Genomic DNA, 55,353 nt, shown 5'->3' with positions numbered 1-55,353 from the left:
GCCTCGGGGAGCGGGTAGACGCCCTCCTGCTCGATCGGGTTCTGCGTGGCCATGACCAGGAACGGGGTCGGCACCTCGTGGCTCTGGCCGCCGATCGACACCTGGTGCTCGGCCATCACCTCGAGCAGGGCCGACTGCACCTTGGCCGGGGCCCGGTTGATCTCGTCGGCGAGCAGGAAGTTGACGAACACCGGGCCGAGCTCGACGTCGAACTTCTCGCTCGACTGGCGATAGATGCGGGTGCCGACGATGTCGGCCGGCACCAGGTCGGGCGTGAACTGGACGCGGGAGAAGCTGCCGCCGACGACCCGGGCCAGCGTCTCGACGGCGAGCGTCTTGGCCACGCCGGGCACACCCTCGAGCAGGCAGTGCCCGCGGGCCAGCAGCGCCACGAACATGCGCTCGACCATCCGGTCCTGCCCGACGATCACCCGCTTGACCTCGAACATCGCGCGCTCGAGCTGGGACGCGTCCTGAGCCGGGGGAACCGGCCCGACAGCGCCGTTGTTCGTCTCGGTCTCGGGCGTGAGCGGCTGAGCCACCGGTCCTCCACAGCGGTCGAAATGCCATCTGGTGACGCTCAAGACTTACACGACCGACCTGAGAGCGCGCTCGTGGTGTCGCATTACGCGCCGGGAGGGCGCCTGGCCATGGGTCGGAGGTGTCGATCTTTCTGCGCGATGCGCCGGAACGGGCACCCACGCCGGGAGGATGCGCCGCACCGGGAAGCGTGTAACATTCTCCACGTCGCCGGGCGGCTTCCCCCGTGGTCGCCCGGCGCTCAATATTCTTGAGGGTGTGGATGGCCCCTCCTACGCCCAGTGCTCCTCCAAGGGATGCCGCGCGAGCGCCTCGTGGACCCTGCGGTGGAACAACCCCAAGCTGCACACCCCGGACTACCGGAAAACGTGGCTGGCCTGCGACGATCACCGTCCCACGCTCGGCCAGTTCCTGGAGATGCGCGGATTCCTGCGCGAAGTGACGCCCTTCGGTGCGGCGCCGGATGCGCCGATCTCGTAGGGTCAAGAGGTGACCGTCGACGCCCTCACGCCCTGGCCCGACACCGTGGATTGGCGCCCGGTCTCGCCCAAGCTGATCACTGTGGAGCTGATCGTCCGCTGGGTCTGGACGCTGATCCTGATCGCCGGCCTCGTCGTCGGCCTGGTGCTGCAGGGCCACTGGCTGTGGAAACTCGGCATCGCGCTGCTCGTGCTGAACGCGATCTGGCGCTCCTTCGTCACCGTCCGGGCGGTCCGCGCCTGGGGCTACGCCGAGCGCGACAACGACCTTCTCGTCCGCCACGGCCTGCTGGTGCGGCGGCTCTCCATCGTCCCGTACGCCCGGATGCAGTTCGTCGACGTCACGGCCGGCCCCCTCGAACGCGCGTTCGGGCTGGCCACCGTGCAGTTGCACACGGCCGCCGCGGCCAGCGACGCGCAGATACCCGGGCTGGCCCCGGCCGAGGCGTCGCGGCTGCGCGACCGGCTCACGGCGCTGGGCGAGGACCGGGCCGAGGGACTGTGACCGCCGCCGAGCCCCCAGGCACCGCCCTCACCGAGCCGGAGCCACGCCGCCGCCTGCACCCGCTCAGCCCGGTGCTGCACGGCGCCAAGAGCATCGCGGTGATCGTGGCGGCGCTCTCCTGGCAGACCCTGTCCCAGGTCGGGCTGGAACGGTTCACGCTGGTCGTGGCGGTCATCGCGGTCGGTGTGGTGATCTTCTCCATCGTCGGCTGGCTGACCACGGGCTATCAGGTGGTCGGGCGCGAGCTGCGCATCTCCGACGGCGTGGTGCGGCGGCGCAACCGGGCCATCCCGCTCGAGCGGCTCCAGACGGTCGAGCTCCGGCGTCCCCTGCTGGCCCAGCTCACCGGGCTGGCCGAGCTGCGCCTGGAGGTGATCGGCGGGGGCAAGACCGAGGCTCCGCTGGCCTACCTGACGGTGCGCGAGGCGAGCTCCCTGCGCGATCGTCTGCTGCGGCTCGCCGGTCGTACGGCCGCGGTCGGAGCGCAACCCACCGACCAGCCGGTCGGCGAGGCACCGGCCGCACCAGCCCTCGAGCGTCCGATGCTGCGGGTCAGCAACCGTGACCTGGTGGTCAGCCAGCTGCTCACCCCGCAGGCGTTCTTCCTGCCGGTCGGCGTGGCGTTCGTGGTGCTGCAGTTCGTGATGGAGGGGTCGTGGACCTTCATCGGCATCGCCAGCACGGTGACGGCCATGGCCGGCGTGCTGCTGCAGCCGGTGCGCCGCGTGCTGCAGGACTGGGACTTCCGGCTGGCCCGTGATCCCGAGGGCCGTCTGGCCGTACGCTACGGCCTGCTCGAGACACGCAGCCAGGTCGTACCGCTGAACCGGGTCCAGGCGGTCGGGGCGACCTGGCCGCTGCTCTGGCGCGGTCAGGGCTGGCTGCATCTGCGCCTGGCCATCGCCGGGAACGCGGGCGAGCCGGGCGGCGACTCCAAGAGCTCCGACCGGCTGCTGCCGGTGGGCGAGTTCGCCACCGCCCGGGCCCTGGTCTGGGACGTGCTGCCCGGGGTCGACCTGGCCGCGCTGGCCACCACGCCACCGCCGGCGCGGGCCCGCTGGCTCAACCCGTTCTCGCTGCGGGCGATCGGTGTCGGCCTGACGCCCGAGGTGCTGGTGACCCGGTGGGGGCTGCTGACCCGCGAGATGCACCTGGTGCCGTACGCGCGCTTGCAGAGTGTCCGGGTGGTGCAGGGCCCGCTGCAGCGGACGCTCGGGCTGGCCACCGTCTATGCCGACACCGCGCGCGGACGGGCCGGCCAGGCCAAGGACCGGGACCTGGCCGAGGCGTACGCGCTGGCGGCCGAGCTGGCCGTACGGGCCCGGAACGCGCGGGGCCCGGCCACCGTCCTCCCGACCTCGCCCGCCGCGGCCGCTCCGCGCGACGAGGCGTATTGGCAGCGGCCGGACGGGCCCTAAGCTCTTCGGTATGGAGCTTCCGGAGTTCTCGCCCGGTCTCAGCGCGCGGGTGGAATTGACCGTCACCGACGCCGACACCGCCCAGGCCCTCGGTTCGGGCGATGTGCCCGTGCTGGCCACGCCGCGGGTCCTGGCGCTGGCCGAGGCGGCCACGGTCGCCGCGACCGCCCGCCTGATCCCGGGTGGCGTCACCACCGTCGGGGTGCGGGCCGAGGTCGCCCACCTGGCGGCCACGCCGGTCGGACGCCAGGTGCACGCGCTGGCCACCCTCGACAAGGTGGACGGGCGCAAGCTGTTCTTCGGGGTCGTGGTGCGCGAGGGCGAGACCCTGGTCGCCGAGGTGACGGTCGAGCGGATGCTGCTCGACCGTCAGCGCTTCATCGAGAAGGCCAATTCCTAGGCGCCCCAGCGGGCGATGACCTCTTCGTTGGTCGGCATGGCCACAGCGCCGCCACGGCGCTCGCAGACCAGGCCGGCCACGTTGAGCGCGAACTGCACGCTGCGCTCCCAGCCCTGGAGGTCGGCGGGCAGGCCGTCGGCGAGCAGGCGGCGGACCAGGGCGCCCATCACCGAGTCGCCCGCGCCGGTGGCGTCGACCGCGTCGACCTTGGGCGCGGCCAGCATGGTGGCGCCGTCGGCGGCCGACACGTAGGCGCCCTTGGAGCCCGCGGTGACGACGACGGCCTTGGCCCCCAGGTCGCGGATGCGCTCGGCGGCCTTCTCGGGCGAGGCGCCGTCGTAGAGCACCTCGGCGTCGGCCGCGCTCAGCTTGACCAGGTCGGCCGTGGCGAAGAACTCCTCGGACAGCTCGCGCAGGTGGGTCACCGCGGCGCCGTCGGGCAGCAGGGTGGGCCGGGCGTTGGGGTCGAAGACGCGCAGCGGGCCGGGCACCGCCCACGCGGCCCGCGCGGCGGCCCGGAACGGCTCGCGGAGCAGGCAGATCGAGCCGGTGTAGACGACGTCGGCCCCGGCCACGGTCGCCGTGTCGAGGTCGTTCGGGCCGAGCACCGAGTAGGACGGCGGCTCGCCGTAGAACGTGAAGGTCGGCTCGGCCCCCACGAAGGTCGTGACCGCCAGCGTGGTCGGCACCGCGACCCGCTTGACGCCGGCCGTGCCGACGCCGTTCTCGGTCAGGAACACGGAGATCCGGTTGCCGAGCACGTCGTCGCTGAGCGAGCCGACATATTGCACCTGCCCGCCGAGCCGGGTCGCGCCGACCGCGACGTTCAGCGGCGCCCCGCCGATCGCCTGGCGGTAGATCACCTCGCCGTCACGCTCGGCCTCCTGGAGGTCGATCAGCGCCTCGCCGAGCACTACCGCGTAACCCATGCCATCTCCTCCTGTGTAACGCCGCCGTAATCCTTTCGCCCAGGGACGCGCGGCACCAGTACTCGCCCAAATTGTCCGCTTTTGGGATGATCACCGGATGTTGTCGCGCGTACTCGCCCTGGCCGTTCCCCTCACCATGATCGCTGGCTGCACGAACTCGGTCGACGTCGGACCCACCAACCGGGTCGCCGTGACCACCTCGGCCTCGCCCTGGACCGTCTTCGAGGGCTCGGCCAGCCCGTCCCCGGCCGGTTCATGGTCGCCCGACACGGTCGCCTCGGGCACGTTCCTGCCCTACCGGCCCGGCTCGACCGCCATCACGTACGACCCCGCGGTGGTGCCGCCGGGCGCGACCGCCTCGGTCGCGATCGCCCAGAACACCCAGACCATGGAGGTACGCCTTCAGGCGGCCGGACTGGTTCCCCGCCGGGTCTACGGTGCCCATCTGCACACCCAGCCGTGCACGGCCACGCCGGACGACGCCGGTCCGCACTACCAGCACCAGGCCGACCCGTCGAAGCCGTCGGTCGACCCCTCGTACGCCAACCCGATGAACGAGGTCTGGCTCGACCTCACCGCCGACGGGTACGGCGAGGCGACGTCGACGGCGCTGCTGAAATGGACTTTTCCGGCCGGCGAGTCGGCCCGGTCGCTGATCCTGCACGCTCAGCCGACCAAGACGGCGGCCGGAGTGGCCGGCACCGCCGGTCCGCGGGTGGCCTGTCTGACCCTGCCGGAGCGCTGACCGGCACGGCCAGACGGTAACGTCGGGGGCGGGCCGGCTACCCCGCGCCCACGCCGGCAGAGATCATCGGAGGGCGGCAGCATGGCCGAGCAGAAGGCGGCGCAACCCGCGGCCAAGACGGAGACCCACGACCCCGGTTTCCCCGAGGCGTTCCTGCAGTTCATGCGGGGCGGCTGGCGCGACGACCCGCTGGCCGTCAGCCCCCTGCCCGAGGTGCCCAACTACGCCAAGCGCCGCAACGCCCTCTCCGAGGCGTTCCCGGGCGAGACGCTGATCATCCCGTCCGGCTCCGAGAAGGTCCGGGCCAACGACACCGACTACCCGTTCCGCCCGGGCAGCGACTTCGTCTACCTGACCGGCGACCGCGACCCCGACAGCGTGCTCGTGCTGCGGCCCAGCGGCTCCGGGCACGACGCGGTGCTCTACACCCGGCAGCGCAACTCCAAGGACACCGACGCCTTCTTCCGCAGCCGCAACGGCGAGCTGTGGATCGGCCGCACCCACACGCTGGCCGAGAAGTCGACCGAGCTCGGCCTCGAGACGGCCCCGCTGGCCGAGCTCGGCCCGGCGCTCGCCCACTCGGCCCCCGGGCGCACCCGGGTGCTCCGCGGCATCGACCCGGCGGTCGACCGGGCCGTGCTGGCCTACGAGCCCGACCGGGAGCGCCCGCGCGACCGCGAGCTGGCCTGGACGCTGAGCGAGCTCAAGCTGGTCAAGGACGAGTGGGAGATCGCCCAGCTGCAGGCCGCGATCGACGCCACCGTCCGCGGCTTCGAAGACGTGGCCCGGGTGCTGCCGGCCGACCGCGGGGTCAAGGAGAGGCTGCTCGAGGGCGTCTTCGCGCTGCGGGCCCGGCACGACGGCAACGACCTCGGCTACGGCTCGATCGTCGGCGCCGGCGCGCACGCGACGATCCTGCACTGGGTGCGCAACACCGGCGTCACCACGCCCGGCGAGCTGCTGCTGATGGACATGGGCGTCGAGGGCGAGAACTTCTACACCGCCGACGTGACCCGTACGGTGCCGGTGTCCGGGCGCTTCTCACCGCTGCAGCGCCAGGTGTACGACATCGTGCACGCCTCGCAGCAGGCCGGCATGGACGCGATCCGCCCCGGCGTGCTGTTCAAGGACGTGCACACCGCCTGCATGCGGGTGCTGGCCGAGGGGCTGAACGACCTGGGCCTGCTGCCGGTGAGCGTCGACGAGGCGATGACCGAGGAGAGCACGGTCTACCGCCGCTGGACGCTGCACGGGTTCGGCCACATGCTGGGCATCGACGTGCACGACTGCAACAACGCCCGCAACGAGGCCTACCGCGACGGGGCGCTGCAGGAGGGCTACGTGCTCACGGTCGAGCCGGGCCTCTACTTCCAGCCCGAGGACGAGCTGGTCCCCGAGGAACTGCGCGGCATCGGCATCCGCATCGAGGACGACGTGCTGGTCACCGCCGACGGCGTGAAGAACCTGTCGGCCGGCCTGCCCCGCTCGGCCGACGACGTCGAGGCGTGGATGGCGTCCCAGCGCGAGGCCGGCCCCCGGCTCCCGGGTTAGTCGACGGACGGCCACGACGCAGGACCCGGCGCTGGTACGGGCGGCCCTGCGCGAGCTCATCCGGTAAGACTGACGGGATGGCGCACCCGATCATGTTCGACGATGCGAATCCGCTGCTGGCCCGCGTACGGGAAATCGCTCTCGGTTTTCCGGACGCGGCGGAGAAGATCTCGCACGGGCATCCCGCGTTCTTCACCACCAAGGTGTTCGCCTATTACGGCGGCAGCGTCAAGGTGGACGGCGAGTGGGTGCGGCACGACAACTCGCTGCTGGTGCTGCTCGAACCGGACGAGCGGGACGCCCTGGCCGACGACGAGCGGTGCTACCTGCCCGCCTATCTGGCGCCCTCGGGGTGGCTCGGCCTGCACCTGGACGACGACACCGACTGGGACGAGGTCGGCGAGCTGATCGACGCCAGTTACCGGCTCACGGCGGGACCGCGGCGGGTCGCCCGGCTCGACCAGGGTCAGGCCTTGTAGTCGGCGACGCTCCAGCACTCGGGGCCCTGGCCGACGTCGATCGACACCTTGGTCGGGTGGCCGTCGGCGGTGTCGTAGGTGGTCGACACCTGGGCGCCGTCGTCGGTGGCGGTCTGGGCCATCTCGAGCAGTTCCTTGAGCGTGAACGCCTCGATCTCCTCGCCGCTGTCGCCGGTGGCCGGGCCCAGGTCTGCGTCGGCCGAGGCCGTCGGCGTGACCGTCGTGGCGTCCAGGCGGTCGGCGGCCGAGACCGCACCCGACGCCACGGTCACCTGATAGCGGCCCAGCGGCTTGGCCGCGTCACACCCGCGGGTGAGCACGTATGAGTAGTCGGCGGGCTCGCTCCAGGCCGGCGGTGAGCCACCGTTGGCCGACGGCGCCGGGGAAGGGTCGGACGACGTGCATCCGGCGACCAGCGCTACCAGGGCAATCGCCCACACGAACCGCACAACGCACTCCCTGCCCGAGACCGGAATTCCGGCCCGAAATCTAGCGCAGTCATGCTCGCCGAAGTTTTTCGCGGGCCGTGTCGATCCGGCGCCGGGCCGTTCGACCTGTGGATGAGAAAGTCGACCGGAACCAGAACCAAGGAGAGCGATCATGGCGAAGTACATGCTCATCATGCGGGGCAGCGACGAGTCCAACGCGAAGATGGCCGAGGCGTCGTTCGACGAGATGCTCGAGGTCGTCGGCCGCTTCAACGAGGAGCTGATCAAGGCGGGCGTCCTGGTGGCGGCCGAGGGCCTGGACGACGCCGCACAGGGTGTGGTCGTCGAGTGGAGCGGCGAGACCCCGGTGGTCACCGACGGCCCGTACGGGGAGACCAAGGAGCTGTTCGGCGGCTTCTACATCCTCGACGTCGCCACCAAGGACGAGGCGGTCGAGTGGGCCAAGCGGATGCCGGCCTTCCCGGGCGCCAAGTGCGAGATCCGGCGGGTGCCCGGCGTCGACGAGTTCCCGCAGGACAACGAGTGGATCAAGAAGGAGAAGGCCTGGCGCGAGCAGACCGGGCAGCTGTGACCTCGGTCGAGGCGGTCTGGCGGATCGAGTCGGCCCGGATCGTCGGCGCCCTCGCCCGCTACACCGGCGACCTCGACCTGGCCGAGGACGTCGCCCAGGAGGCCGTGGCCGAGGCACTGGTCTCCTGGCCGCGCGACGGCGCCCCGGACAATCCGGTCGGCTGGCTGCTGGCCACCGCCCGGCGGCGGGCGATCGACGCCTTCCGCCGCCGGGCGGCCCGGGACGACAAATACACGTTGCTGGCCACCGGAGAGTCCGACGGCGGTGACGGCCATCTCTGGGATCCGGACCGGATCGACGACGACGTGCTGGCGCTGATGTTCGTCGCGTGTCATCCGGTCCTCTCCCCCGAGGCCCGGGTGGCGCTGACCCTGCGGACGGTCGGCGGTCTGTCCAGCGAGGAGATCGCCCGCGCGTTCCTGGTGCCGGTGGCCACGATCCAGGCGCGGATCACCCGGGCCAAGAAGACGATCGCGGCGGCCCGGGTGCCGTTCGAGGTGCCGCCGGCCGCCGACCGCAAGGCACGTCTGGGCGGGGTGCTCAGCGTCCTCTACGTGATCTTCACGGAGGGCTCCACGGCGACCGCGGGCGACGATCTGCTGCGGCCCGATCTCGCGTACGAGGCGATCCGGCTCGCACGCACCCTGGCCGCCCTGCTGCCGGGCGAGCCGGAGGTGTTCGGGCTGATCGCGTTGTGCGAGCTGACCGCGTCCCGGTTCCCGGCCCGGACGGGCCCGGACGGCGAGGCGATCCTGCTCGAGCAGCAGGACCGGCGGCGCTGGGACTTCTCGGCGATCCGCCGGGGGCTGGCCGCGCTGGCGCAGGCGACGTCGGCCGGGCGCGGGCTGGGCCCGTACGGGCTGCAGGCCGCCATCGCTGCCTGTCACGCCCATGCCCGGTCGGTCGCCGAGACCGACTGGGAGCGGATCGTGCTGCTCTACGAGGCGCTGGGCCGGGTCGCGCCGTCACCAGTGGTCGAGCTGAACCGGGCCGTGGCGGTCGCCATGGCCGGCGCCCCCGGCGAGGCCCTGACCATGGTGGACGAGCTGGTGGCACGGGATCGGCTGCCCGGCTCGCACCTGTTGCCGAGCGTGCGCGGTGAGCTGCTCACCAGGCTCGGCCGCACCGGCGAGGCCCGCGCCGAACTCGAGCTGGCCGCCCGCCTGTGCGGCAATGCCCGCGAACGCGCGGTGCTGCTGCACAAGGCGGCAGCGCTCGGCTAGATCGTGGCCGTGGGCTCGGCGGGGAGCTCCAGAACGAGCAGGTCGCTCTCTTCCTCGACGGGGCGGGGGCGGCGCTCGGCCCGGACGGCGGCGTCGAGCGCCTCGAAGCCGACGGCGATCTCTTCCTCGGTGAGCCGCTCGAACGTCGACGAGCCACGCAGCTTGAGCCGGTTCTCGTAGTCGGCCAGGCTGTCGGCGATGCGTTCCTGCACCCGCTCGACCGTGACCAGCCGCAGGCCGGCCGCGGTGAAGGTCTCGAGCAGCGGATCGAGCCGCGGGAAGATCTGCTCGTCGATCAGGCGGATGCCGGGGAAGTAGCTGTACCAGGGCAGCTCGGGCATGCGGTCGGGGAACAGGCTGCGGATCAGCACCCGGCCGCCCGGCTTGAGCACCCGGGCCAGCTCGGCCGCGGCGGCGGCGTGGTCACGCACGTGGTGCAGCACCAGGAACAGCAGGGCCAGGTCGCAGCTCTGGTCGGGCACCGGGATCTCGGTGGCCGAACCGGGCACGTAGGTGACCCCGGGATGGGCCGCGTGCAGCTCGGCCGCCTCGCGCATGCGGTCGTAGGGCTCGACGCCGGTGACCGGGCCGCCGAACTCGTCGGCCAGCGCCGGCGTGAACCGGCCGGTGCCCGAACCGACATCGACCACGGTCAGCGGCCGGCGCCCGGGCGCGTGCCGCGCGAACACGTGCACCCACTCGGTCAGCATCTCGGGCGGCAGCGCGCGAGCACGCGCATAGACCCGATGCTGTCTCTCGTCGTAATTCACCTCGCGCAAGACCCCGCCTCCCGCGCCCCATTCTTCGCCGACAAGGGCCCCGAGCGCACCCCTCGACACCGCTGAGGGACCGGACTCACAGCAACATGTCAGCTCACGTCGGCCACATACACAGCCACCGACCGGGCCGGCACGGTCAGCCGGTCGCCGTCGGCCGTGGCCGTACGCAGCACTTCGTCGGCCGAACCGGTCAGCTCGGGATGCAGGCGCAGCCCGGCCGCGGCCCCCGGCACCGATTGCGTAACGGCGTCGGCGGTGGCGTTGAAGACCACCACGATCTGACTCCAGCGCGGGTCGAGGCCGGTGCCGTCGAGGCACATCACGATCACGCCGGGCGTCTCGCCGGGGCCGCCGAGCGGGAAAGTGAGCCGGCGCTGCACCTCGTCGGCCGTGGGCAGCCCGAAGACCGGCGACGACCGGCGGATCCGCAGCAGCTCGCGGTACCGCTCGGCGGTCAGCTCGATCACCTCGGGCGGCGGCACCAGGGCCGGGTCGGCCAGCAGCGTGCGGGCCAGCTCCCAGTGCTGCTCGTTCTCGCCGGCCGGCGGCAGGCCCAGCCCGAAGCCGTTGCCCAGGGCCGGGTCCCAGCGGATCTGGTTGAACCAGTCGCCCGAGTCGAACGAGTTGCGGTCGAGCGACTTGGACCGCAGCCGCTCGCTGCCCAGCGCGATGAACCCGACACCCTGGCTGAGCACGACCAGCGCCAGCGCCAGCACCTGCAGGCGGGCCCGGTCGACCGGCGGGGTCGCGATCGGCAGCTTGAACGCCATCGCGTCGTAGAGGATCTCGTTGTCGTGGGCGTCGACGTAGTTGACCGTCTCGCCGGGCGACATCGCGTAGCCGCCCGGGGCGCCGTTGTAGTCGACCTGGGCGCCGCTCTGCTCGGCGCCGGCGTGGTTGACGAACCGGTAGGCGGCCAGCCCGCCCGACAGACCCACCTTGATCTGGTCGTGGACGACGAGCGGGGTGAGTGAGCCGAGCCCGGTGGCGAAGCCGGGCGTGGTCGGGTCGCCGAACGAGCCGCCGCCGCGGACCGCGTCGCGCAGCCGGTCGTTGAACGTGCCGATCCCGGTGCCGGCCATGTTGACCTGGGTGGCCTGGGCGAACCGGGCGTCGTCGGCCACCTCGCCGAAGTTCCAGCCCTCGCCGTACAGGTAGATCTGCTTGCCGTCGACGCCCTCGACGTCGGCCGTCAGATGGTCGAGGTTGACCCGCACCTCGAGGATGTTGGCCCGCGGGTGGTGGCCCATCAGGTCGAACCGGAAGCCGTCGATCTTGTACTGCCGGGCCCAGGTGACCACCGAGTCGACGACGAGCTTGCTCATCATCATGTGCTCGGGGGCGGTGTTCGGGCAGCAGGTCGACTCGGCGGTCTGGCCGTCGGCCAGCTGCCGGTGGTAATAGCCGGGGACGATCCGGTCGAGCACGCTGAACCGGCCGGCGCCGTCGGCCATCGTGTGGTTGTAGACGACGTCGAGCACCACGCGCAGGCCGGCCTGGTTGAGCGCGGCCACCATCCGGCGGAACTCGAGGATGCGGGCCGGGCCGGCCGGGTCGACGGCGAAGCTGCCCTCGGGCGTCGTCCAGTGCCACGGGTCGTAGCCCCAGTTGAACCCGTCGGTCTCGGCGACCGCCATCACCTCACGCTGCGGCTCGGGCGAGTCGGGCGGGAAGGCGGCCAGGTCACAGGCCGGGGTGGCCTGGTCGGCCCGGCGGTCGGGCACGGTGGCGAAGTCGAACGCGGGCAGCAGGTGCAGGTGGGTGAGCCCGGCCCCGGCCAGCGACCGCAGGTGGCGCATGGACGCGGAGTCGGCCCGGGTGAACGCGGCGTAGGTGCCCCGCTCGGCCGGGGCCAGCGAGTGGTCGAAGATGGAGAACTCGCGGATCGACACCTCGCCGATCTGCATCCGGGCCGGGGCGACGGTGGGCGGCTTGGCCAGTCCGGCCCAGCCGTCCGGGGCGAGATCGGGGTCGTCCAGGTCGACCAGCAGGCTGTGCGTCGAGTCGGTGGCCAGGGCCAGCGAATAGGGGTCGGTGACGCTGGTGGTGATGACCCGCTGGGCGGCCGGGTGCCACACCTCGACGCGGTAGCGGTAGTAGCGGCCCATCCACTTCGGCTTGATCCCGATCGACCACACGCCGGTGAGGTCGTCGCGCTCCATCGGCAGCAGTTTGGGCTCGTCGGCCGGGGAAAGGAAAAGTTCGAGTTCCACCGTACGGGCGGTCGGCGCCCACACGCACAGGCGGGGACGGTCGTCGTCGAGCACCGGGCCGAGGTAGGCGTCGGCGGCGTCGGCGTAGAGGTCGTCGAGGACGCCGGCGATCTGCACCCCGGTCCGCACGGCCGGCTCCCCCGCGGCGTCGTGACCGGTCACGAGAAGCTGGTCGCGGAGCAACTCGCTGAGTGCAGCGTCACCCAGTTCGCGTACGGAAAAAGCCTTGTAGGCCCGCAGATGGGGGAAGCGGCGGCTCTGCGCCTGGAACAGGCCACCCGGGCGCGGCGTGAGCGGCAGGTCGTGCAGCAGGAAGGTCTCGGCGCGGGCGGCCAGTTCAGGCGGCAGCGCGATGGTGGTGCTGTCGACGAAGACGGCCAGGGCACGGGCCGGGTCGATCTCGGGGCCGAGGCTCCCCAGCTCGGGCTTCACCGGCTCGTGCGCACCGGCGCGCAGCCAGATCTCGCGGGCCGCGGTGAGGTCGAGGCGCTGGTCGTCGGGCAGATCCTTCTCGTCGCCGCGATGCAGGATGAAGCGGAGGCCGATCGCGTCATCGCGTACGGGAATCTCGAAGATCGCCCCGAAATCGTCGAAGCGCGCCGGGACGAGCGGGCGGCGCCAGTCCGGCTTGGTGAGGGTGCCTTCCCAGGCGTGCAGACCCCAGCCGTCGTAGTCTCCGCCCGGACGCTGGTAATGGATCAACACGCTGCTCACCCGGCCCATACTGGCAGCTAGGTGAGACAGTTTCAGTGGGTGGCAATCACCGTGGTGATCTTTGGCCCATCTGCGTCGACCCGCAAAAGGTACGAATACCGCTCGCCGGGCACCGCGTTGCCGCGCGAGTCGAGGAACTCCCACTCGACCGCGACCAGGCTCAGCGCCGGTGACAGCCGCTGCACGTCGCGCAACTGAGCGTGCGCGGCGACGATCTGCTGCTCGTCGTAGCTGGGCGCCGCACCCAGGAACGACAGCGCGACCGCGGCCGGCGAGGTGAACGTGAAGCTGTACGAATCCGCCACCACCATGCCCGGCAGGGCGTAACAGCGACTGATCGCGGTGACGTCGCCGCTGGTCAGCGCCGTGCCGTAGCGATCGAAGAAATCGGTGAGCTCGGCCAGATCGGTGGGCGCCTTCACGGTTCGAGGTGTGCCCGGCGCGACGACGGAGTAAACGTGGGAGGAAGGAGCACCCCGCCTTGCGCATGCTTACAAGACGGACGTACGGTTTACGAGATTCGTGAACCGAGAGTTAGGTATGCCTAACCAGAAGGCCACCCTTTCGGTGCGAAAGACTTGGACATCAGTCGCTGGGTGTGAAGGAGATGACGTGGCCAGCCTCGACACCTTTGGTGCGAAGAGCGAGCTGCGCGTCAATGACGCGAGCTACGAGATATTCACGATCGACAAGGTCGAGGGGCACCACCGGCTGCCCTACTCCCTGAAGATCCTCCTCGAGAACCTGCTGCGCACGGAGGACGGCGCCAACATCACGGCCGACCACATCCGGGCCCTCGGCGGGTGGGACCAGACGGCCGACCCCAGCGTCGAGATCCAGTTCACCCCGGCCCGGGTGCTGATGCAGGACTTCACCGGCGTGCCCTGCGTGGTCGACCTGGCCACCATGCGCGAGGCCGTGAAGGACCTGGGCGGCGACCCGACCAAGGTCAACCCGCTCGCGCCGGCCGAGCTGGTCATCGACCACTCGGTCATCGCCGACCTGTTCGGCCGGGAGGACGCGTTCGCCCGCAACGTCGAGCTGGAGTACCAGCGCAACCGCGAGCGCTACCAGTTCCTGCGCTGGGGCCAGACCGCGTTCAACGAGTTCAAGGTCGTGCCGCCCGGCACCGGCATCGTGCACCAGGTCAACATCGAATACCTGGCCCGGACGATCATGGAACGCAACGGGCAGGCCTACCCCGACACCGTCGTGGGCACCGACTCGCACACCACCATGGTCAACGGCCTGGGCGTGCTGGGCTGGGGCGTCGGCGGCATCGAGGCCGAGGCGGCCATGCTGGGCCAGCCGGTCAGCATGCTGATCCCGCGCGTGGTCGGCTTCAAGCTGAGCGGCGAGATGCCCGCGGGAACCACCGCCACCGACCTGGTGCTGACGATCACCGAGATGCTCCGCGAGCACGGTGTGGTCAGCAAGTTCGTCGAGTTCTACGGCCCCGGCGTCACCGCCGTGCCGCTGGCCAACCGGGCCACCATCGGCAACATGTCGCCCGAGTACGGCTCGACCGCGGCGATCTTCCCGATCGACGACGAGACCATCAAGTACCTCAAGCTGACCGGTCGCACCGAGCAGCAGGTCGCGCTGGTCGAGGCGTACGCGAAGCGGCAGGGCCTGTGGCTCGACCCGAACGCCGAGCCCGACTACTCGGAGCGGCTCGAGCTCGACCTGTCGACGATCGTGCCGTCGCTGGCCGGCCCGAAGCGCCCGCAGGACCGGGTGCCGCTGAACAACGCCAAGTCGATGTTCCGTGACGCCCTCAGCAACTACGTCTCGGACCAGGGACCGGCCGACGAGGCCAGCGAGGAGTCGTTCCCGGCAAGCGACCCCCCGGCCAACCACGCTGACTCCGCGGCCGACAAGCCGCACGTCTTCAGCGCCGCGAACGGTGCTTCGGGCCGCCCGTCCAAGCCCACCCGCGTGGTCGGCGAGGACGGCACCGAGTTCGAGCTCGACCACGGCTTCGTCGGCATCGCCGCCATCACGAGCTGCACGAACACGTCGAACCCGCAGGTCATGATCGGCGCCGCGCTGCTGGCCAAGAAGGCCGTCGAGCGGGGCCTGACCCGTAAGCCGTGGGTCAAGACCACACTCGCCCCGGGCTCCAAGGTCGTCTCCGACTACTACGACCGGGCCGGCCTCACGCCCTACCTCGACAAGATCGGCTTCAACCTCGTCGGGTACGGCTGCACCACCTGCATCGGCAACTCGGGCCCGCTGCCCGAGGAGATCTCGGCCGCCGTCAACGAGGCCGACCTGACCGCGGTCAGCGTGCTCTCGGGCAACCGCAACTTCGAGGGCCGGATCAACCCGGACATCAAGATGAACTACCTGGCGTCGCCGCCGCTCGTGGTGGCGTACGCGCTGGCCGGCTCGATGGACATCGACATCACCACCGAGCCGCTCGGTACGGGCTCGGACGGTGAGCCGGTCTACCTGAACGACATCTGGCCCAGCGCCAAGGAGATCGACGACGTCATCGCCTCGGCGATCGGGGCCGAAGGCTTCAGCACGGCGTACTCCGACGTGTTCGCCGGCGACGAGCAGTGGCAGTCACTGCCCACACCCGAGGGCAAGACCTTCGAGTGGGCCGACGACTCGACGTACGTGCGGAAGCCCCCCTACTTCGAGGGCATGCAGCACTCGCCGTCGCCGGTCAACGACATCCCGGGCGCCCGGGTGCTGGCCAAGCTGGGCGACTCGGTCACGACCGACCACATCTCGCCCGCGTCGTCGATCAAGGCCGACTCCCCCGCCGGCAAGTACCTGGCCGACCACGGCGTACCGCGTCACGAGTTCAACTCGTACGGCTCTCGCCGCGGTAACCACGAGGTCATGATCCGGGGCACGTTCGCCAACATCCGGCTGCGCAACCAGCTGGTGCCGGGCGTCGAGGGCGGCTTCACGGTCAACCACCTCACCGGTGACCAGTCGACGATCTACGACGCCTCGGTCGCGTACCAGGAAGCCGGTGTTCCGCTGGTCATCCTGGCCGGCAAGGAGTACGGCTCGGGCTCGTCACGTGACTGGGCGGCCAAGGGCACCATGCTGCTGGGCGTACGCGCGGTCATCGCCGAGAGCTACGAGCGCATCCACCGCTCCAACCTGATCGGCATGGGCGTGCTGCCGCTGCAGTTCCCGCCCAAGACGAACGCGGAGTCGCTCGGCCTGACCGGCACCGAGACCTTCACGATCACCGGCGTGACGGCCCTCAACGACGGCGACACCCCGTCGACGGTCAAGGTCCGCACGGACACCGGCGTCGAGTTCGACGCCGACGTCCGCATCGACACCCCCGGCGAGGCGGACTACTACCGCCACGGCGGCATCCTGCAGTACGTGCTCCGCAAGATGCTCAACAGCTAGTCAGCCCGACCGAACCCCGCCTTCCCGATCCGGAGGGCGGGGTTTCGTGCGACCTAGACTCGGCGCATGACGCGCGCGGTGTTCCCCGGCACGTTCGATCCCGTCACGCCCGGCCACCTCGACGTCGCCGACCGGGCCCGCCGCCTCTTCGCCGAACTGATCGTGCTGGTGGCGGTCAACGGCGACAAACACCCCACCCGCGACGGCCACCGCCGAGCGGCTGCCGTGCGAGAAGCCCTGCCGCCCGACTGGCACAACGTCACCGTCGCCGCGTGGCGTGGGCTGACCGCCGCATATTGCCGCACTCACCACATCGACGTGATCGTCCGTGGCGTCCGCAACAGCGACGACGTGCGGCACGAGCAGGAGCTGGCCGCCATGAACGAGTCCCTCGGCGTCACCACGCTGCTGCTCCCGACCCGCCCGGCTCTGGCCGGCGTCTCGTCCACCGCCGTCCGAGCTCTCGGGGCATGAAGCCACCGATCGTCGACGACCTCGGCATCACCGCGACCGCGTTCGCCGCTCCGATCGGCGGCGGCGACGGCGTCGGGTTCGGAGTGGACGAACTCGTGACGCCCGCCTCGGTCATGAAGATCAACGTGGGACTGGCCGTGGCCCGGGCGATCGCGGCCGGCGAGGTCGACGCCGAGCAGCCCGTGGTCCTGCGGCCGGACGATCGGACGCCCGGCCCGACGGGGATCTCCCTGATGCGCGACGAGGTCCGCATGTCGGTGCGCGACCTGCTGACGCTGATGCTGACGATCAGCGACAACGCGGCCACCGACACCCTCATCGAGCTGGTCGGGCTCGACCGGGTCAACGCGTTCGGTCTCCCCCGGACGCGCATCGTCGACGACCTTCGCACCATGCTCGACACCATGGCGGCCGAGGTGGGCTTCGCGAACTACGCGGCCTTGGCCCGTTCGGATGCGGCGCACGACCTTTCACGTACGGCCGCCCTGGATCCGGCCCGCGGCTCGCACACGACGGCCGCCGACACGGTCCGGCTCCTGCGTACGGTCTGGGCCGATCCCGCGGCCGGCCCGGTCCGCGAGGCGATGGCCCAGCAACTGACCCGGCATCGCATCGCCACCGGGTTCGGGCCGCGGGTGCGAGTCGCGGCCAAGAGCGGCGGCCTGATGGGCGTCGTCCGCAACGAGGCCGGCGTGGTCACGCGGCCCGGCGGCGACTCCTACGCCGTCGCCGTCTTCACCCGCCGCCCGCCTGGCGTCACCACCGACCCGGCCCGCATCGACGCCGCCATCGGCACGATCGCGCGTCACCTGGTCGACGGCGTTGCCTCCGGTCGCTGAACCGCGATCCCGTTGGCGACCGCTCGAAGTTCCGGCTCGCCCAGGCCCCCGTTGCCGCCGATCGCGACGACCACCCCGGCCGGGGTCGTGATGACGATGTCGTGGGTGGTCACCTCGGAGCCTCTCGTCGTGGTCAGCACGGCGTCGCCCGCGGGCACCAGGAACGTGTCAGTGATCTCGGCACCCTTCGTCTGTGAACCGGCCAGCCACCGCGTGACCTGGTATTTGCTGCCCGAGGGGGCGACGAACCGCGGACGCAGCACGGTGATCCACAACCAGTTGCCGCCGTCGGCGCGCACGTAGCGGCGCATCGAGACGGTCGCGGCCGGGTCGATCGGCTCGGGGGCCATTCGCGGTTCCTCGGCCGGTGCGGGGGTTCCGATGTGCACCTCGTTCGCGGTCACCAGCCACGGGCCGCCGCTGTCGTCGGGGACGGCGGCGCGCAGCCCCTCGGGCACGTAGTCGATGCGGAACCCGTCCAGCGGCGCCGGCGAAATCCGGAACGCGTCGCTCGGCGCGTATGCGGGCGGCTGAGACGGGCGCGACCACGGGATCACCAGCGCGACCACCGCGATCACGGCCACCGCCGCGCCCGCCACCACCACGGACGCGCGCCCGGCACGACGGCGGCGCACTCCCCGGCGTACGCGGGAAACGAACTCGTCGCTCACCGTCAGCTCGTCGTCGATCGTGGACAGGACGTCAAGGTCGTCGGGCATCGTGCTCCCCCTTCATGCGTGTGCGCAGGGTGGCCAGACCGCGCGACAGATGGGACCGGACGGTCGCCGGCGTGCAGCCGAGCAACGCGCCGATCTCGGCGTCGGGCAGGTCGTCGAGGTAACGGAGGGCCAGCGCGGCCCGCTGCTGGGCGGGCAGCCCGGCCAGAATCTGCCGGATCACCGCAGCCGAGTCGACCGCGGCCAGCCCCGCGTCGTCACGCGGCGTCTCCAGCACTTGCGGCACCGGGGTCGGCTGGGTGCGGCGTTTGGAGTTCAGGAACAGGTTGACCATCGTGCGACGCGCGTAACCCACCGGATTGCCGTCGCGCCGCACCCGCGACCAGGCCAGACCCACCCGGATGTACGTCTCCTGAGCCAGGTCCTCGGCCGCGCCCCGGTCCAGCGTCAGCAGGTTGCCCAGCCGCAGCAGGGCGGGCCCGCTCTCGCGCAGGAACGCCTCGAACCCGGGACTCTTCACACCCCTACTACACCTCCGGGCCCGGATTCTGTGGCAGGTGCGCCCGAATCTGCCGCTCCAGCAGATCCTCGACCGCCTCCCCGGTGATCAACTGGAGCGCCCGCCGGCTGGCCAGCACCGCCAGTCCGTGCACCCCGGCCCAAAGATCAACGGCAGCCAACCCCGTTTCCCGTACGCCGGTGAGCGCGACCAGTTCCGCCACCGCCCCGAAAAGCGGGGTGCTGTGCTCGCGCAGCCGCTCCCCCGACCCTTCGAGCAGATCGTGGCGAAACATCAGCTCGAACATCGCGGGCCGCTCCCGGGCAAATTCCACATACGTCCGAGCCAGCACCAGCAGCGCAACTCGCGGTTCCCCACCCACCCGCGAATCGCCGCCCGCCCGCGAATCGCCGCCCGCCCGCGAATCGCCGCCCGCCCGCGAATCGCCGCCCGCCACCGCAGGTTTGTGAGTACTCACTTCCGAGCCGGGAGCGTTGTGAGCACTCACTTCATTGCTGGTGGCAGCACCGGCCGGAGCGGCTGCCACCAACCGTGCGCGCAAGTCGGCGAAACCCGTGGCGGCAACAGCCGAGAGCAGCGCCGCGAGCGTCGGGAAGTAGCGCCGGGGCGCGCCGTGGGACACGCCGGCTCGACGGGCGACCTCGCGGCCCGTGAAGCCGGCCAGCCCCTGCTCGTCCAGCAGCAGCGTCGCGTGCCGCACCAGAGCGGCCTTTACATCCTCACCCGCCATCACGTAGACAGTGTCTAGCAGGTAGACAGTGTCTACGCGTACGGGGGAAGCATGGTTCTGGGTGTTGCTCTTGCTCTGGGCTCGGCGGTGGCGCACGCGGGCTGGAACACGACGGCCAAACGCACCGCGGCCGAGGGGATGCCGGCGCTGTGGGCGTCCAGCCTGATCGCGTTCGTGCTGGTGACGCCGCTCGTGCTGCTGTTCGGCCACCCGTCCGGGCGGTTGCTGCTGCTCACGCCGGTCAGCACCGTGCTGCACACCGCCTACGCGGCCTGCCTGCAACGGGCCTATCGGCACTTCGACGTCGGACAGATCTATCCGCTTTCCCGCGGGTTGGCGCCGTTGCTGGTCGCGTTCGCGGGGGCCGCCGCGCTGGGCCAGTGGCTCACGCTCCCGCAGTGGATCGCCGTCCTGCTGCTCGGCGCCGCCGTCGCCCTGCTCCTGCGCGACCGCCCGCCGACCGGGTCCGCCCACTCCCGTCCGGGGCACGCAATCCTGTGGTCGGCGGCGATCGCGGTGACGATCGCGGCGTATACCACCTTTGACGGGTGGGCCGTCGTCGACCTCGGGGCCGATCCGATCTCCTTCTACGGGTTCGGGCTGTTGGTGCAGCTGGTCCTGCTCACGGCGCTACTGCACCGCCGGCTGCCCGAGGCGGTCGGTCAGTTCCGGCGCAACACCGGCGCGATCGTGCTGCTCGCCGTGCTCATCCCGGCCTCGTACCTGCTGGGCCTGTTCGCCACGTTGCACGCGCCGCTCTCGCTGGTGACCGCCCTGCGCAGCTCGAGCCTGCTCTGGGCCGGCCTGATCGCCGCTCTCATGCTGCACGAACCCCTCGGCCCCCGCCGCACCGGCGCCACCCTGCTGGCCGCGGCCGCCGTGGTGACCATGCTGGCGTGACCCGCGTCGCGCGAATGAGCACGCGGCCGCCGTGGTGACCACGCCGGCGTGACCCGCGTCGCGCGGATGAACGCGCGACCGCCGTGGCGACCATGCCGGCGTGATCCGCGTCGCGCGGATGAGAGCACGGGCGCCGTGGCGACCTGGCTGGTCTGACTATGCTTCGCGCATGGATGACAAGACTGTGCTGGGCCGGATCCACGGCCTGGTCGACGAGGAGCACAAGCTGCGCACGCAGCTGAGCCAGGGCGAGATCTCCTCGGACGAGGAGCACGCCCGGCTCAAGGAGCTGGAAGAGGCCCTGGACCAGTGCTGGGACCTGCTGCGCCGGCGCCGGGCCGCGCGTGAGGTGGGCAACAACCCCGACGCCGAGCAGGCGCACAGCGTCAGCGAGGTCGAGGGCTACATTCAGTGACGCGGCCGGGGCCGCGGGCGCCGGGTCTTCGGCGGCCGCGGTCCCGGCTTCGTCCTGCGCGTCATCTCAGGCCGGCTTCGTAGAGCAGCCTTTCCAGCAGCTCATCGGCGTCGACTTTCAGGCCACGCTGAGTGAACCAGGCCGCGACGTTGCGGACGTCGCGGGCGATGAAGTCGCCGCCCTGCGGGTTGGCGACCACGTCCACGATCTGCGGCAGGTCGATGAGCACCAGCCGGCCGTCGTGCACCAGGGTGTTGTAGGGCGACAGGTCGCCGTGGGCCACCTGCGCCCGGGCCAGCACCGACAGCGCGTCGGTCATCTGCCGCCACAGGTCGGCCAGCTGGTCGGGGTCGGCCCGCACCTGAGCCAGGCGGGGTGCCGCCTCGCCGGTCTCCCAGTCGCCGATGAACTCGAGCATCAGCTCGGTGCCGATCAGCTGCACCGGATAAGGCACCCGCACCAGACCGCTCTCCAGGCCCACGTGCCAGAGGTGGCTGAGCGCGCCGAACTCGGCGACCGCCCACTGCTGGGCGATCATCTCTTTGCCGAACGCGCTCCGGCTGGCCATGGCCCGGTTCTCCCGGGATCGGCGGACCCGGCGGCCCTCGAGATAGCCGGCGTCGCGGTGGAACAGCTTGTGGTCGCCGTCGCGGTACCGCTTGGCGGCCAGCATGCTGATCTTGTCGGTGTCGGGTACGGCCCGGCGCACCAGGAAGACGTCGGCTTCCTTGCCGGTCTTGAGCATGCCGAGTTCGGTGTCAACCGCGCCGTATTCCGTTCGGACCCAGTCCGGTCGCGGTTCCGGCCCCTTGAGGGAGCCGTCCCACGTGGACCAGCGGTCACCGGTCTCGGGCAGGTCGGGATCTTCCGTCAGCTGCGGCTCGAGCCGCCCGCGCTTCAGGAAGTTTGCGTCGTCGTCGTCGAACTTGCGGCGGCCGCGGCGCACGGTGGCCGGGCCGAAAGAGTCGTGCTCGCGCACTGGAGGGTCTCCTTGAAGAGAGAAGAAGAGGAAAAGCGAATCCGGACAGCGGGCATCACGAAGACAGCCATGGACTCGACCTCCTTCTCTCTCAGGACGACCTGCAACGGCCGACGCGGACACTCTCCCGAACCCACACGGGAGGACGCAACTGATTTATCGCGCGGCCGCCATGATGGCGGAGATCCCCTGGATCACGTTGCCGACGACCTTGGTCGGCGCGAACCGGTCGTCCACCCACTCGCGCCCGCGGTGCAGCCACACGCTGGGCAGTCCCATCGCCGCCGCGCCGCCGATGTCGGCCTCGGGGCTGTCGCCGACCACCCAGGCCCCGCCCAGGCGCATCCGCACCCGCTGCGCGGCCAGCGCGAAGATCCGCGGGTTGGGCTTGCTCACGCCGGCCCGCTCCGAGATCACCCAGTCGGCGACATAGCGGTCGAGTCCCGTACGGCGAATGCGGATGTCCTGGATCTCGGCCTGCCCGTTCGTCACCACCACGGGGACGAACCCGGCGTCGACGGCGATCTGCAGCGCGCAGCCGACCATCGGGTCGAGCTTCTCGAACGGCAGCGGCCCCTCGTGCAGCTCCTCGACGAGGTCGATCGACGGCACGGTGAGCTGATAGCGCTCGCGGATCAGATCGGCCAGGTCCCAGCGGCCGGTCAGACCGTCGGCATCTACCGAGAGTAACCAGTCGAGGTCATCCTGTGGCGCCCCGATCTCATCGAGGAATCCCTTGGCCCACAGCCTGAACGCACCGCTGCGGTCGAGCAGGGTGTCGTCGAGAGCGATCAGGACGAGGGGCACCCGGGCACTTTACGTGAGGGAAAGGGGCAACGAGTAGTCCAGGCTTGTTAACAACTTCCGACCGGGATGGGGGAATTCGCGCCATCCGCCCGTCACCAGCCGCTTCTACCATCCGCTTTGCCAAGACGTACGTACGGATTGCATGCGAAAGGGGACACGTGACACGATCCTGGGTGTGCCCCGTGTAAGCCAGGACCAGCTCGACGCCCGCCGCCACGAGATCCTCGCGGCGGCGCGTGACTGTTTCGCGCGGTTCGGCTACGAGGGTGCGACAGTGCGGCGGCTGGAGGACGCAACCGGGCTGTCCCGCGGCGCGATTTTCCACCATTTTCGCGACAAGGAATCGCTCTTCCTGGCCGTGGCCGAGGACGACGCGGCCGCGATGGTCGAGACGGTGGCCCGCAACGGTCTCGTCCAGGTGATGCGCGACCTGCTGGAACGTGCCGGCGGCAGCGAGGGCGACACGGCCGGCTGGCTCGGCACCCAGCTCGAGGTGTCGCGGCGGCTGCGCACCGACCCGGCGTTCGCCAAGCGCTGGGCCGAGCGGTCCGCGGCCATCGCCGACGCCACCCGCGAGCGGCTGCAGCGCCAGCGTGAGGCCGGTGTGCTGCGCGACGACGTCCCGGTCGACGTGCTGACCCAGTTCCTCGAGCTCGCGTACGACGGCCTCGTGCTCCACCTCGCCACCGGCCGCCCGCCGGGCCAGTTGAGCCGGGTCCTCGATCTGGTCGAGGAAGCCGTCCGAAGGGCCTGATCCACTATGTTGCGCGGCCCTGCACAATGAGGCCACAAGAGTCGCAACGAGGAGGTCCAGCCCGATGAACGACACCTGGGGAATCTCCGGCCCGACCTTTCTCACCTATTACCTCGGCGCCCTGATCGCCATCGCGATCATCGCCGCCGTCCACCGCAAGGCGCTCTTCCGCGGCAGCCGCGGCGCCCGGGTCGACAACCTCGGCCCGCAGCAGGTGGCCTATCTCAACGGCGGCGACAAGCTGGCCATCTACGCCTCGCTCGGCGGCCTGCGGACGGCCAACGCGCTCGGCACCGGCGCCGGCAAGACGCTCGTGCAGAGCGGACCCCTGCCGGCCGGCGTCACCCCGCTCGACAGCGCGATCTACAACGCCGCGTCCCGGGGCGTCCGCACCCGTGACCTGCCGAACGACCAGTGGGTCGCCTCCGCCCTGGAGCAGCTGCGCGACCACCTCGAGCGCTCCGGGCTGGCGGTCAGCTCGGGCAAGATGCGCGAGGCCCGCCTGTGGATCCTGGCCGGGCTGGCCCTCGTCGTGATCGGCATCGCCCGCATCCTGGCCGGCCTGAACAACAACAAGCCGGTCGCGTTCATCATCTTCGCCACGGTCGTCGCCTTCATCGTGACGCTGACCATGCTGCGCACCCGCCGCTACGCCACCGACGTGGCCAACAAGGGCATGCGCGACCTGCGCTACAAGCACAACTACCTGGCGCCGAGCAACTCCCCCGCCTACGCCACCTACGGCGCGTCCGGTGCGGCGATGGGCGTGGCGCTCTACGGCGGCGCGGCGCTCTACTCGATGGACCCGGCGTTCGCGGCCGAGGCCGAGGTCCAGCGCATCGCCGCCACCAGTGGCAGTGTCGGCGGCGCCGGCAGCTCCGACAGCAGCAGCTACTCGTGCAGCAGCGGCAGCAGCTCGTGCGGTGGTGGCAGCTCCTGCGGCGGCGGGGGCGGGTGCGGTGGCTGAGACTCCTTCTCCCGTACGGACAAAAACCCTTCCCTCGTACGGGGTCGGCATCGGCTGGCGGCCCGAGATCGCCGGCTATGTCGAGGGGCTGCCCGGGCTGCGGTTCGCCGAGGTGGTCGCCGAGTCGGTGCACGCGCACGGCGACCTCCCGCCCGGCCTGCAGGCGCTGCTCGACCGGGGCGTCACGGTGATCCCGCACGGGGTCCGCCTGTCGCTGGGCGGCGCCGAGCCGGTCGACGGCGACCGGGTCGAGCACTTCGCCGCCGTCGCCGAACGCCTGAACGCCCCGCTGGTCAGCGAGCACATCGCGTTCGTCCGGGCCGGCGGCGTCGAGGCCGGGCACCTGCTGCCGCTCCCCCGGTCGCGGGAAGCCGTCGACGCCGTGGTCGCCAACGTGCGGCGGCTCGGCGAGTCGGTGTCGGTACCGATCGCCCTCGAGCCGATCGCCGCCCTGTTCGACTGGCCCGACGACGAGCTGACCGAGGCCCAGTTCATCACCGAGATCCTCGACCGGTCCGGGGCGATGCTGCTGCTCGACATCGCCAACGTCTACGCCAACGCCCGCAACCGCGGCACCGACCCGCTCGACCTGCTCGACCACGTGCCGCTGGACCGGGTCGCCTATGTCCACGTGGCCGGCGGCGCCGAGCACGAGGGCCTGTACCACGACACCCACACCGACGCGGTCCCCCAGCCGGTGCTCGACCTGGTCACCGAACTGTGCGACCGCCACCGCCCACCGGCCCTGATGCTGGAACGCGACGGCGACTATCCCGCGGCCCCCGAGCTGACCGCCGAACTGGACGCGATCGCCAAGGCCTCCGGCTACCCCACAGTCACATGACCACCCACAACAGCGCGGCCGATCCAGCCGACGCGGAAGCGACCGGGGAGGGCGGCGCGGAAGCGACCGGGCGGGGCGGCCCGAGTCTGGCCGCTCGACAGACAGCCCTGGTCGAAGCGTTGACGGCCGGCAGATCCGTACCGGAAGGAATTGACGGTTCTGCCTTTGAGGCGGCTCGGGTAGCGCTGCTACGGAAACGCGCGGGCGAGGTGGCTCGGCAGTGGCCGATGCTCGCGGCCGGCTTCGGCAACCGGTGGAAGCGCGAGTTCGCCACATGGGCCGCGACCCGCCCGACGCAGGGTTCGTTGCGCGACGGCTGGGATATGGCCCGCTCGCTGGTCGCCCGGGGAGAACTGCCCGCCGTGGCCGCCGCTGAACTGGCCGAACGCGAGGCGGCCTGGCACTACGACGGCACCACCGCACCCCGATCGCGCCGGACCCCCGCCCTGAGCATCAAGGCGGGAGCCCTCGCCGTGCAGCTGGGCGGCCGGGTCCACGTCCTGCGGCGCCCCTGAACGGCCGCCGTGGGAACCCCTTGGCGTGACGCGGCGGAGACGTTCGCCGACCTTCTCCGGGGTCGTGGCGTCGACGCCGGACACGTCCACGACGTCGCGGCCGCTTGGCAGGCGTTCACCGAGTTCCTCGCGCTGGCGGTCGACGGTCTGGAGCCGGTGGAGGAGGACGCCGACGGCTTCCTGGTGCAGTGGGGCCGGTACAGCTGGGACGACCGGTTGCCCAGCCTGAGCTTTACCCGGCAGTTCGCCGTCGACGTCCGGGACGCCTGGGCCGACCAGGACTGGTATCAGCCGGAGATTTGGCAGGTCAGCCTGGACATGGTCTTCGCCGACACGCCCGAGCTGGCCCAACTCGGCCGGCCCGCCGCGGCGGACACCGGCTTCGACTTCAGCCCGCCCGGCCCGGAGCGGGACCACGCGCTCCGGGCCGTCGAGAAGCGGCTGGCGCAGCACCCGGCGCTGCGGGCGGCGTGGGCGAGCAGTCCGGCACGCAGCTCCCTCACGCTGTTCGCCGCTGATTGACCGTCAGCGGCCGGTGGTGGACCAGTGCCAGTCCTCGCCGGGCAGGTTGTGCAGGCCGTAGGTGGCGGCGTTGCCGGACAGCCACGTGAAGCAGGCCGAGCCGCGGTTGCAGTTGGTGAAGTCGATGGCCAGGCCCTTCTCGTGCATCGACGTGCCGGGGCGGGCCGTCGGCGGCTTGCAGGCACTCGGCGACTTGTTGTAGATGGTGTCGTTCGTGGGCGGCTGACCGCAGTTCTGCTTGCGCAGGGCGATCTGACCGTCCACGCTGCGCCAGCCGCTGCCGCAGAGTGACGTGCCGCCGGCCCGCGCGGCCGCCAGCATGCGGGCGACCTGGTCGCCGATGGTGACCGACACGGTGATCGAGCCGCCGGCCGGGCAGGTCGCCTTGGCCAGGGCACCGGTGACCACGGTGGAACCGACCGCAGGCGCGGGTGGCGTGTTGGCCTGGGTGACCGCCGAGCCGTAGAACGGCGCCGACATCGCGAACACGCCGCCGTCGGAGCCGAGCATCCACACGCCGGTGTCGATGCCGCGGACCGCGTCGACGACCGGGGCGTTGAGCCGCTTGCCGGCCAGCGAACCCGGGAACGGGAAGTCGCCGAACGCGAACGTGCCGCCGTCCTGCCCGACCAGCAGGTAACCCTTTCCGCTGGGCGAGTCGACGATCGCGGTGACCGGCCGGGCCAGTGCCGTCCCGCCCATCGAGCCCTGGAACTGGGCCCCGCCGAGCGCGAAGACGCCACCGTCGGCCGCGGCCAGCAGCAGGCCACCGCCGGCCGGGCGGACGGCATCCACGATCGGGGCGGCCAGCTTCGTCCCGGCCAGCGAACCCGGGTAGGGAGCGTCGCCGAAGTTGAACGTGCCGCCGTCCGCGCCGACCAGCGTGTAGCCGTTGCCGGAGGCGGTCGGCACGATGGCCACGATCGGCTTGGACAGGGGCTTGTTGCCCATCGAGCCGTAGAACGGTGCCCCGAAGGCGAACACGCCGCCGTCGGCCCCGGCCATCCACAGGCCGCCCGAGCCGGGGCGGGTGGCCGCGTCCACCATGGGCGCGGCCAGCGGTTGGCCCGCCATGCTGCCGGTGAAGACGCTGGAACCGTAGTTGTACTGGCCGCCGGTGCCGCTGACGATCGCGTACCCGGTGCCACCGGGCGCGGCGACGATCGCGGTGCCGGCGTCGGGGCCGCCGAGCGCGTGGCCGGCCGTGGCCGTGATCGCCACGGCGGTGAGAGCGGTCGCGACCGTGCCGGCCGCGAGCAGGATGCGGGAACGAGACATGACTCAGCCTTTGAACGGACAGGCCGGCGCGAGCCGGGCGTAGGAGGCGTGGGCGAACAGGTTGCCGTCGCTGACCCGACGGCTGTAGAGGCCGCACGACTTGGTGCCGCCGGCCTTGACGTACAGCCGGAAATGCTCGGGAATGCTCCCGTACGCCCGGGCGCGCAGATCGGCACCGATGGTTCCGGTCTGCACGGGGGCCGGGCCGGTGTTGAAGACGAGGTCGACCAGCGCGTCGAACTCGGTCTGGGTCAGCGGCACGTCGGGCTGGGCCGAGCGCAGGGCGGCGGCGTACGTGTGCTCGGCCTTGTCCCGCAGCATCGACTTGGCCAGGTCCTGATCCATCCGCTGCGAGGCGTCGGCGGCCGTGCACCTGCCCTTGTGCAGCACGAACCCGTAGCCGATGGTGCAGGTGCCGTAGCCGTCGTTGTAGGCCGTGGGCCGGAACCCCTCCCAGGTCGCGATGAAGTCGACGCCCGCGTTGGACAGCGTGCGCGTGCGGGCGGGCTGGCGGCTGCCCGCATCGGCCGGGACGGGCACATCGGCCACGGTGGGCCGGCCGCGGAAACGCGCGTCACCGAAGGCGAAGACACCGCCGTCGCGGGCGACCATCAGATAACCGGCGCCGCTGCGGGTGCGGGTCATTCCGGCGACGGGCGCGTTCAGCCGTACGCCACCCAGGCTCTGATAGAAGCCCGCGTCACCGAACGCGAACACGCCGCCGTCGCTCCCGGTGAGCCAATAGCCCCGCCCGGACGGAGTGGCGGTGATGCCGACGATGTTGTTGACGCGAACGTTGAGACCGGGCAGCGACTTGTAGAAACCCGCGTCACCGAACGCGAACACGCCGCCGTCGGCCCCGGCCAGCCAGTAGCCCCGGCCGGACGGCGTCGGCGCGATCCCGACGATGTTGTTGACCCGCACGTTCAGGCCGGGCAGCGACTTGTAGAAACCCGCGTCACCGAACGCGAAGACCCCGCCGTCGGCGCCGGTCAGCCAGTAGCCCCGGCCGGACGGCGTGGACGCGATCCCGACGATGTTGTTCACGTGCACGCCGAGACCCGGAAGCGACTTGTAGAAGCCGGCGTCGCCCAGACTGAAGACGCCGCCGTCGGCCCCGGCCAGCCACACGCCGCCGCCGGACGGGGTCGCGGCCATGCCGACCACGTTCGAGACCCGGACGCCGGGTAGGGCCGGGGCGTCGCCGTACGAGACGACCTCACCGGTACGCGAGGCGATCCAGTAGCCGCCGCCCGACGGGGTGCTGACGACCGCGACCGGCGAGCTCGGCAGGGCGCCCGTCGCCGCCGAGGCACCCGGGGCCGAGGTCAACTGCATCAGCCCGTACGCGGCGGACGCGGTCACCAGGCTCAGAACGAGGGCCCAGCGCCGCGGCGCCAACCCGGAACGATGTCGTCCCATGACTCTCCAAAAGGGGGGATCCCACACTTACCGGGCGAACGTAAGGCCGCCACCTCACGCCCGGCCAGCCCGGAACGTCCCTTTTGCCGCGTCGGCCGGCACATCCGTCCGGTCATCGCGGCCCAGTTCCGTCCGGCCTACCCCATCTGGCGGACAGATACGTTCTGACCATGGAGAACACAGTGGCGCTGGTCACCGGAGCATCGCGCGGACTGGGCGCCCACGTGGCGCGACGGCTGGCCCGCGACGGTCAACTACCGGCCTAGCCGGGCACTTTGTCGAGGAAGCCCAGCACTGAGCGGATCCGCCCGTCGGCGTCGAGTTCGGCCACGTCGAAGCCGACCACGAGCGGCTCGGCGCCCGCGGCGGCCAGTGTCCAGGTGAAGCGCACCTGGTCGTGGTGGCCGTCGGCCGGTCCGGCGAGCGCGAACGCGAACCCGGGGAACTGCCGGCGCGCGGCCCCGATCACGGCATCGAGGGCGTCCCGGCCTTCGACCGCCGCGAGCGGGTCGACGTAGCGGATGTCGCCGGCGAACACGTCGTCGATCGCGGCACGGCGGGCGGCCGGGTCGGGCTCGTTCCACACGGCCAGGTAGCGGTCCGCCACGGCGTCGAAGTCACTCATCGTGCTTGTCCTTCCGTCGTTGTCTGTGTGCCGGGTCCACCGTCGCCCGGCGGCGGTAGTGCGGTCGATTACCCGCGAGGTAATGGCCGCGCCTCCCGGGCCCCTTTAGGGTCGGCGGCATGAACAGCGGAGTGGGGCCGCTTCTGCGGGAGTGGCGGGGCGAGCGGCGGCTCAGTCAGCTCGAATTGTCGGTGCGGGCCGGCGTCTCGGCGCGACATCTGTCGTTTCTCGAGACCGGACGCTCCCGGCCGACCCGCGAGATGATCCTGCGGCTGGCCGAGGAGCTGGCCGTACCGCTGCGCTCACGCAACGAGCTGTTGCTGGCCGGGGGCTTCGCACCGGCGTACGGGGAAACCGGTCTTGATCGTCTGTCGATGTCGGCCGTGCTCTCGTCGCTGCGTGATGTGCTGGCCGGTCACGCGCCCAGCCCGGCGATTCTGATCGATCGACACTGGACGATGGTGGATGCCAATGCGGCGGTGGCCCGGTTCACCGCGGGGTGCGCCGCGTGGCTGCTCGAGCCGCCGGTCAACGTGCTGCGGCTGTCGCTGCATCCGGAGGGCATGGCGCCGCGGATCGGCAATCTGAGCGAGTGGCGGGCGCACGTGCTGCACCGCCTCGACCAGCAGGCCGCCGCCACCGCCGACCCGGTGCTGCGCGAGTTGCGCACCGAACTGGCGGGGTATCCGGGCGGGATCTCGGCGCCGCCCGAGCAGGGCCTGGTGGTGCCGCTGCGCTTCGACGACCTGTCGTTCTTCAGCATCACGTCGGTCCTGGGTACGCCGCTCGACGTCACCCTGTCCGAGCTGGCCGTCGAATCGTTCCTGCCCGCCGACGCCGCCACCGCCGCAGCCCTACGATCAGGGCATGGATCTCGGACTTGATGGCCGCGTCTACGTCCTCACCGGAGCCTCGCGCGGGCTCGGTTTCGCCACGGCCGAGGCGCTGGTCGCCGACGGCGTGCGGGTGGTGATCTCGTCGCGCGACGAGAAGCGGATCGAGGCCGCGGCCGACCGGCTGGGCGACCGCGCGGCCGGGGTCGTGGCCGACCTGGCCGATCCCGCCGCCCCGCGCGTCCTGATCGACACGGCGGTGGAGAAGTTCGGGCGGTTCGACGGCGCGCTGATCTCGGTCGGCGGCCCGACGCTGGGCACGGCCGCGTCGCTGACCGACGAGCAGTGGCGGCAGGCGTTCGAGACCGTGTTCCTGGGTGCCGTACGGGCGGCCCGGATCTTCGCCTCGGCCCTGCCCGAGAGCGGCGCGATCGGCCTGGTCCTCTCGACCACGGTCAAGTCGCCGATCCCGGGGCTGGGCCTGTCCAACGGGCTGCGGCCCGGCCTGGCCATGGCGGCCAAGGAGATGGCCGACGAGTACGCCCCGCGGGGTATCCGCATCGTGAGCCTGCTGCCCGGCCGGATCATGACCGAACGTAACCGGGAGCTGGTCGCGGCCTCCGGGGACGATCCGGCGGCGAGCATCCCGATGCGGCGCCTGGGCGAACCGGCCGAGTTCGGGCGGGTGGCCGCGTTCCTGCTCTCTCCCGCCGCGAGCTATGTGACCGGGGTGACGGTCGCCGTCGACGGCGGCGTGCTGAGGACTCTGTGAGCGGCCGTCCCTCTCCCGCCGGGGTGGTTCCCGACCTGGTCGGCCCGGGCCTGCGGGTGTTGTTCTCGGGCATCAACCCGAGCCTCTCCTCGGCGGCCACCGGCCACCACTTCGCCCGCCCGGGCAACCGGTTCTGGCCCGCCCTGCACCGTTCCGGATTCACCGACCGGCAGTTGCACCCGTCCGAGCAGCACGAGCTTCCGGGGCTGGGCCTCGGCGTGACCAACGTGGTGGCCCGCGCGACCGCCCGCGCCGACGAGCTCGACCCGGCCGAACTGGTCGCGGGCGGCGCGATCCTGGCCGCGCTGGCCGCCGAGTGGCAGCCCCGCTACCTGGCCGTTCTCGGAGTGACGGCCTATCGTGCGGCGTTCGCCCGGCCCAAGGCGCGGATCGGCCGGCAGACCGACACCGTCGGCGGCGTGCCGGTGTGGGTGCTGCCCAACCCGAGCGGCCTGAACGCCCACTACACGGTGGACACTCTGGCCGCCGCCTACGCTCAGCTTCGCGAGGCGACTACGGTCGGCTCATGAGTACCGAGATCAGCGACCTGATGGCCGCGGCCGCCGGGCAGACCGCCCCGATCGTGCGGGGCGTCCGCGACGAGCAGCTCGGCGACGCCACGCCGTGTGCCGAGTTCCAGGTGCGCGACCTGCTCAACCACCTGTTCAAAGTCGTGCATTCGATGCAGGGGGCCGCCCGGCGCGAGGAGGTCGACATGTCGGACACGCCGGACGCGCTCACCGGCGACTGGCGTGACCGGTTCGCCGCCGAGACCGAGAGCCTGATCGCGGCCTGGTCCGACCCGGCGGCACTCGAGGGCAACTCGCCCGGCATGGGCCTGCCGCAGCCGATGGTCGGCAACCTGGCCCTGGCCGACCTCACCATCCACGGCTGGGACCTGGCCACCGCGACCGGCCAGCCCTACGAGCCGGACGCCGGCGCGGTGCGGGCGCTGCTGCCCTTCATGGAGCAGATGGCCCCGACCGGCCGCAAGATGGGCGCCTTCCACTCCGACGTCGTCGAGGCCCCGGCCGGCGCGGACGACTTCGAGCGCCTGCTGGCATTCAGCGGCCGGACCACGGCGCGTTAGGACCGACCGGGGTCACCGCGCGACCGGGCCGACCGGGGCACCGCGCGACCGGCCCGGCCGGGGCACCGCGCGACCGGGCCGGCCGGGTCACGGCTCGACAGGCACCGCGGGCGGGACGGTGACGATCTCGACCTCTTCGGTGAACTCGCGCGCCGGGGAGGCCGCCGCGAACTGCGTGCGGTAGAGCTCGGCGTAGAGGCCTCCGGCGGCGACCAGGTCGTCGTGCTTCCCGCGCTCGACGATGCGGCCGCGGTCGAGCACCAGGATCTGGTCGGCGTCGCGCACGGTGGAGAGCCGGTGCGCGATCACCAGCGCCGTGCGCCCGCGCAGCGCCGTCGTGAGCGCCCGCTGCACCGCCGCCTCGGACTCGCTGTCGAGGTGGGCGGTGGCCTCGTCGAGCACCACGATCGAGGGCCGTTTGAGCAGCAGCCGCGCGATGGCCAGCCGCTGCTTCTCGCCGCCCGAGAACCGGTAGCCGCGCTCGCCCACCACCGTGTCGAGACCGTCGGGCAGCGCCGCGACCAGTTCGGCCACCTGGGCGCCGCGCAGTGCCTCCCACATCTCGTCGTCGGTCGCCTCGGGGCGGGCGTAGCGCAGGTTTTCGGCGATGCTCTCGTGGAAGAGATGCGCATCCTGGGTGACGACGCCGATGGTGTCGCGCAGCGAGTCGAGCGTCGCGTCGCGCACGTCGACCCCATCGATGCGGACCGAACCCTCGGTGACGTCGTAGATGCGTGAGACCAGCATCGACGTCGTCGACTTGCCCGCACCCGACGGCCCGACCAGCGCCACCATCTGCCCCGGCTCGACGGCGAGGTCGACCCCGCGCAGGACCGGGGCGTTTTCCGTACGGTCGAGCGCCGCCACGTCTTCGAGCGTGGCCAGCGACACCTCGCTGGCACTGGGATAGCGGAAGTGCACGTCGCGGAACTCGACCCGCCCCGCCCCGGGCGGCAGCGCGACGGCCCCCGGCCGCTCCTCGATGCCCGGCTCGAGGTCGAGCACCTCGAAGACCCGGTCGAACGAGACCAGCGCGCTCATCACGTCGACCCGCACGTTGCTGAGGGCCGTGAGCGGACCGTAGAGCCTGGTCAGCAGGAGCGCGAGGGTGACCACCGTGCCCGCGGTGACACTGCCGGTGACCGCGAGCCAGCCGCCGAGGCCGTAGGTGAGCGCCTGGGCCAGCGAGGCGACCAGCAGCATCGCGACGAAGAAGGTGCGCGAGAACATCGCCTGTTGCACCCCGATGTCGCGTACGCGGGAAGCCCGCTCGCCGAACCGGGAGGCCTCGGCGGCCGGACTGCCGAACAGCTTGACCAGCATCGCGCCGGCCACGTTGAACCGCTCGGTCATCGTCGCGTTCATCTTGGCGTCGAGGTTGTAGGACTCGCGGGTGATGTCGGCCAGCCGCTTGCCGACCCGGCGGGCCGGGATGATGAACAGCGGCAGCAGGAACAGCGACAGGCTGGTGATCTGCCACGACAGGCTGAACATCACGGCCGCGGTGAGCACCAGCTGGATGACGTTGCTGACCACGCCCGAGAGCGTCGACGTGAAGGCGCGCTGGGCGCCGGTGACGTCGTTGTTGAGCCGGCTCACCAGGGCGCCGGTCTGGGTGCGGGTGAAGAACTGCAACGGCATGCGCTGCACGTGGTCGTAGACCCGGGTGCGCAGGTCGAGGATGATGCCCTCGCCGATGCGGGCCGAATACCACCGCTGGGCGAGGGAGAGGAAGGCATCGGCGACGGCGAGCACGGCGATCATCACGGCGAGCCGGACGACCGTGGACGCGGCGTCGGGCCCGCCCCCGGTGATGGCGTTGACCACGTGGCCGGCGAGCAGCGGGGTCGCGACACCGATGCCGGCCGCGAGCACCACGGTGATCAGGAAGACCAGGATGTCGCGGCGGTAGGGCCGGGCGTAACGCAGGATCCGCCGGGTCGTGCCGCGGCGGAGGCGGTGTTCGGCCACCCGGTCCGAGTTCTGGATCGAGCGCAGCATCGTCCAGCTGGACATGCTCATCTCGTCACCTCCCGGGTGTCAGTCGAGCGGGGCAGTCAGAGTCTGCACCGCGGGTATGACAACTCCGGGTGGTGAGGAGACTATTCCGTCAAATCGCGCAGCCGGCGGGTCTGGGCCTCGCGCTCGGCCCGGTCCTGCTCGGCGTAGGTCCGCTGGCCGGCGTTGGTGAGGAGCGCCTTGATCTCGGCGACGGCTCCCCGATCAGCCGCGAGTACCGCGGCCGTGAGGTCGGCGACGGAGGCGTCCAGCGAAGCCACCGGCACGACCGCCGTGGCCAGCCCCAGGGCGAGCGCCTCGTCGGCCGCGATGCGCCGGCCGGTCAGGCAGATCTCCAGGGCGCGGGACGGCCCGACGAGTTCGGTGAGCCGTTTCGTGCCACCCAGGTCGGGGACGAGCCCGAGGGTCACTTCGGCCATCGAGAAGCGCGCGTCTTCCGCCAGGACGCGTAAGTCGCAGTTGAGTGCGAGTTGAAATCCGGCGCCGATCGCATGGCCCTGTACCGCCGCGATCGTCACGATGGAGGGGTCACGCAGCCAGGTGAACGCCGACTGGAAGCCGGCAATCCGATCCGCGCACTCTTCGGGTGACAACTGCGCGAGCTTCGCAAGTGAAGAATCGCCTTCACCACGTGCGACCGACAGATCCAAGCCCGCGGAAAAGGAACGTCCGTGGCCCCGGACAATGACTACTCGTACGTCACCGGGTAATTTCCGCGAAATGTTAGACAGCTCCGCCCACATGGCGGGTGTCTGTGCATTGAGCACCTCGGGCCGGGACAACGTCACCGTTGCCACCGGCCCGTCCAGGTCGTAGCGAACGCCCGACTCGTCGGCGGGGAGGCCGGGTGCGGCGTCGCCGGTCGTCACGCCTTCTTGCGGCGACGCGCGCCACCGCGCTGGCGGAGCTGCACGCCCGACTCGGTCAGTACGCGATGCACGAATCCGTAGGAACGACCGGTCGAAGCGGCGAGAGCGCGAATGCTCTCCCCACCGGTGTAACGCTTGACCAGATCCTTCGCTAACGACTGGCGCTCGCTGCCGACGATTCGGCGACCCTTCTCAGTGCTGGTGGCAGTGCCCGTGGCTGGCATCTTGAATCCTCACGTCCCAGACTGTGCGGTTCATACGGTCTCACCTATTAGACCGCCTCCAACGATCATGCGCTAGGTATCCAGCCCTAGCCAACGTGCCCATTTATCACTGTCAGGAACTTGACGATGACCACGGCCATCAATGTCAGACAGTTAACTGACGTTAGGGCGACAAGCATTACGAACGTACGGTCGGCTTCCCGCGCAGTTTCCCAAGACCATCGATCACCTGCGGAAACACTCGATCGAGGACACAGCCGGACCGGACATGACGCAGCGTCGATGCGTTGCCTACCGAGCGCTGCGTCGGTTCGTGTGCCAACTTGGGCGCGTCCGGTGCGGTGTCCGACCTGACCGCAAACGCCCGAACGTCGCACTGTCTGTGTGGGCACTGGTTGACAACCGACGATGGTGATGATTCGCAGATCATGCGAGCCGTCAGGCCAGTTCGACGAGCTCCAGCAGGTCGTCGCTCCACGCGTCCTCGTCGCCGTCCGGCAGCAGGATGGCGCGGTCCGGCTTCAGCGCCTGCACGGCCCCCGCATCGTGCGTGACCAGCACGATCGCGCCCGGATAGTTGGCGATGGCGTCCAGCACCTGCTCGCGGCTGACCGGGTCGAGGTTGTTCGTCGGCTCGTCCAGCAGCAGCACGTTGGCGCCGGAGCAGACCAGCGTCGCGAGGGCGAGACGGGTCTTTTCCCCACCGGAGAGAACACCGGCCGGTTTATCCACGTCGTCACCCGAGAAGAGGAACGCGCCGAGGATCTTCCGCAGCTCGGTATCGTTCTGCTCGCCGCCGGCGCTGCGCATGTGCTCGAGGATCGTGCGGTCGACGTCGAGCGTCTCGTGCTCCTGCGCGTAATAGCCCAGCCGCAACCCGTGGCCCGGCCGCACCTCGCCCGTGTCCGGCGTGAGCAGGCCGCCCAGCATGCGCAGCAGCGTGGTCTTGCCGGCACCGTTGAGGCCGAGGATGGCCACGCGCGAGCCGCGGTCGACCGCCACGTTGACGTCGGTGAAGATCTCGAGCGACCCGTACGACTTCGACAGCCCGCTGGCCGTGAGCGGGGTCTTGCCACAGGGCACCGGGTTGGGGAAGCGCACCTTGGCCACCTTGTCCGAGGTGCGCACCTCTTCCAGGCCACCGAGCAGCTTCTCGGCGCGGCGGGCCATGTTCTGCGCGGCGACCGTCTTGGTGGCCTTGGCCCGCATCTTGTCGGCCTGGGCCATCAGGGCGCCGGCCTTCTTCTCGGCGTTGGCCCGCTCGCGGCGGCGACGGCGCTCGTCGGTCTCGCGTGACTCGAGGTACTTCTTCCAGCCCACGTTGTAGATGTCGACGACCGAGCGGTTGGCGTCGAGATACCAGACCTTGTTGACGGCGGCCTCGAGCAGCTCGACGTCGTGGCTGATCACGATCAGGCCGCCCTTGTGCTGCGCCATGTAACCGCGCAGCCAGGCGATCGAGTCCTGATCCAGGTGGTTGGTCGGCTCGTCGAGCAGCAGGATGCCCTTGCCGTTCTGCCCGGAGTCGGCGAACAGGATGCGGGCCAGCTCGATCCGGCGGCGCTGACCGCCGGACAGGGTGCCGATGGTCTGCGACAGCGCGCGGTCGGGCAGCCCCAGGTTGGAGCAGATGCGGGCGGCCTCGGCCTCGGCAGCGTAACCACCCAGGGCGGAGAACCTGTCTTCCAGGTTGCCGTAGCGCCGCACCAGCTTGTCGTCGGCGCTCTCCTCGAGCTCGATCTCGAGTTTCTGCATCTCGGCGATGATCGAGTCGAGCCCGCGGGCGCTGAGCACCCGGTCGCGGCCGGTCACGTTGAGGTCACCGGTGCGCGGGTCCTGCGGCAGGTAGCCGACCTCGCTGGTCCGCTCGACCTCGCCGGTGTAGGGCTGACCCTCGCCGGCCAGCACCTTGAGCGTGGTGGTCTTGCCCGCGCCGTTGCGGCCGACGAGCCCGATCCGGTCGCCCGGCTGCACCCGCAGGGTGACCGGGGACAGCAGGATGCGGGCGCCCGCGCGCAGTTCGAGTCCGGTGGCGGTGATCATTTCGTAAAGCTCGCTCTCGCAGAGATGAGGCTGACTCCGGGCACACGAAAACGCCGACCCTCAAGATTTCTGAAGTCGGCGCGGGACAGGTCAGTCTTCGCAGAGCAGCACCCCGCCATACTACCGGGCGGCCCCGCGTACCTCCCACTCGATTAACGATCAAGATCATCGGGTACGCAGCCGACACCCCCGCCGCATTGGCTCAGTGAGGATGAGATGGAACTCAACGAGAACGCCGACATCGATACCAGTCAGGTCGAGGATCGACGCGGCTCCGGCGGTGGTGGTGGCGGCGGGCTGGGCGGACTGCCGATCGGCGGCGGTGGCCTGGTCGGCATCATCATCACGATCGTGGTCGCGCTGGTCGGCGGCTACTTCGGCATCAACTCGATGGGTGGCGGCAGCGGCGCCTCGACCGGCGACAACACCAACATCGATCAGAAGTGTGACGCGGCCGACGCGCTCGACCAGCTCGACTGCCGCAACACGCTCTACGTCAACTCGATCCAGAACTACTGGAAGTCGGCCGCGCCGGAGAACTTCAACGTCGACTACCAGCCGGCCAAGACGGTCATCTTCGAGCAGCGGGTGAGCACGGCCTGCGGCGCCGCCGACTCGGGCGTCGGGCCGTTCTACTGCCCCGGCGACAACAACGTGTACATCGACCTGTCCTTCTACCAGGTGCTGGCCAAGCAGCTCGGCGCGTCCGGCGAGTTCGCGCAGCCGTACGTGCTGGCCCACGAGTACGGCCACCACATCCAGGACATCACCGGCACCGAGGCCAAGATGCGCCAGGCCCAGTCCGGCGCCTCGAACGCCGAGAAGAACGCGCTGTCGGTGAAGCTCGAACTGCAGGCCGACTGCTATGCGGGCGCGTGGGCCAAGTCGGCCAGCACCACCACCGACAAGGACGGCGTGCAGATCTTCAAGAGCCTCACCGTGCAGGACATCCAGGAGGGCATCCAGGCGGCCGGCCAGATCGGCGACGACACGCTGCAGAAGCGCAGCGGCAACCCGGTCAACCCCGAGGAGTTCACGCACGGCACGTCGGCGCAGCGCCAGGAGTGGTTCAGCAAGGGCTACAACGGTTCGCCGAAGAGCTGCGCCCAGACTTTCTAAGGCTCCTTCACCAGCACGGACACGGCCCGGGCCCCGGCGATCGCGGACACCAGAACCGCGTGCCGGGGCTCGGGCACGTCCAGGAACCGTTCGGAGCGCTTGTCGCGGAGCGGCGCCAGTTCGGGTGCGGCCAGGACGGCCTCCACCGCGGCGCGATCACCGCCGGTCACGAGCGCGGCCAGATCGCGTACGGCCGGAAGAAGAACGCGCCCCACGATGCCGGCGCCATCCGCCGCGGCCGCTTTGGCCTGATTGTCCCGGCGGCGCGCGAAGCGCTGCTGCGACCAGCCACCGGCGGCCGTGCGCCCCTGCACATAATTACGGTCCACCTTGGAACTGATCAACTCAGTGCCGTCGGCGACTCCGGCCGCGAGCGCCCCCTTGCGGGCCAGCAGCAGCCCGATCCGGCGCGGCCGTTGCGCGGTCTCGATCAGCTCGGCCAGGGTGCCCACCGCGGCTACGCCCGGCGGGAGCTGCCAGGTCGCGGTCGCACCATCGGCCGCGATCAAGGTCAAACCCGTTTCCCCGTACGCCCCGTGCCGGCGCTCGAAGTTCTCCAGCCACCGGGGCAGCCGCTCCGGCGCGACATCGACCCATTTTCCGCCGCCCGCGGCCGCCCGTTCGCCCATTCTTGTCAGACTACGGTGGCAGGATGCGGGCCATGGGTGACCTGTCCGCGCTGGTGCTCGAGAGGCTCGACGAACGGCTACGCCCCGAGGCCGACACCGAGCGGGCCGCGGCCATGGCGGCGTACATGAAAAATCATTTCCCGTTCCTGGGTCTGCCCGCCCCCGCGCTGCAGAAGCTGCAAAAGGCGGCGCTGACCGGCCTGCCCCGCCCGGGCGAAGACGATCTGGCCGCGATCGCCACCGCGCTGTGGGCCCGCGACGAGCGCGAATATCAGTACGTCGCCTGCTCCTACCTGCTCCGCCACGTCGAGGTGCCCGGCCCCGGCTTCATCGAGGTGGTGCGCGAGCTGGTCACGACAAAATCGTGGTGGGACACGATCGACCCGCTGGCCACCCGCTTCACCGGCGGTCTGGTGCGGCGGCACCGGTCACTGGTCGAGGTGATGGACGAGTGGTCCCGCGACGACGACATGTGGCTGGTCCGGGTGGCGATCCTGCATCAGCTGCACTACGGCGCCGACACCGACGAGGAGAGGCTGTTCGCCTATTGCGCGGCCCAGGCCGGTCATCGTGACTTCTTCGTGCGCAAGGCGATCGGATGGGCGCTGCGCCACTACGCCCGCACGGCGCCGGGCGAGGTGCTGTCCTTCGTGGAGGCGCACCGGTCGAGCCTGTCCGGTCTCTCCGTGCGGGAGGCGACAAAACACCTGACTGGGTAGCGTGGTGACGATGCAGGAGTTCCCGGTTTCCGAGTCCGGCCCCTATGGCATCGTCACCGGGCCCGATGGCGCTCTGTGGATGACGCTCGTCCACGCCGGTGCCATCGCGCGCTTCGCTGTGCCATCCGACGCTGCCTCTTCCGGCGCTGATTCTTCCGGCGCTGATTCTTCCGGCGCGGCTTCGTCCGGCGCGGCTTCGTCCGGCGCCGCTTCTTTTGGTGCTGCTTCGTCCGGCGCTGCTTCTTTTGGTGCTGTCGATCTCTACTCGCTCGACGCGCCGGAGAGCGGGCCGTCGATCATCACGGTGGGCGGGGACGGCGCGTTGTGGTTCACCCGCAACCGCGACGACCACATCGGGCGAATCGGCACGGACGGCAAGCTCGACGCCTTCCCGGCCTCAGGCGCTCCGTTCGGCATCGCCCCGGGGCCGGACGACGCGCTCTGGTTCACCGCGATGAACGCCGACAAGATCGGCCGCATCACCCTCGACGGCGACATCACCGAATATCCGATCCCGGCCGCCGGGGGCTTCCCCTCGATGATCACCGCCGGTTCCGACGGTGCCCTGTGGTTCACCCTCAACCAGGCCAACGCCATCGGCCGCGTGACCACCGGTGGCGAGATGACGCTGTTCCGGCTGCCCACGCCGGGCGGCGCCCCGGTCGGCATCACGGCCGGCGGCGACGGCGCGCTGTGGTTCGTCGAGATCGGCGCCGGTCAGGTAGGCCGCATCGCCACCGACGGCGAAATCACCGAGTTCCCGCTACCCGACCGGGAGGCCCGGCCGCACGCCATCGTGGCCGACCCGGCCGGCGGGTGCTGGCTGACCGAGTGGGCGGCCAACCGCCTGGCTCACATCACCTTCGCGGGCGAGGTGACCGAATACGACCTGCCCACCCCGGGCTCGGAACCGCACGGCCTGACCATCGGACCCGACGGTGCCGTGTGGACCGCCCTCGAATCCGGCGCGGTGGCCCGCCTCTCCCGCTGATCCCCGCCGCCTGCCTGGTGGGACGGCCCGCTCCCGCCAGCTTTCGCCGCCCGCCAAGCGCGGCAGCCCGGCCCCGCCAGGTGCGACGGCCCGCCCTCGCCAGCCCTCGCCGCCCGCCAGGCGCGACGGCCCGCTCCCGCCAGCCCTCGCCGCCCGCCAGGCGCGACAGCCTGGCCCCGCCAGCCCTCGCCGCCCGCCAGGCGCGACAGCCTGGCCCCCAAGGTGCGACGGCCCGCCCTCGCCAGCTTTCGCCGCCCGCCAGGCGCGACAGCCCGCTCCCGCCAGCCCTCGCCGCCCGCCAGGCGCAGCGGCCCGTTCGCGCTAGCTTTCGCCGCCCACCAGGCGCGACCGCCCGGCCCCGCCAGCCTCGCCGCCCACCAGCCGCGACCGCCCGCTCCCGCCAGCCCTCGCCGCCCACCAGCCGCGACCCCGCCCGGCCCCGCCAGCTTTCGCCGCCGCCAGGTGCAGCGGCCCGTTCGCGACGGCTTTCGCCGCCCGCCAGGTGTGACCGCCCGTCGCGCCGGCTATCCGGTCGGCAGGGTGCTGAAGCTGGCCCGGTAGGTCTGTGGCGGCACCCCGACGACCCGGCGGAAGTGTGGTCGCAGGGCCACGCCGTCGCTGAACCCGCAGGCCCGGGCCACAGTGTCGATCGGCAAACCGGTGGTCGACAGGATGTGCTGGGCGCGCAGCACCCGCTGATGCAGCAGCCACTGCAGGGCCGAGCAGCCCGCCGTGTCACGGAACCGGCGATCGAAACTGCGCCGGCTCAGGTTGGCCGCGGCGGCCAGGCGGGCGATGTCGAGGCCCGGGTCGTCGAGATGTTCGAGCGCGTAACGCATGGCGGTCGTCACGGTGTCGCCCGCGTCGAGCGGCGGCACCGGCTGCTCGACGAACTGGGCCTGACCGCCCGGCCGTTGCGGCGCCACGACCAGGGCGCGGGCGGTCGTGTTGGCCACCTCGGGCCCGTAGTCGCGGCGCAGCAGATGCAGGCAGGCATCGAGCCCGGCGGCGCTGCCGGCGCTGGTCACGATCTCGCCCTCGTCGACGAACAACGCGTCCTCGACCACCTCGACGGCCGGGTAGCTCGCCGCGAACTCGGCCAGCTTGAGCCAGTGCGTGGTGGCTCGGCGACCGTCGAGCAGACCGGCCTCGGCCAGCACGAACGCGCCCAGGCAGAGCCCGACCAGGGTGGCCCCCTCGGCGTGGGCGCGGCGGACGGCGTCGAGCACCTCGGGTGCGACCGGCGGGCCACCGGGCAGACGCCAGCCCGGGATGACCACCACGCCGGCCTCGTCGAGCGCGCTCAGCGGCAGGGGCGCCGTGAGGGAGATACCCGCTGACGTCTCGAGTGGGCCGGGGCGCTCACCTGTAGTGCGTACGCGAAAACGGGGTCCTCCCCGCCCGGAATGATCGATCTCGAAGACCCGGGGTGCGACGGCGACCTCGAGGATCGGCGCCCCGTCGCCGACGACGATGCCCACGGTGGTCGCGTCACGAGTCATGGCTTGAACCTATCGCAGGATGGCTTTCCAGCCACTCCCCGTCCCGGCCGGTTCGCCGCAGACTTTCCGGCATGACGATTTCGATCCAGGGTTTCGGCGGTCCCACAGTGGCGTTCGAGCTGGGCGGCTTCCGCTTCGTGACCGATCCGACCTTCGACGCGCCGGGCGTCTATCCGATCGGCCCCGACCGGGCATTGACCAAGACCAAGGCCGCTTCCGGTACGCCCTCAGGCGCCGACGTGATCCTCCTCTCCCACGACGAGCACCCCGACAACCTCGACCGTTCCGGACGCGCCTTCGCCCTGGCTGCACCCCTGGTGCTGACCACCGCCGACGGCGCCACCCGGCTCGGCCCGCCCGCACAGGGGCTGAAGCCGTGGGAGAGCGTCACCCTGGCCGACGGCGCCGTGACGGTCACCGCCGTGCCGGCCCTGCACGGCCCCGAGGGCATCGAACCCATCACCGGCCCGGTCATCGGTTTCGTGGTGCAAGCTGCGGGCTCCCCCACCGTCTACGTGAGCGGCGACAACGCCTCACTCGACGTGGTCCGCGAGATCGCCGCCCAGTTCCCCGCGATCGACGTGGCCGTGCTCTTCGGCGGCGCGGCCCACGTGCCCGCGGTCAGCGACGCCAACCTCACCCTGTCCGCCGCCGAGATGGCCACCGCCACCGAGATCCTGGGCGCGGCGGTCACGGTTCCGGCCCACGTGGACAGCTGGGAGCACTTCACCGAAAGCGTCGACGACGTGCGGGCCGCCTTCGAGGCCGCAGGCTTGTCCGACCGCCTGCGGCTGGCTGCTGTGTAGCTCCCACTGCCTGCGGGTGAGAGCTGTCAGCCGACCGGCCGGACCGAGGCGGCGCCCCGGATGGCCACGCTCACGCCCGAGCGGCTCGACGAGAAGCTCGGCTCGGTCGGCCTGGCGCTACCCGGTTCCGGCGAGACCACGTCGCGGGCGGGCAGGCGGCGGTGATGGCGGCGGGTGGCAGGGCGGCTTCGCCGAAAGCGGTCCGCACGGTGGTGCCGTCGATGTCGGTGCGGCCGAGCCGCATAACGTCGGCCCGTTCGCGGGCGGCGTTCGCGCGGGGGCGGCCAACGGTAAATCGGTCGCGGCGGGGCGGTTGTCGCGGCAGCATGGGCGCGTGACCAAGCCGATGCTGTTCTCCGCTGTCTCTGTCGTTGTGGCCGTCCGGGCCGCGCGACAGCAGAAGCGCCTCCGTGAAACGGCGGTCCCTCAGCCTCGGTCATGAGCGCGTCGTTCCTGGCCGGCGTGACCGCCGGCTATGGCGTAGCGCTGCCCATGGGCGCGATCGGCGTGCTGATCGCCGGCCTGAGCGCCCGCACCTCACTGCGGGTAGGCGCGGCGGCCGGCCTCGGCGCGGCCACCGCCGACGGGGTCTTCGCCGCCATCGCGGTGGCCGGCGGGGCAGCCGTGGCCGGCGTCATCGCCCCGATCACCGTCCCACTGCGCTGGGCCGCGGCCGTGGTCCTGCTCGGCATCGCGGTGATGACGGCGCGAGCCGCCTTCCGCAAACCGACCGCCGTGGACCAGCGGCCGGCCACTCCCGGACGGGCCTACCTCGGCGTCCTCGGGTTGACCCTGCTCAACCCGGCCACGGTCGTCTATTTCGCCGCCCTGGTGCTGGGCCGAGGCGGCGAGGGCGGCGGCCCGCTGTTCGTGGCCGGGGTGTTCCTGGCCTCGGCCAGCTGGCAACTGGTGATCGCAGGCGGCGGTTCCCTGGTCGGCCGATGGCTGACCGGCCCACGCGGCCGTCTCCTGACCGCCCTGCTGTCGAGCCTGGTGATCGCCTACCTGGCCGTCCGCCTGCTGCTCCCGTCCTGAGCTTCGTCGACGCCCGCCCGATCAGTTCCCGTCGGCAGGAGCCGGTCTGCCCGTCGACGGGAACTCATCTGCCCGTCGACGGCAACCGATCTGCCCCTCGGCGGGCGAATCCGCCGACGGCACAGCCAACGCTCCGGACTGGGGAGCCCGCCAGCCCGGCGGGAGCCGATCTACCCGTCGGCGAGCGAAACCGCCGACCGGGCGCCGACGGCACAGGCCACACTCCGAACCGGGGAGCCCGCCAGCCCGGCCCACAACGAATCGGGCTGCACTTCGGCGTCGGGAGCTCCACGTCGGTGGGGATCGCTTGGCGATGGCTCGGGATAGGGTCGGATCATGGGTGTGGTTGCCGAACTGGTCCTTGTCCGGCACGGGCAGAGCCTGGCCAACGTCGCTTTCCCGGCCGCTGATGCGCGCGGGCTGCTCGAGGCGGAGGTCAGCGGCCGCGACGCCGAGGTGCCGCTGACCGAACGGGGCGAGAAGCAGGCCGCGGCGCTCGGCGAGTGGATCGGGGCGCGCCCCGAGAACGAGCGTCCCCAGGTCGTGATCACGTCGCCCTACCGGCGGGCTCGCGAGACGTGGCGGCTGGCCGCCGAGGCTTCTGGCGTCGAGCTGCCCACGCCGAGCACCGACGACCGCCTCGTCGACCGGCTGCTCGGCGACCTCGAGATGATGACCCGGGCCGCCGTAGCGCAGCGCTTCCCCGACGAGGCCCAGCGCCGCGCCGACGCGGGCGAACACCACTACACCCCGCCGGGCGGCGAGTCGTTCGCCGACATCGAGGTCCGGCTCGGCTCGTTCCTGGGAGACCTGCACCGAGACCACGCCGGCCGGCGTGTCATCGTGGTCGCCCACGACGCGGTCGTCCTGATGATGCGAGCCGTCATCGAGGAGCTCGACTGGGATCAGGTGCTGGCCGCCGAACGCGAGGCCGGCAACGTCCGCAACGCTTCCCTGACCCGCTTCGTCGCCGTCGACGGCCGCTTGGAGCTGGCCTACTACAACTCCGTGGACCACCTTCCCCCGAACTGACGACCAAGCAGCCCCACTGGGCAGACCGGTGTCAGGCGTGGCCGACAGCCGGAACGGGATGCCGGCCGCGGCCAGGGGCGGACTGGCCACGTACGAGGGAAAAGCCACCGCACAACGCCCATAGCGGCAACCAGCCCAACACAACAGCCAGGACGCCAAGCTACTGAAACACGGGCTGACGACGTGCGCGACAACAACAACTGACGCGTCGGGCGGCCCCGGCACGGCGCGACGGCCAGCCGGCCGGAACAGTCGACGATCGGCTGGCTCATCGCGACAGCCTCGCAGTAAGCCTCAGCCTCGCCGTAAGCCTCGCCACCAGAGCGACACGGCGATCGGGCCCCCACGGACGGCTCAGTCCGGGTTGGACCAGGCTCGCAACCGGGCCGGCACCTCGCCGTCGCCGGTGATGGACAAGTCGTCGAAGGGGACCCGACCGTAGAGCGCCAACACCAGATCACTCGCCGAGCCACGGACGACGGTCAGCGGAGCTCCGCCCTCGGCCGAGTCGAGACGGCCGCCCGCCGGGGTGAGGTCGAGGATGTGGGACGGGCCGTCCGCGGCGTCGAACAGCACCCGCGCCGGCGGATGTGGCCACGCACCCAGCGAACCCACCCCGACCTGGACGAACTCGGCCACCCCGTCGGCGGCGACCGCGAGCGGCAACGGCTCGGGCTTGCCGATCGTCTCCTGCGCGTCGCGGGCGTGGACGGCGGCCTCCTGCACCTGGTGACGCGCGATGGCCCCGACGGTGAGTGGCGCCGACGACGCACCCCACCACGCCCATGCCGGCTGCTCGGATGACGAAGACCGCAGGGCGGCCAGCAGCAGCGCGGTCGACTCGGCGGACCAGGTCAGCAGGTCGCCCGACGGCGAGCGGTCGCCCAGCGCGTCGCGCGGTGGCGGCCCGGTCGGATCGCCCGCCCGCACCACCGCGGCCCAGAAGCGCTGGACCGCGCCCAGATGCTCGACGAGATCGGCGAGCGTCCAGTCGGGGCAACCGGGCACACGGGCGTCGGAGACGGCAGCGGCGGCGACTGCATCGCGCAGCGCCGCCGACCGCTCATCGATCAGGGTGAGCAGACCCGAGAATTCCATGCCCCGTTTCTAGCAGCGGGGTACGACAGAAAATCGATCAGACGTTGAAGCCGAGCGCCCGGAGCTGCTCGCGACCGTCGTCGGTGATCTTGTCGGGGCCCCACGGCGGCAGCCACACCCAGTTGATCCGGAAGTCCTTGACCAGGCCGCCACCCGGGCCCTTGGTCAGGGCGGTCCGCGTCTGGTCCTCGATGACGTCGGTCAGCGGGCAGGCCGCCGAGGTCAGCGTCATGTCGAGGGTGGCGATGTTCTCGTCGTCCACGTGGGTGCCGTAGACGAGGCCGAGGTCGACGACGTTGATCCCGAGCTCGGGGTCGACGACGTCCTTCATGGCCTCCTCGATGTCATCGATGGAGGCCTTCGAGAGCCCGGCAGCCTCGGAGACAGCAACAGCCGAAGAGGGCGCCGCCGCCTCGGAGACAGGGGCGGCCGAAGAGGCCGCCGCGGCCGAAGAGGCCGCCGCGGCCGGAGCCTCGACAGCGTCGTTGGGAGTGTCAGTCATGCCTTCACCTCAGAAGCCTCGGAAGAGGAGGAAACGTCAACACCGGCGCGAGCCGCCGCGTCCTTGAAAGCCATCCACGGCAACAGCGCGCACTTCACGCGGGCCGGGAACTTCGCCACGCCGGCGAAGGCGATGCCGTCGCCGAGCACCTCTTCGTCCGGCTCGACCTGGCCGCGCCCCTGCATCAGCGCCACGAACGCCTCGTGGATTCCCGCCGCTTCGGAAGCCGTACGGCCGGAAAGCAGTTCGTGCAGCACCGACGCGGACGCCTGGCTGATCGAGCACCCCAGCCCGTCGTACGAAATGTCGGAAAGGTCCTGGGTGACCCGAACGGTGATCTCGTCGCCACAAGTCGGGTTGACGTGGTGCGCCTCACCCTGGAACGGATCGCGGAGGCCACGCCCGTGCGGGTGCTTGTAGTGGTCCAGGATGATCTCCTGGTAGAGCCCGTCGAGCATCATCCGAACACCTTCCGGACCTGGTCGAGGCCGCGGACGAGGGCGTCGATCTCGTCCGTGGTCGTGTAGAGGTAGAACGACGCGCGCGTCATGGCCGGCACCCCGAATCGGGCGCAGGTCGGCTTGGCGCAGTGGTGCCCGACCCGCACCTCGACACCGACCGCGTCGAGGATCTGGCCCACGTCGTGGGGGTGTACCCCGTCGACGCCGAACGAAAGCGTGCCGCCGCGCCCCTCGGGGGTCGACGGCCCGAACAGGCGCACCCCGGGCACGTCGGCCAGCGTCTTCAGGGCGTACGCGGTGATCTCCTGCTCGTGCTGGTGAACGGCTTCCATGCCGAGCGCGTTCAGATAGTCGACCGCCGCACCCAGACCGACCGCCTCGGCGATCGGGGGCGTGCCCGCCTCGAACCGGGCCGGCGGCGCGGCGAACGTGGTGCCGCCCATCGTCACCGTCTCGATCATCGAACCGCCGGCCAGGAACGGCGGCATCGCGGCCAGCAGTTCGTGACGGCCCCAGAGCACGCCGATGCCGGTCGGGCCGAGCATCTTGTGGCCGGTGAACGCGATGAAGTCGACGCCGAGGGCCCGCACGTCGACCGGCAGGTGCGGCACCGACTGCGAGCAGTCGAGCATCACGAGCGCACCGACCGAACGCGCGGCCGCCACGATCGGACCCACGTCATTGATCGTGCCCAGCACGTTCGACATGTGCACGAGCGAAACGATCTTCGTCCGCGAGTTGATCAAGCCGTCTTCGAAAATCAGCCGGCCCTCGTCCGACACCGAGAACCAGCGCAACGTCGCGCCCGTCCGGTCACACAACAACTGCCAGGGCACGATGTTCGAGTGATGCTCCATCTCGGAGATCACGATCTCGTCGCCCGGCTTCAGCGACAGGTGCTGCCCGAGCGAGTGCGCGACCAGGTTGATCGCCTCGGTCGAGTTCTTGGTGAAGACGATCTCGTCGGGCGTCGCCGCGTTGACGAACGCCGCGATCTTGCCGCGGGCATCCTCGTACGCCGACGTGGCCTCGGTGCCGAGCGTGTGCACCGAACGGGACACGTTGCCGTTGTGCCGCTCGTTGTGCACGCGCATCGCGTCGATCACCTGGCGCGGTTTCTGCGAGGTGTTCGCGCTGTCCAGATAGACCAGCGGGTGACCGTTGATCTCCCGCGAGAGGATCGGGAAGTCGGCTCGGACCCGGGCCACGTCGAACGTCATTGTTCCGCCTTAAAGAGAAAGCTAGACCCGCGTGCCCACGTAACGCTCGTAGCCCTCGGCCTCGAGCTGCTCGGCGAGCTCGGGCCCGCCCTCCTGCACGATCTTGCCGGCGACGAAGACGTGCACGAAGTCCGGCTTGATGTAGCGCAGGATGCGCGTGTAGTGGGTGATCAGCAGCAGGCCGGTGTCGCCGGTCTCGCGCACCCGGTTGACGCCCTCGCTGACGATCCGCAGCGCGTCGATGTCGAGGCCCGAGTCGGTCTCGTCGAGGATCGCCATCTTCGGCTTGAGCAGCTCGAGCTGCATGATCTCGTGCCGCTTCTTCTCACCGCCGGAGAAGCCCTCGTTGACGTTGCGCTGGGCGAACGCCGGGTCCATCTGCAGCTTCTCCATGGCGCCGCGCAACTCGCCGGCCCACGTGCGGAGCTTCGGCGCCTCGCCGTCGATGGCGGTTTTCGCCGTACGCAGGAAGTTGGCCACAGACACACCGGGCACCTCGACCGGGTACTGCATGGCCAGGAAGAGCCCGGCCCGGGCGCGCTCGTCGACCGTCATGTCGAGGACGTTCGCGCCGTCCAGCGACACCGAACCGCCGGTGATCTCGTACTTCGGGTGGCCCGCGATGGAGTAGGCCAGCGTCGACTTGCCCGAGCCGTTCGGACCCATGATGGCGTGGGTCTCGCCCGACTTCACGGTCAGGTCGACCCCGGCCAGGATCGGCTTCAGGTCGCCCTCGGGCAGCTTCACCGAGACCTGCAGGTCGCGGATCTCCAGGGTGCTCACGGATTTACTCCATTACTCGGGGTCGTCGAAACATAGAGGTCACCGTCGCGGATCTCGACGGGGAAGGTCGCCACCGGCGAGAAGGCGGGCGGGCCGCTCGGCTCGCCGGTGCGCAGGTCGAACCGGGAGCCGTGCAGCCAGCACTCGAGCGTGCAGCCGTCGACCTCGCCCTCGGAGAGCGGGACCGTGGCGTGGGTGCACTCATCGCGTACGGCATAGAAATTGTCGTCGTCGGCATGGACCACGGCGACGTCGACACCGGCGAGCTCGACCGAGATCGCCGTGCCTTTCGCCACGTCCGACGCCGGACCGACGAGCTCGAAACTCACGAGGAATACTCCGCCAGCCGGGCCTCGATCGCGTCGCCGAGCCGCTCGCGCAGCTCCTCGACCGGGATCTTGTTGATCAGCTCGACGAAGAAGCCGCGGACGACCAGCTTGCGTGCCTCGGCCTCGGGGATGCCCCGCGCCATCAGGTAGAACAGCTGCTCGTCGTCGAACCGGCCGGTCGCGCTGGCGTGCCCGGCACCGACGATCTCACCGGTCTCGATCTCGAGGTTGGGCACCGAGTGGGCCACGGCACCATCGGTCAAAATCAAGTTCCGATTGATTTCGTACGTCTCCGTGCCGGTTGCCGCGGCACGGATGAGCACGTCACCGACCCAGACGGTCTGCGCCGACGCCCCCTGCAGGGCACCGCGGTAGCCGACGTAGCTGCGGCAGTCCGGCACCGAGTGGTCGACCAGCTGGCGGTGCTCGAAGTGCTGGCCGGCGTCGGCGAAATAGAGGCCCCACAGTTCGGCATCGCCACCCCGCTGGGTGTATTCGACGCTGGTGAACTGGCGGACCAGGTCGCCGCCGAGCGCCACCTGCACGTGGCTGGCGCGGGCGTCCCGGCCGAGGCGGATCCGGACGTGCTGGGCCTGCACCGCACCCGCGTCCCAGTCGGCGATCGTGACGAACGTCAGCTGCGCGCTGTCGCCGACGATGACCTCGATGTTGTCGGCCAGGGTGGCGGTGCCGGTCTGCTCGAGCACGATCGTGAGCTTGGCGAAAGCGCCGACCTTCACGACCGTACGGGCGGCTGCGGCTTCTCCGCCCTTGCCGACGAGCCGGATCACGACCGCCTCGTCGAGCTCGGTCTCGGGCGCCACGTCGATGAGCGTGACACCGGCCGCCGAGCCGTAGGCCAGCGCGCTGATCCGGTCGAACGGCGTGAGCACCGGCTCGACCGTCGCCCCGCCGGTCACACTCACGCCGGCGGGCAGGTCACCCGTCTCGAGCTGCGGCGCGGTGCCGGTCAGCGCCGTGGCGGTGACCAGCTCGCGGAGCCGCTTGATCGGGGTGAAGCGCCACTCCTCCTCCAGGCCGTTGACGGCCGGGAAGTCGGTGACGTCGAAGGAGCTCAGCACCTGCGACTTGGTGCTGGGCGGCGGGGCGATGGCCTCGGTAGTCATTTCGTCCTTTTAGTCCACTGATTCCGCGTTGTTCGGGCCCGGCCGGTCAGCCGACCGCGCCTTCCATCTGCAGCTCGATGAGCCGGTTGAGCTCCAGCGCGTACTCCATCGGCAGCTCCTTGGCGATCGGCTCGATGAAGCCGCGCACGATCATCGCCATCGCCTCGTCCTCGGTCAGACCACGGCTCATCAGGTAGAAGAGCTGGTCCTCGCTGACCTTGGAGACGGTCGCCTCGTGCCCCATCGCCACGTCGTCCTCGCGGATGTCGACGTAAGGGTAGGTGTCCGAGCGGCTGATCGTGTCGACCAGGAGTGCGTCGCACTTGACGGTGCTCTTGGAGTGCGACGAGCCCTCCAGCACCTGCACGAGACCGCGGTACGACGTGCGGCCGCCGCCCCGGGCGATCGACTTCGAGACGATCGTCGAGGAGGTGTGCGGCGCGGCGTGCACCATCTTGGCGCCGGCGTCCTGGTGCTGGCCCTCGCCGGCCATCGCGACCGAGAGCACCTCGCCCTTGGCGTGCGGGCCGGTCATGTAGACGGCCGGGTACTTCATCGTCACCTTGGAGCCGATGTTGCCGTCGATCCACTCCATGGTCGCGCCCTCTTCGCAGGTGGCGCGCTTGGTGACCAGGTTGTAGACGTTGTTCGACCAGTTCTGGATGGTCGTGTAACGCACCCGGGCGTTCTTCTTGACGACGATCTCGACGACCGCCGAGTGCAGCGAGTCGGACGAGTAGATCGGCGCCGTGCAGCCCTCGACGTAGTGCACGTAGCTGCCCTCGTCGGCGATGATCAGCGTCCGCTCGAACTGGCCCATGTTCTCGGTGTTGATCCGGAAGTAGGCCTGCAGCGGGATCTCGACGTGCACGCCCTTCGGCACGTAGATGAACGAGCCACCCGACCACACCGACGTGTTCAGCGCGGCGAACTTGTTGTCGCCGACCGGGATGACGGTGCCGAAGTACTCCTTGAAGATGTCTTCGTGCTCCTTGAGGGCGGTGTCGGTGTCGAGGAAGACGACACCCTGCTCCTCGAGGTCCTCACGGATCTTGTGGTAGACGACCTCGGACTCGTACTGAGCCGCGACGCCGGCCACCAGGCGCTGCTTCTCGGCCTCGGGGATGCCCAGCCGGTCGTACGTGGCCTTGATGTCCTCGGGCAGGTCGTCCCAGCTGGCCGCCTGCTTCTCGGTCGAGCGCACGAAGTACTTGATGTTCTGGAAGTCGATCCCGGTGAGGTCGGCGCCCCACGACGGCATCGGCTTGCGGTCGAACAGCCGCAGGCCCTTGAGCCGAAGGTTGAGCATCCACTCGGGCTCACTCTTCTTGGCGGAGATGTCACGCACCACGGCCTCGGACAGACCACGCTGAGCCGCGGAGCCCGCGACGTCGGCGTCGGCCCAGCCGTACTCGTACTTGCCCAGGGCGGCGAGGTGCTCTTCCTGAGTAGCGATCTGGTCGGTCATTTACCTGTCCTTACCCGTGGTATGCGACGGGATGTGCGTGGTGCACACCCCATCTCCGTGCGCGATGGTGGCGAGACGTTGCACGTGCGTGCCGATGAGCCTGGAAATGACCTCGGTCTCGGCGTCGCAGAGCTGAGGAAACTCGGCGGCCACGTGCGCCACCGGGCAGTGGTGCTGGCACAGCTGCCCGCCGGTCGCGATCGTCGACGCGTTGGCAGCGTAGCCCTCGGCGGTCAGCGCCTCGGCGAGCGCCTCCGCCCGGGCGATCGGATCGTCGCCGGCCTCCTCGAGCGCGGCCCGGCAACGCTCCTCGAGCGCGACGACCTGCGCCGAGGCGAAGGCGGTGACCCCCTCGGCACCGTGGTGCTGGGCGATCCAGCGCAGCGCGGCGGTGGCGATGCCGTCGTAGAAGTGCGGGAACGACTCCCGGGCGGTCGCGGTGAGCACGAACGTCTTGGCCGGGCGCCCACGGCCCCGCGGGCCCTGGCGCCGGCTCTCCCGGGCCTCGACCAGGCTCTCGGCCAGCATCGCGTCGAGGTGCTTGCGGATCGCCGCCGGGCTCAGCCCGAGACACGCGCCGAGCTCGGCCGCGGTGGCCGAACCACGCTCGAGCAGCAGCTGAGCCACCCGATCGCGGGTGCGCCCGTCCGACACGGGGGCAGCCGCCACCGCACCGATCGGGATCAGCACCTCGTTTTTCACTACGCCAACGTTACGTATTTCCCCGGAACCCTGCAAACCGACCCCCCGGTGATCCATACCACCGGGCTACGGGAGTGCTCAAAATCAAGATCAATTCCCTGCGTACGATGCCAGAGGTGAGGTATTCGCCACTGCGTCCCCTGGCCCTGGCCTCCCTGGTCGCCAACGTCGCCCTCGTGGTCACCGGGGCGGCGGTCCGGCTCACGGGCTCCGGGCTCGGCTGCCCGACCTGGCCGCGGTGCACCGACCAGTCGTACACGACGACCGCCGAGATGGGCGTGCACGGCGTGATCGAATTCGGCAACCGGATGCTCACGTTCGTGCTCGGCCTGCTCGCGGTGGCCTGTGTGCTGGCCGCCCTGCTCGAGCGCACCCGCCGTCGTTCGCGGGTGCTCCTGGCCGTGGCGGTGCTGCTGGGCATCCCGATGCAGGGCGTGGTGGGTGGCATCACCGTGCTGACCGACCTCAACCCATGGGTCGTCGGCATCCACTTCCTGCTGTCGATGGTGCTCATCGCTTTCGCGTACGCGCTGTGGAAACGCACCGCCGAGGGCGACGCCCGGCCCGAATACCTGGTGCCGCGCCCGATCCGCCAGCTGGTCTGGATCCTCTCCGCGGCGAGCGCGGCGGTAATCGCGATGGGCGTGATCGTGACCGGCAGCGGCCCCCACGCCGGCGACGAGGACGCCAAGCGCAACGGCCTCGATCCGGCCACAGTCTCCCAGGCCCACGCCGACGTGGTCTTCCTGCTGATCGGCCTGACGATCGCCCTGGTCCTGGCGCTCAAGGCGGTAAAAGCACCCCTTCCCACCGTACGGGCGGCGGTAGTTCTCCTGGTCGTCGAGCTGGCCCAGGGCCTGATCGGCTTCGTCCAGTACTTCACCCACCTGCCGGTCCTGCTGGTCGGCGCCCACATGCTCGGCGCCGCCCTGGTCTGGACCAGCACCCTCGCCGTCAAGTGGTCCCTGCGCGAGCGCCCCGAGTCGGCCCCCTCCCCGACGCCGCTGGAGCCCGCCCCCGCACCGGCCGAGGAGCCCATCCCCGCACCGCGCTAGGGCGCGTCCCGTGGATCACGCGGTTCTGCGGTGCGGTTCTGTGGTGGCTGACGTCGGCCGCCGGGCGGTCGCATACCGGGGGCTGATGTGGCCGACGTCGGCGCCGCCTGGGCCTCGGCGCAAGCCGTCGTGATCCACGGGACGCGCCCCAGCCTCCGGTCACCACTCCCCCGCGCCCGGCCGGCCGAACCGCGGCGCGGGCCGGAGCGCGTGCGGTGTGCTCGGCACGTCGCGTTCGCCTCGGAGTGGGTCCGCAGAGCGTGCTGTCTTCGCTTGCCGAGCCGTCCCTGACAGCATCACGCGCGCTCCTTCCTCCCCTGCCGGGCAGGAGGCCGCCTCGCATGCCGCTGCGGCCCGAATGATTCGCAGCGAGCCGCGAAAGCCTCTGACCTGGACCATCACCGCCGACGCCTGTGGACAACCGCGTGTTATCCACAGGCAGCCACATTGGTCCTTCATCGATCGGCTCACTTCGGCACGCTTTCCCCATGCCGCACACGGCCCCCCACCACCCCAGGCCCCACACGCAACATCCCCCAAACACCCCGACGAACCGCCGGCAGCCCACACCGCCGTCACACCCACCGCCAGACCACCCGCAGCTCGAACCACCAGGTCCCCCGCCACTCGGACGATCGCTCTCCACGCCGCCAGACCACGCGCAGCTCGCACCACCAGGTCCCCTGCCACTCGGACGATCGCTCTCCACGCCGCCAGACCAGCACCCCGCGCCGCCCCGGCACTCCTCCTCCGCGCCGTCCGAGCACCCACACCCGCCCCACCCTGGACACTCACTCCGCGCGTCAACCCGACACTCACTCCTCGCGTCACCCCGACGCTCGCTCTTCCCACGGCCCATCCGCCCGGACTCAACCCGCCTCAAGCACCCGCACCTCGTGCCACCTGATCACCCGAGCCGGGCGCCACCAGCTACTCGCGCCGCCGACGTCTGCGATTCCTGTCTGCCCGCACCTCACCGCTCGCACCGGAACTTCTCCGCCCCGCCCACCCGGTCCCCCGAACCCGGCAGGGCTGCCGATCCGCGTCTCGTCAGCCGGATCCGGTACCCGCGAGCCCTGCCGATCGGGTGGCGGCCGCCTCGAGCCGAAGACACAAGCACCCACCGTCAACGGCTCGGCGGCCGCCACCCCTCCACCCGGTGCCGCCGGGCGCGACGCCGCGGTCACTGCGCGATCGAGTCGCCCGACCGCGCGACCGCACCCGTCACGCCCGGCCACCGGGGCCTCGATGAACAGCGCCCGAAAGGAAGGTGAGCCT

58 protein-coding genes and 1 pseudogene (1 of these 59 cut by a window edge) are annotated in these 55,353 nt (G+C 70.9%); 30 read left to right on the top strand and 29 right to left on the bottom strand.

The genetic code is table 11. From position 1 onward, the window contains the following. Window positions 1–542 carry the 5' portion of an AAA family ATPase gene (locus KOI35_RS20430; RefSeq protein ID WP_308121081.1) on the bottom strand. The gene continues 577 nt to the left of window position 1, outside the view, so the window shows 542 of its 1,119 coding nt (coding positions 1–542); the start codon lies at window positions 540–542; the stop codon falls past the left edge of the window. A gap of 256 nt (window positions 543–798) precedes the next feature. On the opposite strand from KOI35_RS20430, the gene KOI35_RS20425 reads away from it, so the two are divergent. Genes KOI35_RS20425 through KOI35_RS20410 form a run of 4 tightly spaced genes read left to right on the top strand, consistent with a single transcriptional unit; the run spans window position 799 to window position 3,342 of the window. Then, window positions 799–1,020: a hypothetical protein gene (locus KOI35_RS20425; RefSeq protein WP_246613624.1), complete on the top strand. Its 222-nt coding sequence runs from the start codon at window positions 799–801 to the stop codon at window positions 1,018–1,020. Window positions 1,021–1,029: 9 nt separating this feature from the next. Continuing rightward, window positions 1,030–1,524: a PH domain-containing protein gene (locus KOI35_RS20420; RefSeq protein WP_215789096.1), complete on the top strand. Its 495-nt coding sequence runs from the start codon at window positions 1,030–1,032 to the stop codon at window positions 1,522–1,524. Further along, window positions 1,521–2,942 (top strand): PH domain-containing protein, encoded by a 1,422-nt coding sequence (locus KOI35_RS20415; protein ID WP_215789095.1) that lies wholly within the window; start codon window positions 1,521–1,523, stop codon window positions 2,940–2,942. The genes KOI35_RS20420 and KOI35_RS20415 overlap by 4 nt, the downstream gene beginning before the upstream one ends. 10 nt (window positions 2,943–2,952) lie before the next feature. After that, entirely contained in the window at window positions 2,953–3,342 is a 390-nt protein-coding gene (locus KOI35_RS20410; RefSeq protein ID WP_215789094.1) for a thioesterase family protein, read from the top strand. Here the strand turns inward: KOI35_RS20410 and KOI35_RS20405 are convergent. After that, the gene (locus KOI35_RS20405; protein ID WP_215789093.1) at window positions 3,339–4,271 is read right to left on the bottom strand and encodes a carbohydrate kinase family protein; all 933 of its coding nucleotides are present in this window, start codon (window positions 4,269–4,271) and stop codon (window positions 3,339–3,341) included. The two genes, KOI35_RS20410 and KOI35_RS20405, sit on opposite strands and share 4 nt — an antisense overlap. A gap of 97 nt (window positions 4,272–4,368) precedes the next feature. Here KOI35_RS20405 and KOI35_RS20400 point away from each other — a divergent pair, with 97 nt between their 5' ends. From KOI35_RS20400 to KOI35_RS20390, 3 genes are all read left to right on the top strand, one after another. Beyond that, window positions 4,369–5,016, top strand: a complete 648-nt coding sequence (locus KOI35_RS20400; RefSeq protein WP_246613441.1) for a superoxide dismutase family protein — start codon at window positions 4,369–4,371, stop codon at window positions 5,014–5,016. Between the two features lie 81 nt (window positions 5,017–5,097). Continuing rightward, the gene (locus KOI35_RS20395) at window positions 5,098–6,567 is read left to right on the top strand and encodes an aminopeptidase P family protein (protein WP_215789092.1); all 1,470 of its coding nucleotides are present in this window, start codon (window positions 5,098–5,100) and stop codon (window positions 6,565–6,567) included. 77 nt (window positions 6,568–6,644) lie between these two features. Next, window positions 6,645–7,046, top strand: coding sequence for an MmcQ/YjbR family DNA-binding protein (locus tag KOI35_RS20390; protein ID WP_215789091.1), 402 nt, complete (start codon window positions 6,645–6,647; stop codon window positions 7,044–7,046). Here KOI35_RS20390 and KOI35_RS20385 read toward each other — a convergent pair. Further along, a complete protein-coding gene (locus KOI35_RS20385) occupies window positions 7,034–7,495 on the bottom strand; it encodes a DUF6174 domain-containing protein (RefSeq protein WP_215789090.1) in 462 nt (153 codons plus the stop codon). The two genes, KOI35_RS20390 and KOI35_RS20385, sit on opposite strands and share 13 nt — an antisense overlap. A 151-nt stretch (window positions 7,496–7,646) precedes the next feature. Here KOI35_RS20385 and KOI35_RS20380 point away from each other — a divergent pair, with 151 nt between their 5' ends. Both KOI35_RS20380 and KOI35_RS20375 read left to right on the top strand, forming a co-directional pair. Next, the gene (locus KOI35_RS20380) at window positions 7,647–8,066 is read left to right on the top strand and encodes a YciI family protein (protein WP_215789089.1); all 420 of its coding nucleotides are present in this window, start codon (window positions 7,647–7,649) and stop codon (window positions 8,064–8,066) included. Continuing rightward, window positions 8,063–9,289 carry an RNA polymerase sigma factor gene (locus tag KOI35_RS20375; RefSeq protein WP_308121080.1) on the top strand — a complete coding sequence of 409 codons (1,227 nt, stop codon included), beginning with the start codon at window positions 8,063–8,065 and terminating at the stop codon, window positions 9,287–9,289. The genes KOI35_RS20380 and KOI35_RS20375 overlap by 4 nt, the downstream gene beginning before the upstream one ends. On the opposite strand, the gene KOI35_RS20370 is transcribed toward KOI35_RS20375, so the two are convergent. The 3 genes and pseudogenes from KOI35_RS20370 to KOI35_RS20360 form a co-directional block, all read right to left on the bottom strand. Further along, window positions 9,286–10,059 carry a class I SAM-dependent methyltransferase gene (locus tag KOI35_RS20370; RefSeq protein WP_308121121.1) on the bottom strand — a complete coding sequence of 258 codons (774 nt, stop codon included), beginning with the start codon at window positions 10,057–10,059 and terminating at the stop codon, window positions 9,286–9,288. The genes KOI35_RS20375 and KOI35_RS20370 overlap by 4 nt on opposite strands. Window positions 10,060–10,157: 98 nt before the next feature. Beyond that, a pseudogene (pulA, locus tag KOI35_RS20365) lies at window positions 10,158–12,992 on the bottom strand (pullulanase-type alpha-1,6-glucosidase); the annotation flags it as partial. 35 nt (window positions 12,993–13,027) lie between these two features. Next, a complete protein-coding gene (locus tag KOI35_RS20360; protein ID WP_215789086.1) occupies window positions 13,028–13,417 on the bottom strand; it encodes a DUF6841 family protein in 390 nt (129 codons plus the stop codon). A gap of 190 nt (window positions 13,418–13,607) precedes the next feature. On the opposite strand from KOI35_RS20360, the gene acnA reads away from it, so the two are divergent. The 3 genes from acnA (at window position 13,608) to KOI35_RS20345 (ending at window position 17,692) form a co-directional block, all read left to right on the top strand. Further along, a complete protein-coding gene (gene acnA / locus KOI35_RS20355) occupies window positions 13,608–16,379 on the top strand; it encodes an aconitate hydratase AcnA (RefSeq protein WP_215789085.1) in 2,772 nt (923 codons plus the stop codon). Between the two features lie 66 nt (window positions 16,380–16,445). Then, window positions 16,446–16,853 carry a pantetheine-phosphate adenylyltransferase gene (coaD, locus tag KOI35_RS20350; RefSeq protein WP_215789084.1) on the top strand — a complete coding sequence of 136 codons (408 nt, stop codon included), beginning with the start codon at window positions 16,446–16,448 and terminating at the stop codon, window positions 16,851–16,853. Continuing rightward, a complete protein-coding gene (locus KOI35_RS20345; protein WP_215789083.1) occupies window positions 16,850–17,692 on the top strand; it encodes a serine hydrolase in 843 nt (280 codons plus the stop codon). Before coaD ends, KOI35_RS20345 begins: the two co-directional genes overlap by 4 nt. On the opposite strand, the gene KOI35_RS47495 is transcribed toward KOI35_RS20345, so the two are convergent. The 3 genes from KOI35_RS47495 to KOI35_RS20330 are packed head-to-tail and all read right to left on the bottom strand — an operon-like array spanning window position 17,659 to window position 19,619. After that, a complete protein-coding gene (locus KOI35_RS47495; RefSeq protein WP_246613440.1) occupies window positions 17,659–18,411 on the bottom strand; it encodes a hypothetical protein in 753 nt (250 codons plus the stop codon). The genes KOI35_RS20345 and KOI35_RS47495 overlap by 34 nt on opposite strands. Further along, window positions 18,395–18,862 carry a sigma-70 family RNA polymerase sigma factor gene (locus tag KOI35_RS20335; RefSeq protein ID WP_215789516.1) on the bottom strand — a complete coding sequence of 156 codons (468 nt, stop codon included), beginning with the start codon at window positions 18,860–18,862 and terminating at the stop codon, window positions 18,395–18,397. Before KOI35_RS20335 ends, KOI35_RS47495 begins: the two co-directional genes overlap by 17 nt. Before the next feature lie 34 nt (window positions 18,863–18,896). After that, window positions 18,897–19,619, bottom strand: coding sequence for a TetR/AcrR family transcriptional regulator (locus tag KOI35_RS20330; RefSeq protein WP_246613528.1), 723 nt, complete (start codon window positions 19,617–19,619; stop codon window positions 18,897–18,899). A 51-nt stretch (window positions 19,620–19,670) separates the two neighbouring features. Here KOI35_RS20330 and KOI35_RS20325 point away from each other — a divergent pair, with 51 nt between their 5' ends. Then, a complete protein-coding gene (locus KOI35_RS20325) occupies window positions 19,671–20,519 on the top strand; it encodes an EamA family transporter (protein ID WP_215789081.1) in 849 nt (282 codons plus the stop codon). A 169-nt stretch (window positions 20,520–20,688) separates the two neighbouring features. After that, window positions 20,689–20,934, top strand: coding sequence for a DUF2630 family protein (locus tag KOI35_RS20320; protein ID WP_215789080.1), 246 nt, complete (start codon window positions 20,689–20,691; stop codon window positions 20,932–20,934). 61 nt (window positions 20,935–20,995) lie between these two features. On the opposite strand, the gene KOI35_RS20315 is transcribed toward KOI35_RS20320, so the two are convergent. Further along, entirely contained in the window at window positions 20,996–21,913 is a 918-nt protein-coding gene (locus KOI35_RS20315; protein ID WP_215789079.1) for a serine protein kinase RIO, read from the bottom strand. A 156-nt stretch (window positions 21,914–22,069) separates the two neighbouring features. Continuing rightward, window positions 22,070–22,720 (bottom strand): HAD family hydrolase, encoded by a 651-nt coding sequence (locus KOI35_RS20310; RefSeq protein ID WP_215789078.1) that lies wholly within the window; start codon window positions 22,718–22,720, stop codon window positions 22,070–22,072. Between the two features lie 175 nt (window positions 22,721–22,895). On the opposite strand from KOI35_RS20310, the gene KOI35_RS20305 reads away from it, so the two are divergent. The 5 genes from KOI35_RS20305 to KOI35_RS20285 all read left to right on the top strand — a co-directional run bounded on the left by KOI35_RS20305 (window position 22,896) and on the right by KOI35_RS20285 (window position 26,322). Beyond that, window positions 22,896–23,474, top strand: coding sequence for a TetR/AcrR family transcriptional regulator (locus KOI35_RS20305; protein WP_215789077.1), 579 nt, complete (start codon window positions 22,896–22,898; stop codon window positions 23,472–23,474). 64 nt (window positions 23,475–23,538) lie between these two features. Continuing rightward, window positions 23,539–24,441, top strand: coding sequence for a TIGR04222 domain-containing membrane protein (locus tag KOI35_RS20300; RefSeq protein ID WP_215789076.1), 903 nt, complete (start codon window positions 23,539–23,541; stop codon window positions 24,439–24,441). After that, entirely contained in the window at window positions 24,434–25,285 is an 852-nt protein-coding gene (locus tag KOI35_RS20295) for an MbnB/TglH/ChrH family RiPP precursor modification enzyme (RefSeq protein WP_215789075.1), read from the top strand. The genes KOI35_RS20300 and KOI35_RS20295 overlap by 8 nt, the downstream gene beginning before the upstream one ends. After that, window positions 25,282–25,800, top strand: coding sequence for an SCO6045 C-terminal-like domain-containing protein (locus KOI35_RS20290; RefSeq protein WP_438870615.1), 519 nt, complete (start codon window positions 25,282–25,284; stop codon window positions 25,798–25,800). Before KOI35_RS20295 ends, KOI35_RS20290 begins: the two co-directional genes overlap by 4 nt. 9 nt (window positions 25,801–25,809) lie before the next feature. Further along, window positions 25,810–26,322: a hypothetical protein gene (locus KOI35_RS20285; protein ID WP_215789074.1), complete on the top strand. Its 513-nt coding sequence runs from the start codon at window positions 25,810–25,812 to the stop codon at window positions 26,320–26,322. A 3-nt stretch (window positions 26,323–26,325) separates the two neighbouring features. Here KOI35_RS20285 and KOI35_RS20280 read toward each other — a convergent pair whose 3' ends face one another. From KOI35_RS20280 to KOI35_RS20270, 3 genes are all read right to left on the bottom strand, one after another. Beyond that, the gene (locus KOI35_RS20280) at window positions 26,326–27,600 is read right to left on the bottom strand and encodes a M15 family metallopeptidase (protein WP_215789073.1); all 1,275 of its coding nucleotides are present in this window, start codon (window positions 27,598–27,600) and stop codon (window positions 26,326–26,328) included. 3 nt (window positions 27,601–27,603) lie between these two features. Beyond that, complete coding sequence (locus tag KOI35_RS20275) at window positions 27,604–29,022, bottom strand: lysozyme (RefSeq protein ID WP_215789072.1); 1,419 nt, start codon at window positions 29,020–29,022, stop codon at window positions 27,604–27,606. A 262-nt stretch (window positions 29,023–29,284) separates the two neighbouring features. After that, complete coding sequence (locus KOI35_RS20270) at window positions 29,285–29,647, bottom strand: nuclear transport factor 2 family protein (protein ID WP_215789071.1); 363 nt, start codon at window positions 29,645–29,647, stop codon at window positions 29,285–29,287. Between the two features lie 119 nt (window positions 29,648–29,766). Here KOI35_RS20270 and KOI35_RS20265 point away from each other — a divergent pair, with 119 nt between their 5' ends. The 4 genes from KOI35_RS20265 to KOI35_RS20250 are packed head-to-tail and all read left to right on the top strand — an operon-like array spanning window position 29,767 to window position 32,342. Beyond that, window positions 29,767–30,531 (top strand): helix-turn-helix domain-containing protein, encoded by a 765-nt coding sequence (locus KOI35_RS20265; protein WP_215789070.1) that lies wholly within the window; start codon window positions 29,767–29,769, stop codon window positions 30,529–30,531. Then, window positions 30,515–31,252, top strand: coding sequence for an SDR family oxidoreductase (locus tag KOI35_RS20260; RefSeq protein ID WP_215789069.1), 738 nt, complete (start codon window positions 30,515–30,517; stop codon window positions 31,250–31,252). Before KOI35_RS20265 ends, KOI35_RS20260 begins: the two co-directional genes overlap by 17 nt. Beyond that, entirely contained in the window at window positions 31,249–31,782 is a 534-nt protein-coding gene (gene mug, locus KOI35_RS20255; RefSeq protein WP_215789068.1) for a G/U mismatch-specific DNA glycosylase, read from the top strand. Before KOI35_RS20260 ends, mug begins: the two co-directional genes overlap by 4 nt. Then, window positions 31,779–32,342, top strand: a complete 564-nt coding sequence (locus KOI35_RS20250) for a TIGR03086 family metal-binding protein (RefSeq protein ID WP_246613439.1) — start codon at window positions 31,779–31,781, stop codon at window positions 32,340–32,342. Before mug ends, KOI35_RS20250 begins: the two co-directional genes overlap by 4 nt. A gap of 87 nt (window positions 32,343–32,429) precedes the next feature. On the opposite strand, the gene KOI35_RS20245 is transcribed toward KOI35_RS20250, so the two are convergent. The 4 genes from KOI35_RS20245 to KOI35_RS20230 all read right to left on the bottom strand — a co-directional run bounded on the left by KOI35_RS20245 (window position 32,430) and on the right by KOI35_RS20230 (window position 37,497). Beyond that, window positions 32,430–34,364 carry an ABC transporter ATP-binding protein gene (locus tag KOI35_RS20245; protein WP_215789067.1) on the bottom strand — a complete coding sequence of 645 codons (1,935 nt, stop codon included), beginning with the start codon at window positions 34,362–34,364 and terminating at the stop codon, window positions 32,430–32,432. Window positions 34,365–34,444: 80 nt separating this feature from the next. Then, the gene (locus KOI35_RS20240; RefSeq protein ID WP_215789066.1) at window positions 34,445–35,230 is read right to left on the bottom strand and encodes an enoyl-CoA hydratase/isomerase family protein; all 786 of its coding nucleotides are present in this window, start codon (window positions 35,228–35,230) and stop codon (window positions 34,445–34,447) included. Next, window positions 35,227–35,454, bottom strand: coding sequence for a helix-turn-helix domain-containing protein (locus KOI35_RS20235; protein ID WP_133872162.1), 228 nt, complete (start codon window positions 35,452–35,454; stop codon window positions 35,227–35,229). Before KOI35_RS20235 ends, KOI35_RS20240 begins: the two co-directional genes overlap by 4 nt. A 438-nt stretch (window positions 35,455–35,892) precedes the next feature. Beyond that, window positions 35,893–37,497: an ABC-F family ATP-binding cassette domain-containing protein gene (locus tag KOI35_RS20230; RefSeq protein ID WP_215789065.1), complete on the bottom strand. Its 1,605-nt coding sequence runs from the start codon at window positions 37,495–37,497 to the stop codon at window positions 35,893–35,895. 216 nt (window positions 37,498–37,713) lie between these two features. Here KOI35_RS20230 and ypfJ point away from each other — a divergent pair, with 216 nt between their 5' ends. Then, entirely contained in the window at window positions 37,714–38,616 is a 903-nt protein-coding gene (gene ypfJ / locus KOI35_RS20225; protein WP_215789064.1) for a KPN_02809 family neutral zinc metallopeptidase, read from the top strand. On the opposite strand, the gene KOI35_RS20220 is transcribed toward ypfJ, so the two are convergent. After that, window positions 38,613–39,245: an acVLRF1 family peptidyl-tRNA hydrolase gene (locus KOI35_RS20220; RefSeq protein ID WP_215789063.1), complete on the bottom strand. Its 633-nt coding sequence runs from the start codon at window positions 39,243–39,245 to the stop codon at window positions 38,613–38,615. The genes ypfJ and KOI35_RS20220 overlap by 4 nt on opposite strands. Window positions 39,246–39,268: 23 nt before the next feature. Between KOI35_RS20220 and KOI35_RS20215 the strand changes: the two genes are divergently transcribed. Further along, window positions 39,269–39,964: a DNA alkylation repair protein gene (locus KOI35_RS20215; RefSeq protein WP_308121078.1), complete on the top strand. Its 696-nt coding sequence runs from the start codon at window positions 39,269–39,271 to the stop codon at window positions 39,962–39,964. A 10-nt stretch (window positions 39,965–39,974) separates the two neighbouring features. Further along, window positions 39,975–40,955 (top strand): Vgb family protein, encoded by a 981-nt coding sequence (locus tag KOI35_RS48425; RefSeq protein WP_215789062.1) that lies wholly within the window; start codon window positions 39,975–39,977, stop codon window positions 40,953–40,955. Between the two features lie 524 nt (window positions 40,956–41,479). On the opposite strand, the gene KOI35_RS20205 is transcribed toward KOI35_RS48425, so the two are convergent. Then, on the bottom strand, window positions 41,480–42,457 hold the full coding sequence (locus KOI35_RS20205) for a GlxA family transcriptional regulator (RefSeq protein ID WP_215789061.1): 978 nt from the start codon (window positions 42,455–42,457) through the stop codon (window positions 41,480–41,482). 71 nt (window positions 42,458–42,528) lie between these two features. Between KOI35_RS20205 and KOI35_RS20200 the strand changes: the two genes are divergently transcribed. The 3 genes from KOI35_RS20200 (at window position 42,529) to KOI35_RS20190 (ending at window position 45,330) form a co-directional block, all read left to right on the top strand. Further along, a complete protein-coding gene (locus KOI35_RS20200; RefSeq protein ID WP_215789060.1) occupies window positions 42,529–43,263 on the top strand; it encodes an MBL fold metallo-hydrolase in 735 nt (244 codons plus the stop codon). A gap of 438 nt (window positions 43,264–43,701) precedes the next feature. After that, window positions 43,702–44,298: a LysE family transporter gene (locus KOI35_RS20195; protein WP_215789059.1), complete on the top strand. Its 597-nt coding sequence runs from the start codon at window positions 43,702–43,704 to the stop codon at window positions 44,296–44,298. A gap of 336 nt (window positions 44,299–44,634) precedes the next feature. Beyond that, window positions 44,635–45,330 carry a histidine phosphatase family protein gene (locus KOI35_RS20190; RefSeq protein WP_215789058.1) on the top strand — a complete coding sequence of 232 codons (696 nt, stop codon included), beginning with the start codon at window positions 44,635–44,637 and terminating at the stop codon, window positions 45,328–45,330. A 354-nt stretch (window positions 45,331–45,684) separates the two neighbouring features. Here the strand turns inward: KOI35_RS20190 and KOI35_RS20185 are convergent, their stop codons facing one another. Genes KOI35_RS20185 through KOI35_RS20145 form a run of 9 tightly spaced genes read right to left on the bottom strand, consistent with a single transcriptional unit; the run spans window position 45,685 to window position 53,020 of the window. Then, window positions 45,685–46,428 (bottom strand): maleylpyruvate isomerase family mycothiol-dependent enzyme, encoded by a 744-nt coding sequence (locus KOI35_RS20185; RefSeq protein WP_215789057.1) that lies wholly within the window; start codon window positions 46,426–46,428, stop codon window positions 45,685–45,687. 37 nt (window positions 46,429–46,465) lie between these two features. After that, window positions 46,466–46,930: a metal-sulfur cluster assembly factor gene (locus KOI35_RS20180; RefSeq protein ID WP_215789056.1), complete on the bottom strand. Its 465-nt coding sequence runs from the start codon at window positions 46,928–46,930 to the stop codon at window positions 46,466–46,468. Then, window positions 46,927–47,391: a Fe-S cluster assembly sulfur transfer protein SufU gene (sufU, locus tag KOI35_RS20175; RefSeq protein WP_215789055.1), complete on the bottom strand. Its 465-nt coding sequence runs from the start codon at window positions 47,389–47,391 to the stop codon at window positions 46,927–46,929. The genes KOI35_RS20180 and sufU overlap by 4 nt, the downstream gene beginning before the upstream one ends. Beyond that, window positions 47,388–48,611, bottom strand: a complete 1,224-nt coding sequence (locus KOI35_RS20170; protein WP_215789054.1) for a cysteine desulfurase — start codon at window positions 48,609–48,611, stop codon at window positions 47,388–47,390. The genes sufU and KOI35_RS20170 overlap by 4 nt, the downstream gene beginning before the upstream one ends. Before the next feature lie 21 nt (window positions 48,612–48,632). Then, window positions 48,633–49,394, bottom strand: coding sequence for a Fe-S cluster assembly ATPase SufC (gene sufC / locus KOI35_RS20165; RefSeq protein WP_215789053.1), 762 nt, complete (start codon window positions 49,392–49,394; stop codon window positions 48,633–48,635). Beyond that, window positions 49,391–49,723 carry a Rieske (2Fe-2S) protein gene (locus KOI35_RS20160; protein ID WP_215789052.1) on the bottom strand — a complete coding sequence of 111 codons (333 nt, stop codon included), beginning with the start codon at window positions 49,721–49,723 and terminating at the stop codon, window positions 49,391–49,393. The genes sufC and KOI35_RS20160 overlap by 4 nt, the downstream gene beginning before the upstream one ends. Continuing rightward, entirely contained in the window at window positions 49,720–50,850 is a 1,131-nt protein-coding gene (gene sufD / locus KOI35_RS20155; protein ID WP_215789051.1) for a Fe-S cluster assembly protein SufD, read from the bottom strand. The genes KOI35_RS20160 and sufD overlap by 4 nt, the downstream gene beginning before the upstream one ends. Window positions 50,851–50,896: 46 nt before the next feature. Further along, window positions 50,897–52,318: a Fe-S cluster assembly protein SufB gene (gene sufB / locus KOI35_RS20150; RefSeq protein ID WP_215789050.1), complete on the bottom strand. Its 1,422-nt coding sequence runs from the start codon at window positions 52,316–52,318 to the stop codon at window positions 50,897–50,899. Then, window positions 52,319–53,020: a helix-turn-helix transcriptional regulator gene (locus KOI35_RS20145; RefSeq protein WP_215789049.1), complete on the bottom strand. Its 702-nt coding sequence runs from the start codon at window positions 53,018–53,020 to the stop codon at window positions 52,319–52,321. A 116-nt stretch (window positions 53,021–53,136) separates the two neighbouring features. On the opposite strand from KOI35_RS20145, the gene KOI35_RS20140 reads away from it, so the two are divergent. Further along, a complete protein-coding gene (locus tag KOI35_RS20140) occupies window positions 53,137–54,075 on the top strand; it encodes a COX15/CtaA family protein (RefSeq protein WP_438870614.1) in 939 nt (312 codons plus the stop codon). Window positions 54,076–55,353 lie beyond the last annotated feature (1,278 nt).

It is taken from the genome of Paractinoplanes bogorensis, assembly GCF_018829635.1.
Taxonomy (GTDB): domain Bacteria; phylum Actinomycetota; class Actinomycetes; order Mycobacteriales; family Micromonosporaceae; genus Actinoplanes; species Actinoplanes bogorensis.
This window is presented reverse-complemented; position numbering and strand designations above follow the sequence as displayed.

Bases quoted from the DNA above. Each gene is read 5' to 3' on its own strand.
- KOI35_RS20410 (WP_215789094.1), top strand. From the start codon at position 2,953: ATGGAGCTTCCGGAGTTCTCGCCCGGTCTCAGCGCGCGGGTGGAATTG.
- KOI35_RS20405 (WP_215789093.1), bottom strand. From the start codon at position 4,271: ATGGGTTACGCGGTAGTGCTCGGCGAGGCGCTGATCGACCTCCAGGAG.
- KOI35_RS20400 (WP_246613441.1), top strand. From the start codon at position 4,369: ATGTTGTCGCGCGTACTCGCCCTGGCCGTTCCCCTCACCATGATCGCT.
- KOI35_RS20395 (WP_215789092.1), top strand. From the start codon at position 5,098: ATGGCCGAGCAGAAGGCGGCGCAACCCGCGGCCAAGACGGAGACCCAC.
- KOI35_RS20390 (WP_215789091.1), top strand. From the start codon at position 6,645: ATGGCGCACCCGATCATGTTCGACGATGCGAATCCGCTGCTGGCCCGC.
- KOI35_RS20380 (WP_215789089.1), top strand. From the start codon at position 7,647: ATGGCGAAGTACATGCTCATCATGCGGGGCAGCGACGAGTCCAACGCG.
- coaD (WP_215789084.1), top strand. From the start codon at position 16,446: ATGACGCGCGCGGTGTTCCCCGGCACGTTCGATCCCGTCACGCCCGGC.
- KOI35_RS20345 (WP_215789083.1), top strand. From the start codon at position 16,850: ATGAAGCCACCGATCGTCGACGACCTCGGCATCACCGCGACCGCGTTC.
- KOI35_RS47495 (WP_246613440.1), bottom strand. From the start codon at position 18,411: ATGCCCGACGACCTTGACGTCCTGTCCACGATCGACGACGAGCTGACG.
- KOI35_RS20330 (WP_246613528.1), bottom strand. From the start codon at position 19,619: ATGGCGGGTGAGGATGTAAAGGCCGCTCTGGTGCGGCACGCGACGCTG.
- KOI35_RS20325 (WP_215789081.1), top strand. From the start codon at position 19,671: ATGGTTCTGGGTGTTGCTCTTGCTCTGGGCTCGGCGGTGGCGCACGCG.
- KOI35_RS20320 (WP_215789080.1), top strand. From the start codon at position 20,689: ATGGATGACAAGACTGTGCTGGGCCGGATCCACGGCCTGGTCGACGAG.
- KOI35_RS20300 (WP_215789076.1), top strand. From the start codon at position 23,539: ATGAACGACACCTGGGGAATCTCCGGCCCGACCTTTCTCACCTATTAC.
- KOI35_RS20290 (WP_438870615.1), top strand. From the start codon at position 25,282: ATGACCACCCACAACAGCGCGGCCGATCCAGCCGACGCGGAAGCGACC.
- KOI35_RS20280 (WP_215789073.1), bottom strand. From the start codon at position 27,600: ATGTCTCGTTCCCGCATCCTGCTCGCGGCCGGCACGGTCGCGACCGCT.
- KOI35_RS20275 (WP_215789072.1), bottom strand. From the start codon at position 29,022: ATGGGACGACATCGTTCCGGGTTGGCGCCGCGGCGCTGGGCCCTCGTT.
- KOI35_RS20270 (WP_215789071.1), bottom strand. From the start codon at position 29,647: ATGAGTGACTTCGACGCCGTGGCGGACCGCTACCTGGCCGTGTGGAAC.
- KOI35_RS20265 (WP_215789070.1), top strand. From the start codon at position 29,767: ATGAACAGCGGAGTGGGGCCGCTTCTGCGGGAGTGGCGGGGCGAGCGG.
- KOI35_RS20260 (WP_215789069.1), top strand. From the start codon at position 30,515: ATGGATCTCGGACTTGATGGCCGCGTCTACGTCCTCACCGGAGCCTCG.
- KOI35_RS20250 (WP_246613439.1), top strand. From the start codon at position 31,779: ATGAGTACCGAGATCAGCGACCTGATGGCCGCGGCCGCCGGGCAGACC.
- KOI35_RS20245 (WP_215789067.1), bottom strand. From the start codon at position 34,364: ATGAGCATGTCCAGCTGGACGATGCTGCGCTCGATCCAGAACTCGGAC.
- KOI35_RS20235 (WP_133872162.1), bottom strand. From the start codon at position 35,454: ATGCCAGCCACGGGCACTGCCACCAGCACTGAGAAGGGTCGCCGAATC.
- KOI35_RS20230 (WP_215789065.1), bottom strand. From the start codon at position 37,497: ATGATCACCGCCACCGGACTCGAACTGCGCGCGGGCGCCCGCATCCTG.
- ypfJ (WP_215789064.1), top strand. From the start codon at position 37,714: ATGGAACTCAACGAGAACGCCGACATCGATACCAGTCAGGTCGAGGAT.
- KOI35_RS20220 (WP_215789063.1), bottom strand. From the start codon at position 39,245: ATGGGCGAACGGGCGGCCGCGGGCGGCGGAAAATGGGTCGATGTCGCG.
- KOI35_RS20215 (WP_308121078.1), top strand. From the start codon at position 39,269: ATGCGGGCCATGGGTGACCTGTCCGCGCTGGTGCTCGAGAGGCTCGAC.
- KOI35_RS48425 (WP_215789062.1), top strand. From the start codon at position 39,975: ATGCAGGAGTTCCCGGTTTCCGAGTCCGGCCCCTATGGCATCGTCACC.
- KOI35_RS20205 (WP_215789061.1), bottom strand. From the start codon at position 42,457: ATGACTCGTGACGCGACCACCGTGGGCATCGTCGTCGGCGACGGGGCG.
- KOI35_RS20200 (WP_215789060.1), top strand. From the start codon at position 42,529: ATGACGATTTCGATCCAGGGTTTCGGCGGTCCCACAGTGGCGTTCGAG.
- KOI35_RS20195 (WP_215789059.1), top strand. From the start codon at position 43,702: ATGAGCGCGTCGTTCCTGGCCGGCGTGACCGCCGGCTATGGCGTAGCG.
- KOI35_RS20190 (WP_215789058.1), top strand. From the start codon at position 44,635: ATGGGTGTGGTTGCCGAACTGGTCCTTGTCCGGCACGGGCAGAGCCTG.
- KOI35_RS20185 (WP_215789057.1), bottom strand. From the start codon at position 46,428: ATGGAATTCTCGGGTCTGCTCACCCTGATCGATGAGCGGTCGGCGGCG.
- KOI35_RS20180 (WP_215789056.1), bottom strand. From the start codon at position 46,930: ATGACTGACACTCCCAACGACGCTGTCGAGGCTCCGGCCGCGGCGGCC.
- sufU (WP_215789055.1), bottom strand. From the start codon at position 47,391: ATGATGCTCGACGGGCTCTACCAGGAGATCATCCTGGACCACTACAAG.
- KOI35_RS20170 (WP_215789054.1), bottom strand. From the start codon at position 48,611: ATGACGTTCGACGTGGCCCGGGTCCGAGCCGACTTCCCGATCCTCTCG.
- sufD (WP_215789051.1), bottom strand. From the start codon at position 50,850: ATGACTACCGAGGCCATCGCCCCGCCGCCCAGCACCAAGTCGCAGGTG.
- sufB (WP_215789050.1), bottom strand. From the start codon at position 52,318: ATGACCGACCAGATCGCTACTCAGGAAGAGCACCTCGCCGCCCTGGGC.